We start from the raw sequence: 57671 nt of genomic DNA on the forward strand, positions 1-57671 counted from the left end.
CTCGATCCACTCCCGTCCGGCCCACTCCGGATGCCGCTCGATCAGCAGCGCCCGGACCTCGGCGACGATCTCGTCCTCGCCCATCGCGGAGTCCCGTCGGCGCCAGGTCTCGTCGCGCAACTCGAGCAGATAGTCACGGACGTCGGCGAGCACCTGCGGACCGCCGAGGTCGCCGTGGCCGGGGACCACCACCCGGGGTTCGCCGGCGGCCAGCCGCTCCATCACCGCCAGCCAGCGCACGCCGGACACATCCGTGTCGTAGGGCGGGAACCACGGGAAGATGGCGAACTGCCCGGTCTCGGCCAGGTCCCCGGTGAACAGCACCCCGGCGTCCGGCACTTCGACCACCTGGTCGCCCGTCGTGTGGCCCCGGCCGGTCGCCCGCAGCCGCACGATCCGGCCGCCGAGGTCCAGGTCGTGGCCGCCGTCGTGGACCACGTCGGGGGTGGGCGGCCGGACGCCTTCGAGCCGGTGGGCGATCGCCCCGCCGAAGCCGCGGAACATCTCCAGGTAGCCCGGCCCCTTGGTCCTGAGGTCGTCCGCCTGTGCGCGGTTGACCAGGTAGGTGGCCTCGCCGGCGAAGACATGGGCGCCGAAGGCGTGCTCGGGGTGGAAGTGGGTGGTGGTCAGATACAGTCGGCGGCCCTTCGCCACCTCGGCGGCGAAGGCGAGGACCTGCTCGGCGTTGGCGGTGCCGATTCCCGTCTCGACGACGAGCACGGCCCGGGTGCCGCCGATGATGCCGATGTTGGGCACCAGCGGGACCCGTTGGTTCGGGATCACCAGCAGGTCGGGGGCGATCTCCTGGGCGCCGGCCGTCCGTACGGCGGGGTCGGGCAGGGGAACGTCGGTCGGTGCGGCGGGGTCCGCCACGGTCGCGGGGGACATGGGTTTGTCAGGCATGCTGCGAGTCCACCGCCGAGGTGCCGCGGCCGTCCAAGACCCATCCGGTGACCTCGATACCGGACGGGTATCGTCGCTGTTCATGGAGCTGCGCACCCTGCGCTATTTCGTGGCCGTCGCCGAGGAACTGCACTTCGGCCGGGCCGCCGCCCGCCTGCACATGAGCCAGCCGCCGCTGAGCCGGGCGGTCAGGCAACTGGAGTCCGACGTCGGCGCCACCCTGCTGCACCGCTCCCCCGCCGGCGTCACCCTCACTCCGGCCGGAGCGACGCTGCTGGACGAGGCGCGTGCCCTGCTCGACCAGGCCGACCGGGTGCGTGTGCGCGTGGCGACGGCGGCCGGCGCCAGGACCCTCACCGTCGGTTTCCTGGGCGACAGCACCGACCGGGGCGCGACCCGGCTGGCCGCCGCCTACCGCGGACGCCATCCCGGTGTGGAGGTCCGCATCCGCGAGAGCGACCTGACGGATCCGACCTGCGGACTGCGCGCCGGTCTCGTCGATGTCGCCCTGACCCGTGGGCCGTTCGACGTGACCGGCCTGACGGTGCACGAGTTGCGCGCCGACCCGGTGGGCGCCGTGCTGCGCGCCGACGATCTGCTGGCCCGCCGCGACCGGCTGACATTGGCCGACCTCGCCGGCCGGCGCTGGTTCCGCTTCCCGCCCGGCACCGACCCGCTGTGGCAGGCGTACTGGAACGGCGGTGAGCGGCGCGAGGGCCCCGTGGTGCGCGGCGTCCAGGAGTGTGTGCAGGCCGTTCTCTGGAACGGCACCGTCGGGATGGCACCGCTCGGGCACGAGATGCCCGAGGAGCTGGCCGTCGTACCGATCGCGGACATGGCGCCGAGTCGCGTGCTGGCGGTGTGGCAGGAGGGCGACACGAACCCGCTGATCAGGTCGCTCGCGGTGATGGCGACGGCCGCGTACCGCGACTGACGGCCGGGCACTGTGCCCGCTCACGCCCCGAACTGCGCCGCGACCGGGCCGGGTTCGCCCATCCGCGCCAGCCGGTCGAGGACTCGCCGCTTGGTGTGGGCGGCGCGCCGCAGCGCCGCGACCCGGCGGTAGCGGAGCAGTTCGGCCGGGTCGGGGCCGACTGCTCCGCTGAGCTCATAGCCGTGGCGCACCAGCCGCTTGCCCAACGCGGCGTCGCACAGCCGTATCTGATCGGGCGTCAGTCGTAGTTGCCAGCTGCCCGCGCGGGAGGTGTCCAGGGCGCCGTGGGTGCGTCGGTGCCAGGTCTTGCGGGCGGGTACGGCGGCGCCGGCCAGGCGCCGCGGCTCGGTCATCTCGGGGGCGTACTCCTCGCCCAAGTACGCGCAGAGGGTGCGCAGTTGGGGCTCGGGGTCGGCGACCAGGTCCTCGAAGCGCAGCTCGTGCCAGCTGTCCGGCCCCAGTCGGCGCGCGGATCGCCGGGTGGTGTCCATGACCTGCGCCCAGGTGGCGACGGCCTCGTGGAAGCCGCGGTGCCACCAGGGCATGCCGAGCAACGAGGCCGCGCAGTCGCGGCCGTCACGGACGAGGTGCACGAACTGCGCGTCCGGGAAGAGCCGCAGGATCTCGTCGACGTGCAGGGCGTACGCGGGCCGTTTGTCGCCCCAGCGCGGCTTGCCGTGGCTCTCGGCATACGACTTGAGGGCGATCCCCAGCGCGGATCCGAGCGTCGGCGGCCCACCGGCGATCCGCCCGGCGACGACCTCGGCGTCCAGCCCCAGCTCATGGAACCGGGTCTCCTCGCACTCGGTGATCCAGCGTGCGAGCCCGGCCAGGTTGTCGGCGTCGCGCAGGTCACCGAAGCGGTGGCGGCCCTCGTAGGCGGGCAGGACGAACCGGGTCTCCGGGGGCAGGGCGATCCGGGGGTGGGCATGCAGCATGAGCTGGAGCAGCGTGGTGCCGGAGCGGGGGCAGCCGAGCACGAACACGGGGCGTGCACAGGGGGCGGGTACGGGGAGGGGCACGCTGCCACGGTGGTGCGGGCGGATGAGGCGGGACTGGGAGCGCGCTGAGAAATCGATGTGGATACGGCTCGTTCCAAACAGCTGCTCCCGGACCACAGGGTCCACTAGTGTTTCACCGTTCACATACCTGTCCTTCACAGCCGCGGCTGTCGTCTCGTGACGCCGCTGGAGGAACTCCGCATGCCTGAAAACAAGTCCCGGTCGTCTCAGGACCAACCCTGGGAGAACGGCTGGGCCCCGGACACCTCGCGGGCACCGGGGACGCGCCGCCTGTGGCTGGCGGGCGGGATGGCGATGGCGACGATCATCGCCTGCGCCACGGCGATAGCCGTATCGGAAAGGGATGCTGACGATGATTCAGCCGCGGCCGCGTCCCCCTTCGCGGACGCGACGGTGCCCGGCCTGATCTCCTTCGCCACGCCGTCGGAGACTCCCCCCAAGGGCGGGAGCGGCCTGTCGACGCAGAAGTCGACGACGAAGGCACCCAGCCAGCAGAACGCCACCAGGCCCAAGCCGGCGCCGGAGCCGTCCAAGTCGCCCTCCGGCGGGGCCGGTTCACCGACTACGGCCGCACCGAAGCCTCCGGCGACCACCACCTGGCGGTCCATACGTGCGGTCAACTACCCCGACCGCTACTGGCACGTGCGCGACGGCTCTGTGGCCCTCGACCGGGTCCGCGGCTCCGAGTCCCGTCAGGACTCCACGTTCAAGCAGGTCAGGGGCCTGGCCAACAGTTCCTGCCATTCCTTCGCGACGCACGACGGGACGTACCTGCGCCACCGCGGCTTCGTCCTGCGCGCCGAACGCACCGACGGCTCGGCCCTGTTCGCCCAGGACGCCACGTTCTGTCCCCGCGGCTCCTCCCACTCCGGCGCCACCATGCTGGAGTCGGTCAACTACCCGGGCTACTTCCTCCGGCACAAGAACTTCGTCGTACGCCTCGAACGCTACGACCACAGCTCCCTGTATCTCGCGGACTCGTCGTTCCGGCTGGTGGACGGGCTCGCCTGAGACGGGGGCGCCGAGCGCACGAAAGCGGCGGCACCCGCAGGTACCGCCGCTCTCCGCGCTCTCCCGCGAACGGGGTGTCTCAGACGTTGAACCCGAGCGCCCGAAGCTGCTCCCGGCCGTCGTCCGTGATCTTGTCCGGGCCCCACGGCGGCATCCAGACCCAGTTGATGCGCAGCTCGTTGACGAGGCCGTCCGTGGCGGACTTGGCCTGGTCCTCGATGACGTCCGTCAGCGGGCAGGCCGCCGAGGTCAGGGTCATGTCGAGCGTCGCGATGTTCGCGTCGTCGATGTGGATGCCGTAGATCAGGCCGAGGTTGACGACGTCAATACCCAGCTCCGGGTCGACGACGTCGTACAGCGCCTCACGGACCTCTTCCTCCGAGGCCGGCTTCATCTCAACGGTCTCGCTCATGCCGTCTTCCTTTCGGCGTCGGCTCCGCCCAGGGCCTGGGCCGTCGCGTCCTTCCACGCCATCCAGCTGAGGAGGGCGCACTTGACCCGGGCCGGGTACTTGGAGACGCCGGCGAACGCGACCGCGTCCTCCAGCACCTCCTCCATCGCGTCGTCGGGCTCGATCCTGCCCTTGGACTGCATCAGCTCCAGGAAGGTCTCCTGGATCTTCTGCGCGTCGGCGACGTCCTTGCCGACGAGGAGTTCGTTCAGTACGGACGCGCTCGCCTGGCTGATGGAACAGCCCTGGCCCTCGTACGAGACGTCCTCGATCTTCGTGCCGTCGTACTTCACGCGCAGGGTGATCTCATCGCCGCACGTCGGGTTGACGTGGTGCACCTCGGCGTCGCCATCCCGCAAGCCCCGCCCGTGCGGGTGCTTGTAGTGGTCCAGGATGACTTCCTGGTACATCGAATCCAGCTTCATGCGATCGCTCGTCCCGTCAGCCGAAGAAGTTCCGGACATGCTCCAGGCCGTCCACCAGAGCGTCGATCTCGGCCGGCGTGGAGTACAGATAGAACGACGCTCGCGTGGTCGCAGGAATTCCGTACCGCAGGCACACCGGGCGTGCGCAGTGGTGGCCGACCCGGACGGCGATGCCCTGCTCGTCGAGGACTTGGCCCACGTCGTGCGGGTGGATGTCGCCGAGCGTGAAGGAGATCGCGGCGCCCCGGTCCTCGGCCGTGGTCGGGCCGATGATCCTGAGGTCGGGGACCTCCGCGAACCGCTTCACCGCGTACTCGGTGAGCGCGTGCTCATGGGCGAGGATCTTGTCCATGCCGATCGAGTTGAGGTAGTCGATCGCCGCGCCCAGACCGATCGCCTGGGAGATCGGGGGCGTGCCCGCCTCGAACTTGTGCGGGGCGGGAGCGTACGTCGACGAGTGCATCGACACCGTCTCGATCATCTCGCCGCCGCCGAGGAACGGAGGCAGGTCCTCAAGCAGCTCCTGACGGCCCCAGAGGACGCCGATGCCGGTCGGGCCGCACATCTTGTGGCCGGTGAAGGCCACGAAGTCGGCCTGCAGCGACTGCACGTCCAGCGGCATGTGCGGAGCCGCCTGCGAGGCGTCGATGCAGACCAGCGCACCGACCTCCTGCGCGCGGCGCACTATCGCCTCGACCGGGTTGACGGTGCCCAGGATGTTCGACACCAGCACGAAGGAGACGATCTTCGTCTTCTCCGTGATGATCTCGTTGATGTTGGACAGGTCGAGACGGCCGTCGTCGGTGAGGCCGAACCACTTCAGCTTCGCGCCCGTGCGCTGCGCGAGCAGCTGCCACGGCACGATGTTGGAGTGGTGCTCCATCTCCGTGATGACGATCTCGGTCTCGTGGTCCACCCGGTAGGGCTCGTCGGCCCAGCCGAGCATGTTGGCCACGAGGTTCAGCGACTCGGAGGCGTTCTTGGTGAAGATCACCTCGTTGCGGCTGGGCGCGTTGATGAACTCGGCGACCTTGTCGCGCGCGCCCTCGTACAGCGCCGTGGCCTCCTCGGCGAGGACGTGCACGCCACGGTGGACGTTGGCGTTGTGCTGCTCGTAGTACTCGGAGAGCACATCGAGCACCTGGCGCGGCGTCTGCGAGGTCGCCGCGTTGTCCAGGTACACGAGCTTCTTGTCGCCGTGGACGACGCGGTCCAGGATCGGGAAGTCCTTGCGGAGCGCCTCGGTGTCGAGGAGGCCCGGCAGCTGTGTCACGCGGATGCGCCACCCTTCGTGTAGGCCTCGTAGCCCTCGTTCTCCAGCTTGTCGGCGAGCTCGGCGCCGCCGGACTCGACGATGCGGCCGGCGGAGAAGACGTGGACGTAGTCGGGCTTGATGTAGCGCAGGATGCGCGTGTAGTGCGTGATCAGCAGGGTGCCGACCTCGCCGGTCTCACGGACCCGGTTCACGCCCTCGGAGACGACGCGCAGGGCGTCGACGTCCAGACCGGAGTCGGTCTCGTCGAGGATCGCGACCTTCGGCTTGAGCAGCTCCAGCTGAAGGATCTCGTGGCGCTTCTTCTCACCGCCGGAGAAGCCCTCGTTGACGTTGCGCTCGGCGAAGGACGGGTCCATGTTGAGGCGCTCCATGGCCTCCTTGACCTCCTTCACCCAGGTGCGCAGCTTGGGGGCCTCGCCGCGGATGGCGGTGGCGGAGGTGCGCAGGAAGTTGGAGACCGAGACGCCGGGGACCTCGACCGGGTACTGCATCGCCAGGAACAGGCCCGCGCGGGAGCGCTCGTCGACGGACATCTCCAGGACGTCCTCGCCGTCGAGGGTGACGGTGCCGCCGGTGATCGTGTACTTCGGGTGACCCGCCAGGGAGTAGGCGAGGGTCGACTTGCCGGAGCCGTTCGGGCCCATGATGGCGTGCGTCTCGCCCTGCTTCACGGTGAGGTCGACGCCCTTGAGGATCTCCTTCGTGGCGTTGTCGGCCTCGACGGTGACGTGCAGGTCTCGGATTTCAAGCGTTGCCATGGGTGCCTCAGGACTCCTGGGTGAGGGAGACGAGAACGTCGTCCCCTTCGATCTTTACGGGGTATACGGGGACGGGGCGCGTCGCGGGTAGGCCGGACGGCTTGCCGGTGCGGAGGTCGAAGCTGGAGCCGTGCAGCCAGCACTCGATCTGGCAGTCCTCCACCTCGCCCTCGGAGAGCGACACGTTCGCGTGGGAGCAGATGTCGTGGATCGCGAACACCTCACCCTCGGTCTGCACGACCGAGACCGGCGTGCCGTCGAGTTCCACCCGCTTCGGGGTGTCCTCCTCCAGCTCGCTCAGCCCACAGGCGCGTACGAAGGCCATCAGACCGTGGCCTCCAACTCGGTCTCGATCTTGGCGAGCAGACGCTCCTCGATGTCGTCGACACCGATCTGCTGGACCAGCTCGGCGAAGAAGCCGCGGACCACCAGGCGACGGGCCTCGTAGGCCGGGATGCCGCGGGCCATCAGGTAGAAGAGCTGCTCGTCGTCGAAACGGCCGGTGGCCGAGGCGTGCCCGGCGCCGACGATCTCGCCGGTCTCGATCTCCAGGTTCGGCACGGAGTCGACGCGGGCGCCGTCGGTCAGAACCAGGTTCCGGTTCATCTCGTAGGTGTCCGTGCCCTCGGCCTTGGCCTCGATCAGGACGTCGCCGATCCACACCGCATGCGCGGCCTCGCCCTGCAGCGCGCCCTTGTAGGCCACGTTGGACTTGCAGTGCGGGGTGTTGTGGTCGACCAGGAGGCGGTGCTCCTGGTGCTGGCCGGCGTCGGTGAAGTAGAGGCCGAAGAGCTCGGCCTCGCCGCCGGTGCCGGCGTAGGCGACGCGCGGGTGGAGGCGTACGAGGTCGCCGCCGAAGGTGACCACGAACGACTTGAAGGTGGCGTCGCGGCCGATCAGCGCGTTGTGCTGGCCGACGTGCACGGCCTTGTCGTCCCAGTCCTGGACGGAGACGACGGTCAGCTTGGCGCCGTCGCCCAGGATGTAGTCGACGTTGGCCGCGAGGACCGCGTCACCGGTGTGGTCGATGACGACGACGGCCTCGGCGAAGGCTCCGAGCTCGACGACCTGGTGGCCGTAGGCGACCCCGCCCTCGCCGTGCACGGCGATCCGGATCGGCTCGGTGAGGACCGTCTCCTTGGGGACGGTGATCACGCCGGCCTTCTCGAACGCCGAGTACGCCTGGGCGGCGACGCGGTCCACGGGCATGCCCGCCTTGCCGAGGCGGGCGTCGTCGCGGCCGACGGTCTCGACGGTGACGCCCTCGGGGGCCTCGATGGTGACCTGGAGGCCGTCGCCGGTCGCCACGGCGGTGCCGTCGTGCAGCCCGCGCAGGCGCTCCAGCGGGGTGAACCGCCACTCCTCCTCACGGCCGTGCGGGACCGGGAAGTCCGCGACGTCGAAGGACGGGGGCGCGCTCATGCGCGTGGCGACGGTCGACTCGGCGGCCACCGCGATCTGGCCCGCGGTGGTGGACCCCACGGGGATGTTCTGAGCCTCAGCCATGGCTGTCGGTCTGCTCTCTTTCCTACGTCAGATTTCGCTAGCTGTTGTCCGAAAGGAGCGGGTCTTAACCGACCGCGCCTTCCATCTGCAGCTCGATCAGCCGGTTGAGCTCAAGGGCGTACTCCATGGGCAGCTCCTTCGCGATGGGCTCGACGAAGCCGCGCACGATCATCGCCATCGCCTCGAACTCGCTCAGACCACGGCTCATCAGGTAGAAGAGCTGGTCCTCGGAGACCTTGGAGACGGTCGCCTCGTGGCCCATGGACACGTCGTCCTCGCGGACGTCCACGTAGGGGTACGTGTCGGAGCGGGAGATGGTGTCGACGAGCAGCGCGTCGCACAGCACGTTGGACTTGGAGCCGTGAGCGCCCTCGCCGATCTCGACGAGACCGCGGTAGGACGTACGACCGCCGCCGCGCGCCACCGACTTGGAGACGATGTTGGAGGAGGTGTTCGGCGCCATGTGGACCATCTTGGAGCCGGCGTCCTGGTGCTGCCCCTCGCCCGCGAAGGCGATGGACAGGGTCTCGCCCTTGGCGTGCTCGCCCATCAGGTAGACGGCCGGGTACTTCATCGTCACCTTGGAGCCGATGTTGCCGTCGATCCACTCCATGGTCGCGCCCTCGTAGGCGACGGCGCGCTTGGTGACCAGGTTGTAGACGTTGTTCGACCAGTTCTGGATGGTCGTGTAGCGGCAGCGGGCGTTCTTCTTGACGATGATCTCGACGACCGCGGAGTGCAGCGAGTCCGACTTGTAGATCGGGGCGGTGCAGCCCTCGACGTAGTGCACGTAGGCACCCTCGTCGACGATGATCAGGGTCCGCTCGAACTGGCCCATGTTCTCGGTGTTGATCCGGAAGTAGGCCTGGAGCGGGATCTCGACGTGCACGCCCTTCGGCACGTAGATGAAGGAGCCGCCGGACCACACGGCGGTGTTCAGCGACGCGAACTTGTTGTCGCCGACCGGGATGACGGTGCCGAAGTACTCCTTGAAGAGCTCCGGGTGCTCCTTCAGCGCGGTGTCGGTGTCCAGGAAGATGACGCCCTGCTCCTCCAGGTCCTCACGGATCTGGTGGTAGACGACCTCCGACTCGTACTGGGCGGCGACACCGGCGACCAGGCGCTGCTTCTCCGCCTCCGGGATGCCCAGCTTGTCGTAGGTGTTCTTGATGTCCTCGGGCAGGTCCTCCCAGGACTCCGCCTGCTTCTCCGTGGAGCGCACGAAGTACTTGATGTTGTCGAAGTCGATGCCCGACAGGTCCGAGCCCCAGTTCGGCATGGGCTTCTTGTCGAACAGGCGCAGGCCCTTGAGGCGGAGCTTGGTCATCCAGTCCGGCTCGTTCTTCTTCGCCGAGATGTCGCGGACGACGTCCTCGTTGATGCCGCGCTTGGCAGAGGCGCCGGCCGTGTCGGAGTCGGCCCAGCCGTATTCGTACTTACCCAGTCCCTCGAGCTCGGGGTGGGCAGTCTCCGTGGGGAGAGTCATGCGGGGTTCCTCCCGGCCGTGCTTGCAGATGCGTTATCGGTGGTGTGGGAAATCTTTGGGATGAACGTCGTGCAGACGCCGTCGCCGTGCGCAATGGTCGCCAGGCGCTGGACGTGCGTTCCGAGCAGCTCGGCGAAGATCTCCGTCTCCGCCTCGCACAGCTGGGGGAACTGCTCCGCGACATGCGCGACCGGGCAGTGGTGCTGGCAGAGCTGCTCGCCTTTTTGAGGGAGGGGTGCGCTGCGCGCCGTAGCAGCGTACCCGTCTGCGCTCAGGGCCTTGGCCAGGGCTTCCGTGCGCTGGTCCGGGGTGGCCGCCTCGATCGCCTTGCGGTAGGCGCTCGCCTGAGCGGCGATCCGGGCACGGGCAAAGGCGGCGACCGCCTCGCTCCCGCCCTCGCGCTCGGCGATCCACTTCATGGCGTCCGCGGCGAGCTTGTCGTACGACTGGTCGAAGGCGTCGCGGCCGCAGTCGGTGAGCGCGAAGACCTTGGCGGGACGGCCACGCGTGCGCGTGCCGTACACCCGCTGTTCCTTGGCCTCCACGACGTCGTCCGCGACCAGCGCGTCCAGATGCCTGCGTACGGCGGCCTGGGTCAGTCCCAGCCGGCCGGCCAGCTCGGCGACGGTCGACGGGCCGTGGTCCAGGATGGATCGCGCGACGCGGTTGCGTGTCGAACGCTCACCGGTCGCGAGCTCCTCCTGCGGGGGCCCCGTGAGGGCCTCCCGAGCCTCGCCGACGTTTTTCACAACGCCATTGTTGCGTAATTCCTCAAAGCCAGGCAAGCGGCGACCGGGCGGCTCGGTGGTGCCCTGCGTCACTTAGGCATACCTAATCTGACCTGCGGAAACGATCTTTGATCGATCAAATCGCTGGCGTCGTGGGGCTCCCTGCGGGACACTCCCGAAACATGTCGACACCCCCTCCGACCGGCCCTCTTGTCACTCGGGGCACCCTCGCGGCACATTTGCGCGAGCTCGGCGTCCAAACCGGTGAAACCGTCCTCGCGCACTCCTCGCTCAGCTCGCTCGGCTGGGTCTGCGGAGGCTCCGTCGCGGTGGTCCAGGCGCTGCTCGACGTCCTCGGCCCCGACGGCACCCTGGTGGTCCCCACCCAGACCGGCGACCTCTCGGATCCGGCGGTGTGGAGCAACCCGCCCGTGCCCGAGGAGTGGTGGGAGTCCATCCGGGCGACCATGCCCGCGTACGACCCGGCCGTCACGCCCACGCGCGGGGTCGGCGTGATCCCGGAGACCGTACGGACCTGGCCCGGCGCCCTGCGCAGCGCGCACCCGCAGACGTCCTTCGCCGCCGTCGGCCCGCGTGCGGGCGAGATCGTCGCAGGCCACGCCCTCGACTGCCGGCTCGGTGAGCGCAGCCCGCTGGCCCGCCTCGAGGAGTTCCACGCGCGCGTGCTGCTGCTCGGCGCCGGTTACGACGCGTGCACCAGCTTCCATCTCGCCGAGTACCGGATACCTTCGCCGCTCGTGAAGGTCGGGCGGCCCGGGCCCGCGGGCTGGGAGGTGGTGACCGAGGTGTCGATCACCTCGGACCGGTTCGACGAGCTGGGCCATGACTTCGAGCGGGACCGCACCGTCCTGCGCGGGAAGGCGGGCGCGGCCGACGTACGGCTGTTCCCCGTGGCGGACGCGGTGGCGTACGCCGAGCGGTGGCTGGCGATACACCGGCCCCGCGGGGAACAGATGTGAACCCGGCCGTTCGGGTTACCGGCCGCGTACCTAGACTCTGGAGCCATGCGAACTGAGCCCGTGCTCCAGGTCCAGGCCCTGGTGAAGCGGTACGGCGACAAAACCGCGGTCAACGGTCTCGACCTGGTGGCCCAGGCGGGCGTCACGGCCGTACTCGGACCCAACGGCGCGGGCAAGACGACGACCGTCGAGACCTGCGAGGGATACCGCAGGCCGACTTCCGGCACCGTGCGTGTCCTGGGGCTCGACCCGGTGAGACAGTCCGGCGCGCTGCGGCCCCGGATCGGCGTGATGCTCCAGTCCGGCGGCGTCTACTCGGGCGCGCGGGCGGACGAGATGCTGCGCCATGTCGCCAAGCTGCACGCGCATCCCCTGGACGTCGACGCCCTCATCGAACGGCTCGGCCTCGGCAGCTGCGGCCGGACAGGCTACCGCCGCCTCTCCGGCGGCCAGCAGCAGCGGCTCGCGCTCGCCATGGCCGTGGTCGGGCGCCCGGAGCTGGTGTTCCTCGACGAGCCGACCGCCGGGCTCGACCCGCAGGCCCGCCGGGCCACCTGGGACCTGATCCGGGACCTGCGCGCGGATGGCGTCTCGGTCATCCTCACCACCCACTACATGGACGAGGCCGAGCAGCTCGCCGACGATGTCGCGATCATCGACGCGGGCCGGGTCATCGCCCAGGGCTCCCCGGAGGAGCTGTGCCGGGGCGGCGCCGAGAACACGCTCCGCTTCATCGGCCGCCCGGGCCTCGACGTGGGATCCCTCCTCAAGGCCCTGCCCGCCGACTGCACGGCCGCGGAGCTGACACCGGGCTCGTACCGGGTCGGCGGCAAGGTCGACCCCCAGCTGCTCGCGACGGTGACGTCGTGGTGCGCGCAGCACGGGGTGATGCCGGACCGGATCTCGGTGGAACGGCACACTCTGGAGGACGTCTTCTTGGAGCTCACCGGTAAGGAGCTGCGCGCGTGACCGCCGTCGGTACAGGTTCGGGTACGTACGCCCCGTGGCCGGGCGCCGCCCCGCTCCCCCGCATGATCGGGGCGCAGGCGGCCCTGGAGACGAAGATGCTGCTGCGCAACGGCGAGCAGCTGTTGCTGACGGTGGTGATCCCCACCCTGCTGCTGGTCCTGTTCAGCTCGGTGGACATCGTCGACACGGGCTCCGGCGAGGCCGTCGACTTCCTCGCCCCCGGCATCCTCGCGCTGGCCGTGATGTCCACGGCGTTCACGGGGCAGGCCATCGCCACGGGCTTCGAGCGCCGGTACGGCGTGCTGAAGCGGCTGGCCTCCTCACCGCTGCCGCGCTGGGGCCTGATGACCGCGAAGACGGTGTCGGTGCTGGTCACCGAGGTCCTGCAGATCCTGCTGCTCACGGTGATCGCGTTCGCGCTGGGCTGGTCGCCGCACGGCAACCCGGCAGCGGTCGTCCTGCTGCTGATCCTGGGGACGGCCGCCTTCTCGGGGCTCGGCCTGCTGATGGCCGGCACGCTCAAGGCCGAGGCCACGCTGGCCGCCGCCAACCTGGTGTTCCTGCTGCTGCTCGTCGGCGGCGGAGTGATCGTGCCGCTGGACAAGTTCCCGGCGGGTGCGCAGGACGTGCTGGGCCTGCTGCCGATCTCGGCGCTGTCGGACGGACTGCGGGACGTGCTCCAGCACGGGGCCGGGATGCCCTGGGGCGACCTCGGGATCCTCGCCGTGTGGGCGGTCGTCGCTTTGGCGGCAGCGGGGAAGTTCTTCCGCTGGGAGTAGCCCGGACCGATGGGAGTAGCCCGGACCGAAGGGCGAACGGGACCCTCGTGAAAGCGTGCACAAGCGGCCGCCTACGATAGGGCGCGTGCCAAAGCTGACCCGCGCCGACGCCGTAGCGGCCGTGCGCAACCCGCTCGCCTTCATCGCCGCACGCTGGACCCCGAGCCCGAGGGCGGTCCAACGGGCGGCGCTCGCCGCGCTCGTGATGTCGGTGCTCATCGTGGTCACCGGCGGTGCCGTACGCCTCACCGGGTCCGGTCTCGGCTGCCCGACCTGGCCCAAGTGCACCGACGACTCGCTCACCGCCACCAGCGAGATGGGCCTGCACGGCGCCATCGAGTTCGGCAATCGCATGCTGACGTACGTGCTGTGCGCCGCGGTCGGCTGGGCGATCATCGCGGCGCGCTCCGCGAAGCCGTACCGGCGTGGGCTCACCCGGCTCGGGTGGGTGCAGTTCTGGATCGTCATGAGCAACGCGGTGCTCGGCGGCATCGTCGTCCTGGTCGGCCTGAACCCCTACACGGTCGCGGCCCACTTCGTGGCGACGTCCGCGCTCATCGCGGTCGCCACGGTGATGTGGCAGCGCGCCCGCGAGGGCGACGGGGCAACCCGTCCGCTGGCGGGCAGGGCGGTGCAGCAGCTGGTGTGGTTCCTGGTCGCGGCGTCGGCGCTGCTGATCCTGGTCGGCACGGTGGTCACCGGCGCGGGCCCGCACGCGGGCGACTCCAGCGAGGTCGAGCGGATGCCTCTCGACTGGGAGAACGTCACCAAGCTGCACGCCGTGCTGGCCTGGATCGTGGTCACGCTGACGTTCGCCCTGTGGTTCGTCCTCAAGGCGGTCGACGCCCCGAAGGGCCCCCTGAACCGCACCCGCGACCTCTTCCTGATCCTCCTCGCCCAGGGCGTCATCGGCTACGTCCAGTACTTCACGGACCTCCCCGAGATCCTGGTCGGCCTGCACATGTTCGGCTCGGCCCTGGTCTGGATCGCCACGCTCCGCGTCCTGCTCGCCCTGCGGGAACGTCCGCACGAGGAGATCGGGATCCCGGGTCCGACGGCCGAGGCCGCGGTCGGCACCCGCGCGTAGCCGTCCGGGCCGCTCAGTCCAGCCCGTACACCCTGCGCGCGTTCCCCGCCGCCACCATCCCCGCCACCCGCTGCGCGTCCGCCAGCGACCACGCCCCCTCGGCGACCCAGCCGCCGAGCACCCTGGCGAGCGCCTCGCGGAAGAGACGGGCGCCCACCACGTGCAGTTCGGGCAGGCCCTGGGCTCCGCTGGAGAAGAGGATCTTGCCGAAGGGGGCCAGTTCCAGGATCTCGGCGAGGATCGTGGCCGCGCGGGCGCCGGTGCGGATGAGGGCGGCGCCGGAGTCGGCGTAGACGTGCGGGAAGACGCCGGCCAGGTGGGCGGCGTGCCGGTGGTAGGGGTAGCCGTGCAGCAGGATCAGGTCGGTGCCGAGGCCGGCCGTGGCGCGGACGAAGTCCGTGAGCAGCACCGGGTCGGTACGGTCGATGCGCAGGCCCGGCTCGCCCAGTCCCGCGTGCAGTTGCAGCGGCAGTCCCGACGCCACCGCGATCCACAGCAGGTGCCGTAGCAGCACCGGGTCGCTCAGCTCACCGCCGACCCTGCGTGCCGCCAGCCAGCGGCCGGCGGCGCCCCGCACCTCGCCCGGCCCCGGCGGCTCGGGCGCGAGTGCGAGGCCGTGCCGTACGCCCGCGACCGATGTGAAGGCCACCGCGTTCGCGGCCGCGCCGTGCACCGACTCGGCGAGGTTGGCCAGGAAGGACTCGACGGTGCCGGAGGTGTCGGCGACCTGTTCGGCGAGGAGTTCCAGGCGGACGATCTCGCGGGCCTCGGCCGATCCGGCGGACGCCATCTCCAGGGGGCCGGTGAGGTCGCCGGGCAGTCCGGTGTCGATCAGGTACGTCGTGATGCCGCTGCCGCGCAGCAGGCGCCGGCCCGCCTCCAGTACGCCGAGTTCTCGGCGCCGGGCGAGATAGCGCGCGGGCCGGCAGTGCGGTTCGAGACCCAGGAGCGGGGGGCACCAGCGGCGTACGGCGAAACCCGTCTGGGTGTCGAAGAGCGTGGTGCCGGGCGCCGGTGGGCCTTCGGTGCGGGCCAGCTGGGCCTCGAAGGTGCCGAGGCCCAGCTCTGTGCGCAGTACGCCGTGGCAGTACTGGTCCACGAGAGACGGCGTGTCGATCATCCGGGCTCCCCATAGGTGGACGCTGCGATTGCTCTACAGGTCCTAACGGGTGAACCGGTGACTAGGTGTTGCGAAAGGGCGAGGCGGGCTCAGGTTCGCCCTGAAAGGAGGGTGTTGCTCAGCCGCCGAGCTGGATGCCGGCCATCCTCTTCCACTCGTACTCGCCCGTCGTCACCTTCGCCGCGAACTCGCCGTCGAAGGACTCGTGGCGCGTGACGCCGGCCTTCTCCACGGCCTGCTCGGCGGTCTCGTACGACGGTGCCACCAGGTCGCCCCAGCCGCCGTCCTCGCCGACGAGCACGATCCGGGCGCCCCGCTCGCCGATGTAGGCCACCTGGGCCTCGGCGCCGCCGTGGGACTTCGCGAAGGTGTTGATCTGCTTGGCCAGCTTGGCCACCTTGTCTGCCATGACCAGGATGCTACTCACGGGTAGATCAGCTGGCGAGGGCAGGGCACTGTGACGTGCGTCAGCGCAGGAACGGGTCCACGGCCACCGCCACGAACAGCAGCGACACATACGTGATCGACCAGTGGAACAGGCGCATTTCCTTCAGCTTGCCGCCCGTCGCCTCCGCCTTCGCGCGATTCTGCAGCGCGTGCGCCTCCCACAGCCACCAGCCGCCCGCGGCCAGGGCGACCGCGGTGTAGAACCAGCCCGTGTAGCCGAGCGGCGTCAACAGGAGCGACACCGCCACCATCACCCAGCTGTAGATGACGATCTGCTGGGCGACGACCTTGTTGGAGGCGATGACCGGGAGCATCGGCACGCCCACGCGCGCGTAGTCCTCCTTGACCTTCATGGACAGCGGCCAGTAGTGCGGCGGCGTCCAGAAGAAGATCACCATGAAGAGGATGAGCGGGGCCCAGGACAGGGAGTTCGTGACCGCGGACCAGCCGATCAGGACCGGCATGCAGCCCGCGATGCCGCCCCACACGATGTTCTGCGACGTACGGCGCTTGAGGATCATCGTGTAGACGACGACGTAGAAGAGGAGTGCGCCCAGCGAGAGCCAGGCGCTCAGCCAGTTGACGGTCAGGCCGAACAGCAGCGTCGACGCGATCGCCAGCGTGATGCCGAAGACCAGGCACTCGCGCGGGCTGACCATCCCGGTGACCAGCGGGCGCTGCGAGGTGCGGTCCATGAGCGCGTCGATGTCGCGGTCGATGTACATGTTCAGCGCGTTGGCGCCGCCGGCGGAGAGGTAGCCGCCGACGCAGGTGAGAAGCACCAGCGTCAGGTCCGGCACGCCCTGCTCGGCCAGGAACATCACCGGAACGGTGGTGATGAGCAGCAGCTCGATGATCCGCGGCTTGGTCAACGCCACGAACGCCTTGACCCGGGCCCCGATCGGCCGCCGGCTCGGGCTCTGGCTCGTCCCGATAATCCCCGCTGGACGGGATTCAACGGCCGTCACGCACACCCCTGACAGAGACATCCCAGCAAGCCTCCCCGTGTGAAGTCCCGGTAAAGGCTCGCGCGTACCACGCCACTGTAGACGTTGCCCAGACCCGGATATTCGCGGGGGTGGGGTCGTGTTGGAGGGGGTGGTCCGACGGGCGCGTCGAAGCTCGATTGAGCACCCGGATGAGCGGCTCCGTATTCACTTGCCGAATGTGGAACGACCCAGTCGGGAGGCACATCCCGGCGACTCCCGGCAGTCTGGAATGAGTCGAAAAAACGCACGTACTTCCGGGGGTAGGCTCGACAGCGGCCGGCCGACGCCGAGTACGCCGGCAGCCGGTGGGCGTGTGTGCCCGTGACGCCGGCAACCGACATGTGGAGAGGAGCCCTGACCCAGGGTGAGCACCAAGCCGACCACCACAGACCTCGAGTGGACCGAGCTGGACCAGCGGGCTGTCGACACCGCCCGCGTCCTGGCCGCCGACGCCGTACAGAAGGTCGGAAACGGCCATCCGGGTACGGCGATGAGCCTGGCACCCGCCGCCTACACCCTCTTCCAGAAGGTGATGCGGCACGACCCCGCGGACGCCGAGTGGGTCGGTCGCGACCGCTTCGTGCTGTCCGCCGGCCACTCGTCCCTGACCCTCTACACCCAGCTCTACCTGGCCGGCTTCGGTCTGGAGCTGGATGACCTGAAGGCGTTCCGGACGTGGGGTTCGAAGACCCCCGGTCACCCGGAGTACGGCCACACCACGGGCGTCGAGACGACGACCGGCCCGCTGGGGCAGGGTGTCGCCAACGCCGTCGGCATGGCGATGGCCGCCCGCTACGAGCGCGGTCTGTTCGACCCGGAGGCCGCCGAGGGCACCTCCCCCTTCGACCACTTCATCTACGCCATCGCCGGTGACGGCTGCCTCCAGGAGGGCATCTCCGCCGAGGCGTCCTCGATGGCCGGCCACCAGCAGCTCGGCAATCTGATCCTGCTGTGGGACGACAACCACATCTCGATCGAGGGCGACACCGAGACGGCCGTCTCCGAGGACACCGTCAAGCGGTACGAGGCGTACGGCTGGCATGTGCAGCGCATCGCCCCGAAGCCGGACGGCGACCTGGACCCGCACGCCATCTACAACGCGATCGAGGCCGCGAAGCAGGTGACGGACAAGCCGTCCTTCATCGCGATGCGCTCGATCATCGCCTGGCCCGCCCCGAACGCGCAGAACACCGAGGCCGCCCACGGCTCGGCGCTCGGCGACGACGAGGTCGCGGCCACCAAGCGCGTCCTCGGCTTCGACCCGGAGCAGTCCTTCGAGGTCGCGGACGAGGTCATCGGCCACACCCGCCAGGCACTGGAGCGGGGCGCCGAGGCCAAGGCCGAGTGGGAGAAGTCGTTCCAGCTGTGGCGCGACAAGAACCCCGAGCGCGCTGTCGAGTTCGACCGCATCAGCAAGGGCGAGCTGCCCACCGGCTGGGAGGAGAAGCTCCCGGTCTTCGAGCCCGGCAAGGGCGTCGCCACCCGTGCCGCGTCCGGCAAGGTGCTCCAGGCGCTGGGTGCGGTCATCCCTGAGCTGTGGGGCGGCTCGGCCGACCTGGCCGGGTCCAACAACACGACGATCGACAAGACGTCGTCGTTCCTCCCGGCGGACAACCCGCTTCCGGAGGCGGACCCCTACGGCCGCACGATCCACTTCGGCATCCGCGAGCACTCCATGGCCGCGGAGATGAACGGCATCACCCTGCACGGAAACACCCGTGTCTACGGCGGTACGTTCCTGGTCTTCTCCGACTACATGCGCAACGCCGTACGTCTGTCGGCGCTGATGCACCTGCCGGTGACGTACGTCTGGACGCACGACTCCATCGGTCTCGGTGAGGACGGCCCGACCCACCAGCCGATCGAGCACCTCGCGTCCCTGCGCGCCATTCCCGGTCTCAACGTCGTGCGTCCGGCGGACGCCAACGAGACCGCGATCGCCTGGCGCGAGATCCTCAAGCGCTACACGAAGGAGTTCGGCAAGGGCGCCCCGCACGGGCTCGCGCTGACCCGTCAGGGTGTGCCGGTGTACGAGGCCAACGAGGACGCCGTGCGCGGTGGTTACGTGCTGTTCGAGGCCGAGGGCGGCGAGGCGCAGGTCGTCATCGTCGCGACCGGCTCCGAGGTGCACGTGGCCGTCGAGGCGCGCGAGCGGCTCCAGGCCGACGGTGTGCCGACGCGGGTCGTGTCCATGCCGTGCGTGGAGTGGTTCGAGGAGCAGGACCAGGGGTACCGGGACAGCGTTCTGCCGCCGGCCGTCAAGGCGCGGGTGGCGGTCGAGGCCGGTATCGGTCTGACCTGGCACAAGTACGTCGGGGACGCGGGTCGCATCGTTTCCCTGGAGCACTTCGGTGCTTCGGCCGACGGCAAGGTCCTTTTCCGGGAGTACGGCTTCACTGCCGAGAACGTGGCTGCCGTCGCGCGGGAATCCCTCGCCGCGGCCCAGCGCTGACGCTCACATACGAGACGTAGGAGTTTGATTTTCCATGACAGACGCACTGAAGCGCCTCTCCGAGGAGGGCGTCGCGATCTGGCTGGACGACCTGTCGCGCCAGCGCATCACGTCCGGCAATCTCGCCGAGCTGATCGACCAGCAGCACGTCGTGGGTGTCACGACGAACCCGTCGATCTTCCAGAAGGCGATCAGCGGCGGTGACGGCTACGAGCAGCAGGTCGCCGACCTCGCCGCCCGCAAGGTGACGGTCGAAGAGGCGATCCGCATGATCACCACGGCGGACGTCCGTGACGCCGCCGACATCCTGCGCCCGGTCTTCGACGCCACCGGCGGTCAGGACGGCCGGGTCTCCATCGAGGTCGACCCGCGGCTCGCGCACCACACCCGCGCGACCGTCGCCGAGGCCAAGCAGCTCGCCTGGCTGGTCGACCGTCCCAACACCCTGATCAAGATCCCGGCCACCAAGGCGGGCCTCCCCGCGATCACCGAGGTCATCGGCCTCGGCATCAGCGTCAACGTCACGCTGATCTTCTCGCTGGAGCGCTACCGCGAGGTCATGGACGCCTACCTGGCCGGTCTGGAGAAGGCCAAGGAGCGCGGGCTGGACCTGTCGCTGATCCGCTCGGTGGCGTCCTTCTTCGTGTCCCGTGTGGACACCGAGATCGACAAGCGCCTCGACGCGCTCGGCACCGACGAGGCCAAGGCCGCGCGCGGCAAGGCGGGCGTGGCCAACGCGCGCCTCGCCTACCAGGCGTACGAGGAGGTCTTCTCCTCGGACCGCTGGAGCGTGCTGGAGAGCGCGGGCGCCAACAAGCAGCGTCCGCTGTGGGCCTCGACCGGCGTGAAGGACCCGGCGTACAAGCCGACCCTCTACGTCGACGACCTGGTGGCGCCGAACACGGTCAACACCATGCCCGAGGCCACCCTCCACGCCACGGAGGAGAAGGGCGAGATCACCGGCAACACCATCGCCGGGACCTACGAGCAGGCCCGTGCCGACCTCGACGCGGTCGAGCGGCTCGGCATCTCGTACGACGACGTGGTGCAGCTGCTGGAGGACGAAGGCGTCGAGAAGTTCGAGGCGTCCTGGAACGACCTGCTCAAGTCGACCGAGGCAGTGCTGGAGCGCCTCGCCCCCTCGGAGGGCTGATCCCTTGTCACCCTTTAACGTCACTGAAGCGAATCCGCTTCGTGACGCCGCCGACCGACGGCTCCCGCGTATCGCGGGGCCGTCGGGCCTGGTGATCTTCGGCGTTACGGGCGATTTGTCACGTAAAAAGCTGATGCCTGCCGTGTACGACCTCGCCAACCGGGGTCTGCTGCCGCCAGGCTTCTCGCTGGTCGGTTTCGCCCGCCGCGAGTGGGCGAACGAGGACTTCGCGCAGGAGGTCCACGACTCGGTCAAGGCGCACGCCCGCACGCCCTTCCGCGAGGAGGTCTGGCAGCAGCTCATCCAGGGGATGCGCTTCGTGCAGGGCACCTTCGACGACGACGAGGCCTTCGAGCGGCTGCGCGGCACCATCGAGGAGCTGGACAAGGCACAGGGCACGGGCGGCAACTTCGCCTTCTACCTGTCGGTGCCGCCGCGCTCCTTCCCGGTGGTCATCCAGCAGCTCAAGAAGCACGGCCTCGCCGACCAGAGCAGCGGCTCCTGGCGCCGCGCGGTCATCGAGAAGCCCTTCGGCCACGACCTCGCCTCGGCCGAGGAGCTCAACAAGGTCGTGCACGAGGTCTTCGCCCCGGACCAGGTCTTCCGCATCGACCACTACCTGGGCAAGGAGACCGTCCAGAACATCCTGGCGCTGCGGTTCGCCAACACGATGTTCGAACCGATCTGGAACCGGTCCTTCGTGGACCACGTGCAGATCACCATGGCCGAGGACATCGGCATCGGCGGCCGGGCCGGCTACTACGACGGCATCGGCGCCGCCCGTGACGTCATCCAGAACCACCTGCTCCAGCTGATGGCCCTGACGGCCATGGAGGAGCCCGCGTCCTTCGACGCGGACGCGCTGGCCGCCGAGAAGACCAAGGTGCTCGGTGCCGTACGGCTGCCGAAGGACCTGGGCCGCGACACCGTGTTCGCGCAGTACGCGGCCGGCTGGCAGGGCGGTGAGAAGGCGGTCGGCTACCTCCAGGAGGAGGGCATCGACCCCAAGTCCAAGACGGACACCTACGCCGCGATCAAGCTGTCGGTCGACAACCGCCGCTGGGCGGGCGTCCCCTTCTACCTGCGCACCGGCAAGCGGCTCGGACGGCGCGTCACGGAGATCGCGGTCGTCCTCCAGCGCGCCCCGCACTCCCCCTTCGACACGACGGCCACCGAGGAGCTGGGCCAGAACGCGATCGTCATCCGCGTCCAGCCCGACGAGGGCGTCACGGTCCGCTTCGGCTCCAAAGTGCCCGGCACCTCGATGGAGATCCGGGACGTGTCGATGGACTTCGCCTACGGCGAGTCCTTCACGGAGTCGAGCCCGGAGGCGTACGAGCGCCTGATCCTGGACGTCCTCCTGGGCGACTCGAACCTCTTCCCGCGCACCGAGGAGGTCGAGCGGTCCTGGAAGATCCTCGACCCGATCGAGCGGTACTGGGACCAGCACGGCAGGCCCGCCCAGTACCCGTCCGGTACGTGGGGGCCCGTCGAGGCGGACGAAATGCTCGCACGAGAGGGACGGAGCTGGCGCCGGCCATGAAGATAGACCTCACGGACACCACAGCCAGCAAGATCAACAAGGCGTTGGTGCAGGGTCGCCGGGCCATCGGCACGCCGGCCGTCGGCATGGTGCTCACTCTGGTCATCGTCACGGACGAGGAGAACGCGTACGACGCCCTGAAGGCCGCGAACGACGCTTCGCGCGAGCACCCCTCGCGCACGCTCGTGGTCATCAAGCGTGTCTCGCGCTCGCCCCGCGACCGTACGCAGTCCCGGCTGGACGCCGAGGTGCGGGTGGGCGCGGACGCGGGCACCGGCGAGACGGTCGTCCTGCGCCTGTACGGCGAAGTGTCCGACCACGCCCAGTCCGTCGCCCTCCCCCTGCTGCTGCCGGACGCCCCGGTGGTGGTCTGGTGGCCGGTGAACGCGCCGATCGACCCGGCGAACGACCCGCTGGGCGCACTGGCCCAGCGCCGGGTGACCGACACGTACGCCTCGGAGCAGCCGGTACGGGAACTGTCGTCCCGCGCCGACACCTACACACCCGGCGACACCGACCTGTCCTGGACCCGGATCACGCCCTGGCGCTCGATGCTGGCGGCGGCTCTGGACCAGGTGGTCTGCGAAGTGAAGGCCGTCGAGGTGGAGGGCGAGGAGTTCAACCCGAGCTGTGAGCTGCTGGCGATGTGGCTCGCGGACCGGCTGGACGTCCCCGTCAAGCGGTCGCTGTCGTCAGGCCCCGGTCTGACGGCGGTCCGCATGGACACCGACTGCGGCCCGATCAAGCTCGACCGGGCGGACGGCTCCCTGGCGACCCTCTCCATCGAGGGCCAGCCGGACCGTGCCGTGGCGCTGAAGCGGCGGGAGACGTCCGAGCTGATCGCGGAGGAACTGCGGCGGCTCGACCCGGACGACACCTACGCGTCGGCGTTGCGGTTCGGGGTGGAGCGGCTGAACTCGGTGCCGGCCACCTCGGTCAGGGGCGCGGAGGCCGCCGTGGCCAAGGCGGAGCAGGCCGTGGCGCTGGCCCAGGCCGCCGTGGCCCGGGTCGGGGAGCCGCCGGCCGAGGAGGCCGAGGGCAAGACCCAGGCGGACAAAGGGGAGTCACCGGCCAAAGGAGAACCGGCCGGGGCGCCCTCCAAGGTCGCTGCTGAAGCATCCGCGAAGGAAGCGACGGCGCAGGAAGTGAAGAAGGCGGCGGCGAAGTGAGTACTCCGCAGCTCGTCGTGCACCGCGACAAGGAGCTGATGGCGCAGGCCGCTGCGGCCCGGCTGATCACGAAGATCGTGGACGCCCAGGCCTCCCGGGGCTCGGCGTCCGTGGTCCTCACCGGCGGCCGCAACGGCAACGGCCTGCTGGCCGCGCTGGCGGCCGCCCCCGCGCGGGACGCCGTCGACTGGGGCCGGCTCGACCTGTGGTGGGGCGACGAGCGTTTCCTCCCCGAGGGCGACCCCGACCGCAATGTCACGCAGGCCCGCGAGGCTCTGCTGGACACGGTGCCGCTGGATCCGAAGCGGGTGCATGCCATGCCCGCGTCGGACGGTCCGTTCGGCGCGGACGTGGAGGCGGCCGCTTCCGCGTACGCGGAGGAACTGGCGCGGGCGGCGGGTCCCGAGAACCACGGTTCGGTGCCCACCTTCGACGTCCTGATGCTGGGCGTGGGTCCCGACACCCACGTCGCCTCCCTGTTCCCGGAACTGCCGGCGGTACGGGAGACGCAGCGCACGGTCGTCGGGGTGCACGGCGCGCCGAAGCCTCCGCCGACCCGTGTGACACTCACGCTTCCCGCGATCCGGGCGGCGCGTGAGGTGTGGTTGCTGGCGGCGGGCGAGGACAAGGCGCAGGCCGCGGCGATCGCGCTGTCGGGTGCGGGGGAGATTCAGGCTCCGGCGGCGGGGGCGTACGGGCGTTCCAGGACGCTGTGGCTCCTGGACGCGGCGGCGGCGTCACAGCTGCCGCGGTCGCTGTATCCACCGGCGTCTTCGTGAGTCGGGTGCGGCGGGGGTTTGTTCTCGCCCCCGCCGCCCCTACCCGTCCCATCCTTCTGGGGCTCCGCCCCAGACCCCGCTCCTCAATCGCCGGAGGGGCTGGTTTTTCAGCCCGTCCGGCGTTTGAGGACGAGGCCCCTTCAGGGCCGAAGCGGGGGTCCGGGGGCGGCAGCCCCCGGGGACGGGAAGGGTAGGGGCGGCGGGGGCGAAACCATCCCCTACTTCACCGAACCCGCCATGACACCCTGCACAAAGTGCCGCTGGAACGCGAAGAACACCACCACCGGCACCACCAGGGACACGAACGCCCCGGGCGCCAGCACATCGATGTTGCTGCCGAACTGCCGTATCTGGGACTGGAGTTCAACGGTCAGCGGCTGGGAAGCACTGTCGGCGAACAGCAGCGCCACCAGCATGTCGTTCCACACCCACAGGAACTGGAAGATGGCCAGCGAGGCGATCGCGGGCCGCCCCACGGGAAGCACGAGCCGCGTGAAGATCCGCCACTCGCTGCCGCCGTCCATCCGCGCCGCCTCCAGCATCTCCTTCGGCATCTCGGCGAAGTAGTTCCGCAGCAGGAACACCGCGAACGGCAGCCCGTACGCCACGTGGAAGAGGACGACGCCGGGAATCGTGCCGAACAGCCCCAGCTGACCGAAGAGTTTGGCGACCGGGAGCAGCCCGATCTGCACGGGCACCACGAGCAGCGCCACGACGACCAGGAAGAGCGCCTCGCGGCCGGGGAAGTCCAGCCAGGCGAAGGCGTACCCGGCGAGCGCCGCGAGGACGACGACCAGCAGCGTCGCCGGCACCGAGATCAGCACGGTGTTCCAGAACGCCTGGGTGATCCCGGCGTTGCCCAGCAGCGCCGAGTAGTTGTCGAAGGACAGCTGGCCGGGGCTGGCGAACACCGTCCACCAGCCGCCGCTCGCCGTTTCCTCGGCGGACCGCAGGGACGAGAGGAACAACCCGGCCAGCGGGGTCAGCCACACCAGCCCGATCACCACCAGGAACGCCTGGACCAGCCCGTTGCCCAGGCCCCGCCTGACCGCGTTCATCGCTGACTCCTTCGGAAGCGGCGGACGTTGAAGACCATCGCGGGGATCACCAGCAGCAGAAGCAGGACGCCCAGCGCGCTGCCCAGGCCCTGGTTGTTGCCGCCGCCGAACGACACCAGCCACATCTGCGTCGCGAGCACGGTCGCGTCCTCCTGCACCGGACCGGGCGCGATGATGTAGACGAGGTCGAAGACCTTCATCACGTTGATGACGAGCGTGATGAAGACGACCGTCAGCACCGGTGCCAGCAGCGGCACCGTGATCCTGCGGAAGATCTGCCACTCGTTCGCGCCGTCCATCCGCGCCGCCTCCAGCGCGTCCCGGGGCAGCGTCGAGAGGCCGGCGCCGATCAGGACCATCGCGAAGCCGGTCCAGATCCACAGGTACGCCCCGATGATCGCCGGCGTGACGAGCGTGGGCCCGAGCCAGGAGATGCCGTCGTAGGGAGCGGCGAAGTTCGAGGCCGGCAGCCGCACCGAGTACGAGCCGTCGTCCAGCCCCTCGAAGCGGAAGGAACCGTCGGACGCCGTCGTCGCCGTGGCGACCGTTTCTCCGGCGCGCACCGCCTCGACCTTCATCTCCGGCAGCCCGCTCTCCCGCCGGTCCACCTTGCCCTGTTCCCCTCCCCCACCTGGCGTGAAGTCGAGGTACACCACACCGCGCAGCTCACCGGCGGCCGCCTGCTGCCCTGCCGCCGAGTACGCCGGCTCGACGCCCCCGGGCAGGTCGTCCGGCAGCACACCGACCAGGCCGAGCGTCACCGCGTCCCCCGGCGACACGCTCGCGCTCGTGCGGTACGAGCCGTCCGCGTCCTTCGTCAGCCCCTGCCCGTCGCGCGCCCGGGCCGTCGGATAGGTCGACGTGCCCTGGAAGGCGTCGTGCACGGAGACGGCGGCGGCGTTCAGCACGCCCTTGTCCGGGTCCTCGTCGTAGGCGAGGCGGAAGATGATGCCGGCGGCGAGGAATGACACGGCCATCGGCATGAACAGCAGCAGCTTGAACGCGGTCGCCCAGCGGACCTTCTCCACCAGCACGGCCAGGATCAGGCCGAGGCCCGTGAGCAGGGCCGGGGCCACGACGACCCAGATCGTGGTGTTGCGGATGGCCTTGAGGGTGGCCGGGTCGCGGAACATCTCGGTGTAGTTCTCGCCGCCCACGAAACGGGTGCCGGAGGCGTCGAAGAAGCTGCGCCCGACGGAGAACAGCACGGGGTAGACGACCAGCGCGCCCAGCAGGAGCAGCGCGGGGAAGACGAAGAGGAGGGCGATGATCCGGGCGCGCCGCCGCGAGCGCCGGGCACGTTCCTTGCCCGGCCCCACGGCGGCCCCCCGGCTCGCCTCATTCACGAGGGTGGCGGTCATGTCAGGTCAGCCCTGGCCCTGGTACGCCTTGGCCGCCGCGGCCTCCAGCTTCGCCGCGGTCCCCTTCGGGTCCGACGGGTCGCGCAGGAAGTCCTGGAGCAGCTTCCACTCGCCCGCGCCCTTGGTGCCGCCGAAGGCCGCCGGGGCCTGGTCGGACATGTCGAAGCGCACCGAATCGCCCGCCGAGACGAGGGACTTGGCGGTCTCGCGGGTGACGTCGTCGCCGTACGACGCGAGGTCGACGTTCTTGTTCGGGGACAGGAAGCCGCCGGCCTCCGCCCACACGGCTGCGGCCTCCGGCGTCGCCAGGTACTCCAGGAGGGCCATGCCGGCCTTCTGGTTCTTGCCGTCCTTCAGGACGACGGCCGCGTCACCGCCGCTGACCACGGGCGCCTTGCCGCCGCCGACCGCCGGGAACGGGAAGAAGTTCGCGTCCTCGCCGATCTTCTTGCCGAACTGGTCCTTGGCGACGCCCGCGACGAAGTCGCCCTCGTAGACCATGCCGGCCTCGGGCTTCGGCCCGAACACCTTCTCCACCGAGCCCGGGAAGTCGGTGTTGAGAGCGCCCTTTTGACCGCCCGCGATCAGCTGCTTGTCCTTGAACAGCTTGCCGAGGGTGGTGAGCGCCTCCACGACCGACGCGTCGGTCCACTTCAGCTCGTGCGAGGCGAGGGCGTCGTACTTCTCGGGTCCGGCCTGGGAGAGGTAGACGTTCTCGAACCAGTCGGTCAGCGTCCAGCCGTCCTGACCGGCGACCGAGAAGGCGGCGAGTCCGGAGTCGGAGACGGTCTGGCCGGCCTTCAGCATGTCGTCGTACGTCTCCGGCGGCTCGACGCCCGCCTGCGTGAGGGCGTCGGGGCTGTACCAGACGGTCGACTTGTGGGCGGCCTTGAAGTAGAGGCCGTAGAGGGTGTCGTCGACGCTGCCGTAGGTCTTCCACACGGGTGCGAAGTTGGTGTCCACGGACTTCTGGGCGGCGCCGGACAGCGGCTTGAGCCAGCCGCTCTGCGCGAACTGCTTCAGCACGCCGACCTGCGGGACCATCACCACGTCGGGGGCGTTGCCGCCCTCGATCTTGCTGCCGACGACGGTGGAGACGTTGTCCCCGGTGGACGTGAACTGGGCCTTCGCGCCGGTCTTCTCGGTGAAGGCGTCCAGCACCTTCTGGAAGTTCTTCTGCTCGCTGCCGGACCAGACACCGGCCACGGTGACCGTCTGACCGCCGAGCGCCTTGTCGCCGCCGCCGGCGGAGACGGGTCCGCCGCCACAGGCGGTCGCGCCGAGCGCCAGGACGAGGGCGGTGCAGCCGGTGAGCAGGGTGGTACGTCGTCGCATCATCGTTGATGTCCCTTCGGGGATGGGGAAACTGACGGAAAACTCAGTGGGTTCGGGACTCGGTCCCGTCGCTCGTCCACCAGGCCGCGGTGGAGCCGGGCAGGACGCCGGCCGGGCAGGGGCCGCTCGACAGCAGCGGGGTGCCGGAGACCGGCGCGGGGGTGGGAGCCGTACCGAAGTTGACGGCGCAGACGAGGCCGTCACCGCGCACGAAGGCCAGGACACCGGGCGGGCTGTCGAGCCAGCGCAGCGTGCCCTCGCCCAACTGGGGCATTCCGGCGCGCAGTTGGAGGCCGTCGCGGTACAGGTGCCAGAAGGAGCGGGTGTCGGCGAGGGCGCGGTCGGTGGCGTACTCGGCGAAGTACTCCGGCTGCGGCAGCCACGGCTTGGCGCTCTCCGCGCCGGAGGTGAAGCCGAACGGAGACGCCTGCCCCGACCACGGCAGCGGCACCCGGCAGCCGTCACGTATACGGGCCCGGCTGCCGGTGCGGCGGAAGATCGGGTCGGTGAGCACGTCGTCGGGAAGGTCGACGACCTCGGGCAGGCCCAGCTCCTCGCCCTGGTAGATGTACGCGGCTCCGGGCAGCGCCAGCATCAGCAGCGCGGCGGCGCGGGCGCGGGCGGCGCCGAGGCCGCTACCCTCGGGCGCGGGCTCGCCGTAGCGGGTGACGGTGCGGACCTGGTCGTGGTTGTTGAGGACCCAGGTGACCGTGGAGCCCGTGCCGGCTATGTCCTGCATGGCCTCGGAGATGACCTTGCGGAAGGCGTCGGCCTCCCAGGGGGCACTGAGCAGGTCGAAGAAGAACGCCTGGTGGAGTTCGTCGGAGCGGACGTACAGGGCGTGCTCGCGGGCGGTCGGCACGGACACCTCGCCGACGAGGAGGCGCTCACGGCCGTCGCGGGCGGTGTACTCCTCGCATATGGAGCGCCACTGGCGCCACACCGCGTGCACCTCGGGCTGGTTCCAGGCGAGCGGGTTGACCGAGTCGCGGGTGCGGGCGTCGGCCTCCGGGTCGTCGGAGTCGGGCAGCTCCGGGTGCTTGAAGAGTCCGGCGGCGACGTCGATGCGGAAGCCGTCGACACCCCGGTCCAGCCAGAAGCGCAGGATCCGGTCGAACTCGGCGCCGACCTCCGGGTTGCGCCAGTTCCAGTCGGGCTGCTCGGGCGTGAACATGTGCAGGTACCACTGACCGGCCTGCCCGTCCGCCTCGGTCACCCGGCTCCACGCCGGGCCGCCGAACATCGCGTGCCAGTTGTTGGGCGGCTCGGACCCTTCGGGGCCACGGCCGTCGGCGAAGTGGAAGCGGGCGCGGGCCGCGCTGCCGGGCTCGGCCGTCAGCGCCTCCTCGAACCACCGGTGCTCGCCGGAGCAGTGGTTGGGGACGATGTCGAGCAGCACCTTGATGCCGAGTCGGCGTGCCGCCGCGACCAGCAGGTCGAACTCGGCGAGGTCGCCGAAGAGCGGGTCGACGTCGCAGTAGTCGGCCACGTCGTAGCCGTGGTCGGCCTGCGGGGAGGGATAGAAGGGGCTCAGCCAGATTCCGTCGACCCCGAGCTTCTTGAGGTACGGCAGCCCCGCCCTGACCCCGGCGAGGTCACCGACACCGTCGCCGGTGCTGTCGAGGAAACTGCGGACGTAGACCTGGTAGATCACCGCGTCACGCCACCAGTGGTACTTACTCAGCATGCATGCATGTTAAGTAGCCGTGTCAGGAGGGTGTCAATGAACTGGACGCAAGCTACCGAACAGTTGACCTCGAAAACCCGGACAGAACGGGACAAGATGTAGAGGGATGAGATGCTGCCGTTACCTAACAGGTAACTACTCAGCGAGCGATGGCGTCGAGCTCGCGCGCCAGCCGTCGCACGGCGGCCTCGGGCGTCTCGCGCCCGGTCATCGCATCGTGTACGACTGCCTGCACCACCAGGCTCACCTGGTCGTAGCGCGGGCTCTTGGGGCGCGGCGCGGCCGTGAGCACGCTCTCGCGCAGGGTCGGCAGATACGGGAACTCCCGGATCAGCTCCGGATCCTCATAGAGGTCGGCCCGTACGGGCGGCAGCGCGCCGCGCGTGAGGACCTGCCGTTGAACGCGCTCGCTGGTCAGATACGCCAGCAGCCGCGCGGCCGAGTCGGGGTGCTCGGTGTGCGCGCCGACGGCCAGGTTGGAGCCGCCCAGCACGCTGGTCCCGGGTCCGTCCGGCCCCGGCAGCGGCACGGCGCCGATCTTCCCGGCGACCGGCGAGCCCTTGGCCGACGCGCCGACATAGGCGTACGGCCAGTTACGGAGGAACAGCAGGCGCCCGTCCTGGAAGGCCTGCTTGGACTCCTCCTCCTTGTAGGTGAGCGCCTGCTTCGGGATCCAGCCCTCGCGCACGCCCCTGGCGAGGAAGTCGATGCCGTCGCGGGCCGCCATCGAGTTCACGGTGACGCGTTCGCCCTCGTCGCCGAGGATCGAGCCGCCCGCGGAGTAGACGGCCTCGGCGGCATTGACGGTGAGGCCCTCGTACGGCAGGAACTGGCCCGCGTAGCCGTCGAGGCCGTACTCGGGCGCGACCGTCTTCGCGGCCCGTTCCAGTTCGGCCCAGGTGCGCGGCGGGTCGAGGCCCTCCTTGGCGAGGATGTCCTTGCGATACAGGAGGAGGCCGGCGTTGGTGACGTACGGGACCGCGTACAGCTGTCCGTCGTAGGTCGCCGTGTCCACGACCGGTGGCAGGAAGGTGTCCAGCGGGAAGCGGTCGCGCGCGAGCGGACGGATCCAGCCGTGCGCGGCGAACTCCGAGGTCCAGCTGACGTCGATGTTGAGGATGTCGAAGCGGCCGCGCTCGCCGCCGCGCAGGTCGGTGGTCATCTGCGCGTGGGTCTCGTCGGCGGAGTCGGGCAGCTCGACGAGAGTGACCTTCTCGTCGGGGTGAGTGCGGTTCCAGCCCTCCAGCACGGAGCCGAGATAGCCGGTGAGGTCTCCTGCGGTGGCGAGGGTCAGTGGTCCCCTGCCACCCGCGGGACCCTCGTCGGCACGGGCGCCGGAGGCGGCGTAGCCGGTCAGGATCACGACGAGGACGAGAAGGCCCCTACCGGCGGCGTGGATCCACCGCATAGGTTCCTCCCTGTACACCTGGCACCGGGCGTCTTCGCCCGGGGAACAGAGGCCATGTATACCTGTTAGGTATGCGCGATACTAGGGCCTGCGGCACATTAACTCGGGAGCGGGAGGAGAGCACGAGTGCGGCTGCCCCTCCTGGCCCTGCTGGCGCGCGGCCCGGCGCATGGTTACGAGCTCAAGCAGGACCTTGAGGTACTGCTGGGCTCCGCGTACCCTCAGCCGAACGTCGGCCAGATCTATGTGACCCTCGGCCGCCTCGAGAAATCGGGACTGATAGAGGGCGAGGACGTCGAGCAGTCGAGCCGGCCCAACAAGAAGGTCTACCACCTCACCGACGCCGGGCGTGAGGCGCTGCGCGCCTGGTTCGAGGACACCGAGGACGAGCCTCGGGTGCGGGACGAGTTCTTCATGAAACTGGCTCTCGCCCCGCAGACCGGTCTCGTCGACCAGATCGCCCTGATCAACAAACAGCGGCGTCAGTACCTGAACACCATGCGTCAACTGTCGAAGCTGGCCGCCGCCGAAGACCGGGACAACCGCATCGCCCATCTGTTGATCGAGGGCGCGATGCTGCACCTTCAGGCCGACCTCGACTGGCTGGAGCGGTGCCAGGAAGAGCTGGAGGAGCTGGAGTGAGCGACGATTCCACTCCTGGGCTGCGCGCCGAGAGTCCTGTGCCGGATGCACAGAACCCTGCGCTGCGTGCGGAGGGCCTGGTCAAGACGCACTACGGCGAGGGCGCTCCGGCGCATGCCGTGCGGGGCGTGGATCTTTCCGTCCGGCGGGGCGAGTTCGTGGCCGTCACCGGTCCGTCCGGCGCCGGCAAGTCGACCTTGCTGCATCTGCTGGGCGGGCTGCAGCGGCCGGACGGCGGGAGCATCTGGCTGGACGGCGAGTGCGCGGACCGGTGGAGCGAGGCCCGCTGGTCGGTGGAGCGCAGGAAGCGCATCGGGATCGTCTTCCAGTTCTTCAACCTGGTCTCCAACCTGTCCGTCGCCGACAATGTCGAGCTGCCCGCCCTGCTGGCCGGCGTCCCGCCGAAGCGGGCCCGCGCCGAGCGCACGGAGCTGCTGGCCGAGCTGGGCATCGCGGGCAAGGAGCGCAGCATGCCGGGCGAGCTGTCGGGCGGTGAGCAGCAGCGGGTCGCGCTGGCGCGGGCGCTGGTGAACCGGCCGCCGCTGCTGCTGGCCGACGAACCCGCCGGCAGCCTGGACAGCAAGGGCACCCGCGAGGTGATGCGGCTGCTGTCCCGGTTCCATCAGCGGGGCCAGACGATCGTGCTGGTCACGCATGACGCCCGGCTGGCGAGCTCCGCGGACCGGGTGATCAGCTTCTTCGACGGCCGGATAGCCGACGACGCCGAACTGGACGGCGGCCTGCCGCCGCGCCGGGCGGGGACCTCGGGTGTGCTGGAACTCAGGGACTGAGATGCGGCTCCACGACGATCCCTGGAAGGGCTGAGCCGGATGCGAGCCACTCTGCGCTGGGCGCACTCCGATCTGCGTACGCACCGCGGCGAAGCGCTGTTCCTCGTGCTGGCCACGGCCGGCATCGTCGTCTCGCTGCTGCTGGCCACGGCCCTGTTCGGCTATGCCACCAACCCCTGGCAGCGCGTCTTCACGGGGGCGCGCGGCGCCCATGTCTGGCTGCACACCGGCGCCTCGGCCGACACCGGAAAGCTGGCCGGCCTCGACGGCGTCGAGTCCGTCGCGGGCCCCTACCCCACCGCCTCCACCACGCTCGCCTCCCGGGGCACGCGTGCCTCGGTCGAACTGCGCGGCACCCCCGAGCGCCCCGCCGTCGCCCGCCCGCTGCTCACCTCCGGCCACTGGCTGGACCCCGCGAACCCCGACGGCGTGGTGTTGGAGAGCCGACTGGCCCGCGCTCTGCTGGCCGCCCCCGGCGACACCCTCACCCTGCCCGGCACCGGCCGGACCCTCACCGTCCTCGGCATCGCCGACAGCGCCGAGCCGCGCTACCGGGCGGGCGAACAGGCGGGTCTCGTCTGGGCACCGCCGGCCGCCGTGCGGAACACGGGCGGCCAGGTGATCGGGCTGCGTCTGACCAACCCCGACGACACGGACTACGCCGTCCAGCGCGCCGTCACCGTGCTGGGCTCCGGCGCGGTCAGCGAAGTCTCCACCTGGAAGCAGGCCCGCGCCGAGGCCCAGGGCGACAACCGGCTGCTCGGGCAGGTGCTGGGGCTGTTCGGTCTTGGTGCGCTGGTCGCTGCCGGGCTGGCGGTGCACGGGGCGATCGGCACCCGGATCCGCGGCCATCTGCGGGACATCTCGGTGCTGAAGGCGATCGGCTTCACCCCGGGCCAGGTGGTCCGCGTCTTCCTGCTCCAGCACCTCGCCTACGCGCTGCTGGGTGCCGTGGCCGCCGCGACCGTCATCCAGGCCCTGGGCAGCCTGATCCCGGGGCGGCTCGGGGACGCGGTCGGGGTGTGGCAGGGGCTGCCGGGACACACGGTGGCGCTGTTCGCGGTGCCGGTCGGTGCGGTGCTGTTCATCGGGGCTACCACGGGTCTCGCGGCCTGGCGGGCGGGGCGGGTGCCGCCGGTGCCCGTGCCGCGGCGTGCGGCTCCGCTCGGGGGGCGGCTGTCGGGTGCGGCCCGGCAGGCGCTCGGGCTGCGGCTGCCGCCCGCGCTGGTGCTGGGCTGGCACCGGGCGTTCACCCGGCGGCTGCGGTCGCCGGCCACGGTCGCGCGCCTCGCTCTGCCGCTGCTGCTGATCGTGGTGGCGATGAGCGCGTGGACCACCATCGACCGCTTCGACAGCCGCCCCGAGCAGATCGGCCTGCCGACCGCGCTCACGGTCCACGCCGCCGATCTCACCGACCCCGACGCGCGCACCCTCCTGGAACGCGACCCGCAGGTCGCCGCCGCCTATCCGGGCGTCGAGGTGGCCGCCCTGGTCCCGGGCCAGACGGCCACGATCGCCCTGCGCGGCCTCGGCACCCACCAGGACCCCTACCCGTACGCCCTGGCCGAGGGCCGCACCGCGCTGGGCCGCGACGAGGCGGTCGCCGGGCAGGGGCTGCTGGAGCTGCTGGACGTCAAGGTCGGCGACTGGGTGCGGATGACGGTCGGCGACCAGCCGCAGATCCTGCACATCGTGGGCCGCAGCATCGAGCCGGAGAACGCCGGCCGGGTCATCTCCACCTCCCTCGACACCCTGCGCGAGAACGACCCCGGCCTCGGCCCCACCCTCTACGAGCTGCGGCTGCGCCCCGGCGCGGACCCGGCCGAGGTCGCCGACCGGCTGGCCGACGCCGGGCAGGGACGTCTGGACGTGCACGCCGTACCGAACCCCGCCGACGGGCTGTCTCCCCTGCGCGGAGTCGTCGTGGGCCTGATCGCCGTGCTGGCCCTGATCGGGCTCATCGAGCTGCTGACCGCGATCGGCGGCACCGTCCGCGAGGGCGAGCGCGACCTGCTGGCCCTGAAGGCCATCGGCCTCTCCCCACGGCAGATCACCGCGATCACGGTCACGTCCACCGCCTTCACCGCCCTGGCCGCGGTCGTCATCGGCACGGCCGTGGGCGTACCCCTCGGGCACTGGCTGATCGACTCCCAGGGCAGATCGAGCGGCATCGGCGCGGGGATCGCCCAGGGTCCGCCCGCGGTTCTCCTGCTGTTGCTCGGCACGGCGGCCGTCACCGGCGCGGCCGCCCTCGCCGCGGTCCCGGCGTCCCGCGCGGCCCGCCGCCGCCTCGCGGACACTCTGAGCGCGGCCGCCTGACCGACGCCGCCTGAGCGACGCCGACGGGGCCGCCCGGTTCCGCGAGGTCAGCCGCCGTAGGGCCCTGGGCCCTGGGGTTGCTGCGGGTTGTACGGAGGCGGGGCCGGCGGGTTGTACGGCGGCTGCGGGGCGTACGGGTTCTGCGGGCCCGGCGCGTAGCGGTAGTACGGGTTGCCCTGCGGCGGCACGAAGCCGTTCGGTGCGTGCGGCGGTGGCGGCGGGGTCGTGGGCGGCGCCGGTGTGGGTGTCGGCACCGGCGGCAGGGTGGCCGGATGATCCGCCAGTCGGATGCCGTACCGGCTCTTCAGGCGGCCCATCTCCAGCAGGGCGATCGTCGTGACCGTCACCGGGGCGCCCAGGATGAAGAAGACGCCCATGGCGAGGCCGAGCCCGTGCAGGTCACCGGTGATGAGATCGGGGATGGCCATGAGCCAGGTCGTCACCGTGGCCAGCAGCGGCGGCAGACAGCGGTGCACGACCGCGGTGCCGAAGAAGTTCCCCGAGATCCGGTAGGCACCGGCGATCACGAAGACCGCCATCCAGAGCCCCACGAAGCTGAACAGCAGGCCACCGAGTGTCCCGAGGGAGCCGGCCATTTGGAAGATCAGCACCGTCCCGAGCGCCGAGCCGATGAACAGCAGCAGCAACTTCAGCGACCTGACCAGCGGCTCCTTCAGCTGCCCCACCGTGCCGGCGCCGGAGCGCTGCCACAGGTAGAGCATCACGCCGACCGTGAGCGGTGTGATGAACAGCAGGACCAGACTGGCGGTCGCCGCGTTGTCCAGCATCTCGTCGAAGGCGAACCCGCCCTCGACGAAGGTGTAGACACCGAACGCCGCGACCCCGCCGGCGATGACCCGCACGCGCTTGAGGGCGTCCACCGAAGGATCCAGCGACTGAGGGATCCAGGTCGGGTGGAACACCGCCCGCGCCACGTGATGAGGCTTCAGGAACGACCGGGCGGTCAGCGTGCCGCCGGTCCAACTCCCTTGTGGGTACGTCAACTTGCACTCCCCCGAGTGATCGTTGTCATGATCAGCGAGGGATTCTACGGGAAGCGGACGGCCACGCGCCGCCCGCTTTCCGCATCAGCTCGTCACTACCGGCCGCGCAGCTCGCGGTACTTGGCGACGAGCGCCTTCGTCGACGCGTCCAGCCCCGGCACCGAGCCCGCCGCGGCAGCGGCTGATGTAAACGTCTCGGTCAGCGCGGGCTCGACCCGCTTGGCGAGGACCTTGCCGAGCTCCACTCCCCACTGGTCGAAGGAGTCGATGTTCCACACCGCGCCCTGCACGAACACCTTGTGCTCGTACAGCGCGATCAACTGGCCCAGCACGGACGGCGTCAGCTCGCGCGCGAGGATCGTGGTCGTCGGGTGGTCGCCCTTGAACGTCTTGTGGGTCACCAGCTCCTCCGGCACCCCCTCGGCACGGACCTCCTCCGGCGTCTTGCCGAACGCCAGCGCCTGCGTCTGCGCGAAGAAGTTCGCCATCAACAGGTCGTGCTGCGCCTTGAGTTCGTCGCTCATCTCGGCGACCGGCTCGGCGAAGCCGATGAAGTCCGCCGGGATCAGCTTGGTGCCCTGGTGGATCAGCTGGTAGTACGCGTGCTGCCCGTTGGTGCCCGGCGTGCCCCACACCACCGGCCCGGTCTGCCAGTCGACCTCGCGCCCGTCCCGGCCGACGTACTTGCCGTTGGACTCCATGTCCAGCTGCTGGAGATACGCGGTGAACTTGGACAGGTAGTGGCTGTACGGCAGCACCGCGTGCGACTGGGCGTCGTGGAAGTTGCCGTACCAGATGCCCAGCAGGCCGAGCAGCAGCGGCACGTTGGCCTCGGCGGGCGCGGTGCGGAAGTGCTCGTCGACCGTCCGGAAACCGTCGAGCATCTCCCGGAAGCGGTCCGGGCCGATGGCGATCATCAGCGACAGGCCGATCGCCGAGTCGCAGGAGTAGCGTCCGCCGACCCAGTCCCAGAACTCGAACATGTTGACCGGGTCGATGCCGAAGTCCGTCACCTTCTCGGCGTTCGTCGACAAAGCGACGAAGTGCTTGGCGACGGCCTCCGGCCCGGCCTTCAGCTCGCCCAGCAGCCAGTTGCGCGCGGACGTGGCGTTGGTGATCGTCTCGATCGTGGTGAACGTCTTCGACGCGATGACGAACAACGTCTCGGCCGCGTCCAGGTCGCGGGTGGCCTCGTGAAGGTCGGCCCCGTCGACGTTCGACACGAAGCGGACGGTGAGGTCGCGGTCGGTGAAGCTGCGCAGCACCTCGTACGCCATCGCCGGGCCGAGGTCGGAGCCGCCGATGCCGACGTTGACCACGGTCTTGATCCGCTTGCCGGTGTGGCCGGTCCAGGCGCCGGAGCGGACCCGCTCGGCGAAGTCGGCCATCTTGTCGAGAACGGCGTGCACCCCGGGGACGACGTTCTCCCCGTCGACCTCGATCACCGCCTCGCGCGGGGCCCGCAGCGCGGTGTGCAGGACGGCGCGGTCCTCGGTGGTGTTGATCTTCTCGCCGCGGAACATGGCGTCCCGCAGCCCGAACACGTCCGTCGCGGCGGCCAGCTCGCGCAGCAGCCGCAGCGTCTCGTCGGTGACCAGGTGCTTGGAGTAGTCGATGTGCAGGTCGCCGACCTGGAGGGTGTAGCCCGAGCCGCGCCCCGGCTCGGCGGCGAACAGCTCCCGCAGCCGCACTTCGCCGAGCTCCTCGCGGTGCTTGGCCAGCGCGGTCCACTCGGGCGTCTGGTTGAGCCTGGTACGGCCGTCTGCGTTCATGTCCGACTTCAGCCTTCTTTCGTGCCTGTCCCAGCTGTTCCAACCTAATTGATCAGCGCGGGACGCGAGCTGTCCTGTCGTCGTCGTCCGGCGCAACAACAGGTACGTCCGTCTTGCCCGCGGGTATCAGCGCGGCGAGGGCCAGCACGAAAAAGGCCGCTGTGAGCAAGGGCGGGGTGTTCAGGCCCCAGGCGGTGGCGACGCCGCCGCCTAGCAGGGCGCCGAGCGGCACCCCGGCGAAGGCCAGGGTCCGGAAGGCCGAGGCGACCCGGCCCAGCAGCTCGACGGGGCTGCGCTGCTGCATGAGCGTCGTCGTGTTGACGTTCCACACCATGCCCATGAAGCCGAAGACGACCAGCGCCGCCACCAGCACGGCCAGGCTGCGCACGGTGCCCATGACGATCAGCGCCCCGGTCTGCACGGCGCCCGCGATCAGCACGGCCCGCACCCGGCCCAGCCCCCGCACGATCCGGCCGTTCGCCACTCCCCCGGCCAGCCCGCCGACGGTGAACGCGGCACCCGCCGCCGCGTACCCCGCGGCGCCGGCGCCCAGCCACCCGGTCACCAGGACGACCAGGGTGGCGAGCTGGGCGCCCATGCCGATGTTGCACAGGGCGGTGGCGGCGCACAGGCCTCTCAGGGCCCGGTCGTGCCACAGGGTGCGCAGTCCTTGCGCGATCTCCCGGCGCAGGGTGCTGCCCGCCACGGCCGGCCCCCGCTCGGGCGCCCCGGTCCGCAGCGAGGCGACCAGCGCGGCGGCGACCAGGAAGGTCGCGGCGTCAGCGGCGAAGGGGGCGGCGCCCCCCGCGGCCAGCAGCACCGGCACGATCGGGCCGCCCACCAGTCCGCCCGCGATGCGCTGCCCGGTCATCAGCCGGGCGTTCGCGCTGCCGAGCGCGTCACGGCCCACCAGGGCGGGAAGCAGGGCCGTGGCGGCGTTGTCGAACAGGGTCTGGAGCGCGGTCAGGGTGAAGGCGAGCGCGATGAGCAGGCCGATCGAGGCGTGCCCCAGCGCCACGACCACGGCAAACGCGCCGACCAGCAGTGCCCGTAACGCGTCCACCGTCCACATGGCGCGCCGCTGGTCCACCCGGTCGGCGACGGCGCCGCCGAGCAGCCCGAAGATGATCCACGGCAGATAGCCGCAGGCGGTGACCGTGGCGATCAGCAGCGGCCGGTCCGTCAGCGTCACGGCGAGGAGCGGCAGGGCAGCCGTACGCAGGGAGTCTCCGAAGCTGGAGAGCACGGCGGCGCTCCACAGCCGTCCGAATCCACCGCGCCATGCCGGGGCACGCCCGCCCACCGTCTCAGCCGTCGCCACGGCTCCCCCTCCCGGTCCGTCGATACGAAAGATCGATACAAGAACCGTAGAGGGCGCCACTGACAATCGGCCCCGGAGCGGGATCCGGGCAGCGCGTCGGACAGGTCCGGCCGAGCGCCCATGGGCACCCGGCCGGTCCTCAATTCCTAGATCTCGCCCCGCAGTTTGGCGAGCGCCTCGGCGAGGATCGCCTCGCCGTCCGCGTCACTGCGCCGCTCCCGTACATACGCGAGGTGCGTCTTGTAGGGCTCGGTGCGCGGCGGGTCCGGCGGGTTGTCCCGGTCCTGTCCGGCGGGAAAGCCGCAGCGCGGGCAGTCCCAGGTTTCGGGAACCTGCGCGTCGCTGGCGAAGCTGGGCTGCGTTTCGTGCCCGTTGGAGCACCAGAAGGAGATGCGCAGCCGGGGCGCGGACTCGCCCCGCTCGGCCTCGCCCATCGGCCCCGCCCCGACCCGGCTTCCTCGGATCGCGTTGCCACTTGCCACGGTCGTAACTCCCTGCGTGATGGTGCCGCAAAGCGAGTCGGCGTTTCGCTTCGCTGCGAGCGCCTCAGTCTACGTAAGGCCCAACGCGCGTCCAGTGATTGGAGTTACATAGCCCCACACCAAGACGCAAGCCCCATGATAGGCCGCGCTCAGCTGCGCGTACCGAACATGGGGCCTTACGTATGGATTGTGCGTGCCGGTCAGTTGTTGACCTTCATCAGGATGCCGAGCACGACAATGCACGCGAACCACAGCAAACCGACCACGATGGTGATCCGGTCGAGGTTGCGCTCGGCGACCGAGGAGCCGCCGACGGACGACTGCATGCCGCCACCGAACATGTCGGAGAGACCGCCGCCCTTGCCCTTGTGCATCAGCACCAGCAGCATCATCAGCCCGCTGAAGACGAGCAGGGCGATCGAGAACCCCATAACCACGGCTGGACCAACTTCCTCGGATCTGGATGGACGACAGGGGCACAGCCACAGGGCTGTGCCCCCGCAAGGGTACGACGTTCCGCGCTTAGCGCATACTCACTGGTCGCGGAACCGTACGATCTTGACGAACTCGTCGGCGTCCAGCGAGGCGCCGCCGACCAGGGCGCCGTCGATGTCGGCCTGCGCCATGATCTCGGCGACGTTGCCCGACTTCACGGAGCCGCCGTACTGGATGCGCACCTTGTCGGCCAGCTCCTGCGAGTACAGCTCGGCGACCTTGCCACGGATCGCGGCACAGACCTCCTGGGCGTCCTCGGCGCCGCAGACCTTGCCGGTGCCGATGGCCCACACGGGCTCGTAGGCGATCACGACGGTCTCGGCCTGCTCGGCCGGGAGGTCCTTCAGACCGCCCTCGACCTGGGTGAGGGTGTGGGTGACGTGGTTGCCCGCCTCGCGGACCTCCAGCTCCTCACCGACGCACATGATCGGGGTGAGGCCGTGCTTGTAGGCGGCCTTGACCTTGGCGCCCACGATCTCGTCGGTCTCCGCGTGGTACTGGCGGCGCTCGGAGTGGCCGATCGCCACGTACGTGCACTTCAGCTTGGCCAGCATCGGGCCGGAGATCTCGCCGGTGTAGGCACCGGAGTCGTGCGCCGAGATGTCCTGGGCGCCGTACTTGATCTTCAGCTTGTCGCCGTCGACCAGGGTCTGCACGGAGCGCAGGTCGGTGAAGGGCGGCAGGACGGCGACCTCGACGGCGTCGTAGTCCTTGTCGGCCAGGGCGAAGGCGAGCTTCTGGACGTGCGCGATGGCCTCGAGGTGGTTGAGGTTCATCTTCCAGTTGCCCGCCATCAGCGGCGTGCGCGTGCTCATTAAGGTCAGTCCTCCAGTGCGGCGAGGCCGGGGAGCGTCTTGCCCTCGAGGTATTCGAGGGAGGCGCCGCCACCGGTCGAGATGTGGCCGAATGCCGTCTCGTCGAAGCCCAGGGTGCGGACGGCCGCGGCGGAGTCGCCACCGCCGACCACGGTGAAGCCCTTGGACTCGACGAGGGCCTGGGCGACCGCCTTGGTGCCCTCGGCGTAGTCGGGGTGCTCGAAGACGCCCATGGGGCCGTTCCAGAAGACGGTGCCGGCGTCGGCGAGCTTCGAGGCGTACAGCTTGCGGGTCTCCGGACCGATGTCCAGGCCCTCCTGGTCGGCGGGGATGGCGTCCGCGGCGACGGTCGTGGGGTTGGCCGGGGCCTTGGTCTTCAGGTCCGGGAACTCGCCGGCGACCAGGACGTCGACCGGCAGGACGATTTCGACGCCGTTCTTCTCGGCGCGCTCCATGTACTCGGTGACGGCCGGGATCTGGTCCGCCTGGAGGAGGGAGATGCCGACCTCGTAGCCCTTGGCCTTGAGGAAGGTGTACGCCATGCCGCCGCCGATGAGCAGCCGGTCGGCCTTGGCGAGCAGCTGGTCGATGACGGCGAGCTTGTCGGAGACCTTGGCGCCGCCGAGAGCGACGACGTACGGCCGCTTGACGTCCTCGGTGAGCTTCTTCAGGACGGCGACCTCGTTCGCGATGAGGTAGCCGGCGTAGTGCGGCAGCTTGGCCGGGAGGTCGTACACGGACGCGTGCTTGCGGTGCACCGCACCGAAGCCGTCACCGACGTAGACGTCGGCGAGGGCGGCCAGCTGGTCGGCGAAGGCGGCGCGTTCGGCGTCGTCCTTGCTCGTCTCGCCTGCGTTGAAGCGGAGGTTCTCGATGACCGCGACCTGGCCGTCGGAGAGGCCGGCGACGACGGCCTGGGCGGACTCGCCGACCGTGTCGGTCGCGAACGCCACCTCGGCGCCGAGGAGTTCACCGAGGCGCGCGGCGGCGGAGGCCAGGGAGAAGGCGGGGTCCGGGGCGCCCTTGGGGCGGCCCAGGTGCGAGGCGACGACCACGCGTGCGCCCGCCTCGGCCAGGGCCTTGACGGTGGGCAGCACGGCGCGGATGCGGCCGTCGTCGGTGATGGTGGTGCCGTCCAGCGGCACGTTCAGGTCGGCGCGGACGAAGACCCGCCGGCCCGCGACTCCTTCGGCGAGGAGTTCGTCGATCGTCTTCATGGAAGGGGACTCCCGAGGAGGGTTCGTGATGCTCGGATCGCCAGTGATCCTAAGAGGGCTGGTCTGCACGTGAGTCAGGGCCCGGGCGGCGCGTCCCTGCGCCGCCCGAGCCCTGCCCTCACATCAAGGTGCTGCTCTGCCGATCAGAGCTGGTTGCCGACGAAGACCGTCAGGTCGACGAGGCGGTTGGAGTAGCCCCACTCGTTGTCGTACCAGCCGAGGATCTTCACCGAGTTGCCCTCCTGGACCATGGTCAGGGAGGAGTCGAAGGTGCAGGAGGCCGGGTCGCTGACGATGTCCGAGGAGACGATCGGGTCCTCGGTGTACGACAGGTAGCCCGCCAGGTCGCCGTCCTCGGAGGCCTTCTTGAACGCGGCGTTGACCTCGTCCTTGGTGACCTCGCGCTGGAGCGTCACGACCAGGTCGGTGGCCGAGCCGGTCGGGACCGGAACGCGCATCGCGATGCCGTCGAGCTTGCCCTTGAGCTGCGGGAGGACCAGGGCGGTGGCCTTCGCGGCGCCCGTCGTGGTCGGGATGATGTTCTCGGCGGCGGCGCGGGCGCGACGCAGGTCCGAGTGCGGGAAGTCCAGGATGCGCTGGTCGTTCGTGTACGCGTGGACCGTCGTCATCAGACCCTTGACGATGCCGAAGTTCTCGTCCAGAACCTTGGCCATCGGCGCCACACAGTTGGTGGTGCAGGAGGCGTTGGAGATGACGTGGTGGTTCGCCGGGTCGTACTTGTCCTGGTTGACGCCCATCACGATGGTGATGTCCTCGTCCTTGGCCGGAGCCGAGATGAGGACCTTCTTGGCGCCGCCGGCGATGTGCTTGGCGGCGTCGGCCTTCTTCGTGAAGATGCCGGTGGACTCGATGACGATGTCGACGCCCAGCTCGCCCCACGGGATGTCGGCGGGGTTGCGCTCGGAGAGGACCTTGATGGTGTGGCCGTCGACCGTGATGGTGTCGGCGGTGTGGGTGACCTCGTGCTTGAGGCGGCCCAGAATCGTGTCGTACTTCAGCAGGTGAGCGGTGGTCGCGGTGTCACCCAGGTCGTTGACAGCCACGATCTCGATGTCTGCACCCTGCTCCAGCAGCGCGCGGAAGTAGTTGCGACCGATACGACCGAAGCCGTTGATGCCTACGCGGATCGTCACGAACCGATCTCCTCGTTGGTACGCCGGCCATGCGGTGCCGGCGAGCTCTATTTGGGATGTCCCCGACCGCCTACGACCCTACCTCCCTGAAGCCTCCGTGGTGACATCCAGATGCCTCATACACGGCGAGGCGGTCCGTACCCGCCAGTAGGGGTACGGACCGCCCCGCCCGCAAGCCCGGATCACTCGATTCGGTCACCGTGCGTTGTGCGGAGTTGACCTCGGCGTGTCACTCGTCAAGTGAGTCGAGGGCCTTTCCGATGAGCGCCGTACGGTCGGCCGCCGCGGCGACGTGTTCCAGGCCGAAGCCCAGCAACACCGTGTCGTCCGTGGTGATCGCGCCGTACGTCTGGAACAGCGCTCCGGTGCGCGCCCAGTCCTTGAGCACGGCCGGGCTGCCCGCGGGCGGTCCGGTCACGCTCCAGGCGCCGAGCGACGTCTCGAAGCCCTCGGTCTCGGTGGCCGCGCCGCCGACGACGAGCGAGGCCTGGTCGGCGAGGACGCCGCGACCGCCGAAGCCCGGGTCGGAGACATAGCTGATGGAGACCTCGACGGACTTGCCGGCGTAGGCGCTCAGGTCGAACTCGACCTGCTTCCAGCCTGCGGAGGCGCCGGTGAGGGCGTTCCACTGGCCGCTGGTGCCGGACGCGGTGCAGCCGGCGGCCGACTGCGTCAGGTAGTGCCCCAGCCAGGGGTGCTCGGCCATGTAGAAGCCGGCCTCGCACTCCGCCGGCACGGTGTTGCTGCTCGCGCCACCCTTCTCGGGGAGTGTCGTCCAGTCCTCGGCCCCGGTGGTGTGGGCCTCGATCAGGACATTGTCGTAGCCGGGCTCGACGTCCCACAGCAACTGGCTGCGCAATGTGGGCTGCTGCGCCGCGGTCACACCGGTCAGGTCGAGGGTCCTGGTGAGCCGCTTGTAGGCGTCGTCGGTGTGCACGGCGGCCGCCATCCATGAACCCGCGTAGGGACCGAACGGGTTGACCGTCCCGGCGAACTGGCCCGCGCCCGCGCTGGCGAACTGCGGATAGGTGCCGACGGACAGCTGGTCCGAGGTGACGCTGTAACTCCCCGCCTTGTCCAGCGGGTTGCCGGTGGCGTCGCCGAGTGCTCCGGTGAAGCCGCCGAGCTTGCCGGAGCCGGTGAAGCCGGTGGCGCCGGGGAGCGACGTACGGGTGTAGGCGCCCAGGTAGTACTGGCTGAAGTCGTTCGACAGGGTGCCCCCGCCGAGGTCGACGTTGCCACCGGCCTGCTCGCCCGCCTCCATCAGCTTGCCGCCCTCGTTGAGGAAGGCGCGCAGCTGGAGCTGGGTGGCGTTGCCCGGGACGTTCGCGCCGGTGTAGTGGACGACGGTGTCGAAGTGGCTCAGCACGCCGAGCGCGTCGGGCGCGCCCTGCGTGGCGACGTCCCAGACGATCGCCCTGTGGCCGTTGGCCTGGAGCGCGTCGACGTACTTCTGTGCGTGGGCGGCGGTGGCGCCTTCCTCGGCGACCACGAGCACGTCCGCACGCGGCCGCTCGGCCACGGTGTACGTGAAGTGCTCGCTGGAGACCTTCTTCCCGCTCCTGGTCTCGCCTGTGAACCACACCTCGACCTTGTCGCCCCGGCCGCCGTCGCGGACCTTGGCGCGGTACTGGTCGAAGTAGAGGTTGTCCTCACCGCCGTACGTCTCGCCGCCCTTCCATGCCCTGAGATCCACGTCGTGCGTACGGCCGCCGTTGACGCGGTACTTGAGCTCCTTGTCGCGCACGGACTTGCGTACGACGACGGAGACCTCCTGGTCAGCGCCGCGGGAGTACGACGTGGTGAACGGCGCCGGGGTGAAGTCGGCGGCCTTCAGGCCGACCGAGGACGACGGCTGGTCGGGGTGCACGGCGGTCTCGGCGACGGAGAGCGCGAACGGGACGTTCTTGGCGAACTCCTGCTGGATCAGCTTCTCGTCGTCCGGGAAGTTGAAGCCCGACTGGCAGTCGGCCGCGTTCCACTGGTCGTTCGGGTCGATGTTCGACGCGGTCTGGCAGGTCGACATCTCGGGCGTGAACATCGCGATGCCGTTGACGTTCGAGGCGTGTCCGTCCGCCTCGCCGTTGGTGGTGTACAGCTCCGAGGAGACCTGCGGGTGGTAGCCGGGGATCGCGGGGTTGTCCGGCGTGCCGGCGAGGGCCTTGTAGGCGACGTCGTCCGGGGTGTCGGTGGCGACCTGCCATCCGACGCCGTAGAGGATGAGCTCGGCCGCGGAGTGGTAGTTGATGCCGTAGTTGAAGCCGATGCGCCGCTCGAAGGCGTCCAGCGCCTTGGTCTCGGGCTCTGAGGCGGGGGACGCGCCGCGGTAGGTCTCGCTGGTGGGGTTGGGCGACGAACCCTCGTCGTCGTAGCCCCACTTGTAGGTGAAGTTGCGGTTGAGGTCGACGCCGTCACCGGTGCTGATGGTGCCGTCGGCGTTGATGTCCCGCAGGTTCTTGCGCCACAGACGGGTGGTGGAGTCCTTGAAGGTGTAGTCGTAGCCGTCGGGGTTGGCCGAGAGGACGAACCACAGCTCCGTCGAGTCGACGATCTTCTTGACGCGCTTGTCCGTCTTGTAGTTGTCCAGGTAGTAGTGCATCAGGCGCCGGGTCATCTCCGGCGTGATCCACTCGCGCGCGTGCTGGTTGGAGAGGTACAGGGCGGAGGGCTTGGCGCCGTCCTTGGTCTTCTTGGCGTTCTTGGTGAGCTTGAGGGCCAGGATGTCCTGGCCGTTGATCGTCTTGCCGATGGAGACGACCTTGGTGAGGCCGGGGTTCTCCTGCCCGGTCCGGACGATCTCCTCCTTGAGCCCCCCACTGCCGCTGTACGGGCGGTACACGCCCTCGGCAGCCTTGTCCGTACGCGCCTCCGCCTTCGCGGAGAGGTCGTGCTCGGTGAGCTCGACGCCCTGTTTCTCCAGCTTCTCGGCCTGTTTGTCGGTGAGGTAGACCTCGACGGTGGCCGTGCCCTTCTCGGGCGCCTGCTCACTGAGTTCGTGGCCGTCCTGACCGGCCGCCAGCAGCAGGGGTATCTGCTTGTCGGTGACCTCGGCCCGGAAGACCTTCACTTCATTCGGGTCGGTATCTTGTGAACTTCCCGGTTGTGCCTGGGCGATCGGTGCAATGCTCGCTCCGCCTATCAGGAGCGCACCGGCAGCGAGGATCGATCTCGCTCTGGGTCTCATGAACCCCCCTAGCAGTGTTTCGCCACGGCGGCGAATGACTGCCAGGCTCATGCCACTTCACGCTTCCGTCAAGAGTGCCGCAAAAACCGACAAATACCGGCGCCGACGTCCCAAGTGGACGTCGGCACCGAGCTGTTGACGATCTCCTACGTCATCCCGCGAGGTTGTCCGCCAGCTCCTCGGAGAGATTGGCCTCCGTGCCCGGGATACCGAGGTCCTGGGCCCGCTTGTCGGCCATGGCCAGCAGCCGGCGGATACGGCCGGCTACGGCGTCCTTCGTGAGCGGCGGGTCGGCGAGCGCACCCAGCTCCTCCAGGGACGCCTGCTTGTGCTCCATGCGCAGGCGCCCGGCGGCCGCGAGGTGCTCGGGGACCTCCTCGCCGAGAATCTCCAGGGCGCGCTGGACGCGGGCACCGGCGGCGACGGCCGCGCGGGCCGAGCGGCGGAGGTTGGCGTCGTCGAAGTTGGCGAGACGGTTCGCCGTGGCCCGGACCTCGCGGCGCATCCGGCGCTCCTCCCAGGCGAGCACGGACTCGTGCGCGCCGAGGCGGGTGAGCAGGGCGCCGATGGCGTCGCCGTCACGGACGACCACACGGTCGACCCCGCGCACCTCGCGGGCCTTCGCGGCGATCGACAGCCGGCGGGCGGCGCCCACCAGGGCGAGCGCGGCCTCGGGGCCCGGGCAGGTCACCTCGAGGGATGAGGAGCGGCCGGGCTCGGTGAGCGAGCCGTGTGCCAGGAAGGCGCCGCGCCAGGCGGCCTCGGCGTCACAGGTGGCCCCGGACACGACCTGCGGGGGCAGGCCACGGATCGGGCGGCCCCGCCCGTCGACCAGACCGGTCTGCCGGGCCAGCTGGTCACCGCCCGCGACCACCCGGACGACGTAACGCGAACCGCGGCGCAGCCCGCCCGGCGCCATCACGATCAGCTCGGAGCTGTGGCCGAAGATCTCCAGGATGTCCCGCTTGAGCCGACGGGCCGCCATCGCGGTGTCCAGCTCCGCCTCGATCACGATGCGCCCGCTCACCAGGTGGAGGCCGCCGGCGAACCGCAGAATGGCGGAGACCTCCGCCTTCCTGCAGCAGGTCCGGGTGACGGGGAGCCGGGAGATCTCATCCTTCACCGCTGCCGTCATCGCCATGGGCCGATCCTTCCATGCATCCGAAAAATACGGTCGTACGCGGCGGCGAGGAGCTCCGGGTCGTGCCGGGGCGTCCCGTCCGTCCGGGCCACCGGGGCCAGCTCGACCGCGGCACCGAGCCGCTTGGCGGCCTCGGTGAGCACTTCGCGGTCGGGCACGGCGGCCTCGTCGGCCAGCACCACGTCCAGGGCGAGTTTAGGGGCGTGTCGTCCCAAAACCTCCAAATGACGCTGCGGGGAGAAGCCCTCGGTTTCTCCGGGCTGCGGCGCGAGGTTCAGGGAGAGTACCCGGCGCGCCTTCGTCTCGGTGAGGGCGTCCAGGAGTTCCGGCACCAGCAGGTGCGGGATGACCGAGGAGAACCAGGACCCGGGGCCGAGCACCACCCAGTCCGCGTCCCGGACGGCGGCGACGGCCTCCGGGACGGCCGGCGGGTCGTGCGGCACGACGTGCACCGACTGCACCTCACCGGGGGTGAGGGCGACGTTGGCCTGCCCGCGGACGGTGTCGATGGCCTCGGGCCGGTCCGGGTCGTGGCCCTTGACCAGGGCCTGGAGCTCCAGGGGCACGGCGGACATGGGCAGCACCCGCCCGTGCGCGCCGAGCAGCTTGCCGACCAGGTCGAGGGCCTGGACGTGGTCGCCGAGCTGCTCCCACAGGGCGACGATCAGCAGATTGCCGACCGCGTGGTCGTGCAGGTCGCCCTGGGAGTGGAAGCGGTGCTGGATGACGCGGGCCCAGGTCTGGCCCCAGTCGTCGTCGCCGCACAGCGCGGCCAGCGCCTTGCGCAGGTCGCCGGGCGGCAGCACGCCCAGCTCGTCGCGCAGGCGCCCGCTGGAGCCGCCGTCGTCGGCCACGGTGACGACGGCGGTGAGGTCGCCGGTGATCCGGCGCAGCGCGGCCAGCGAGGCGGACAGGCCCATGCCGCCGCCGAGGGCGACGACCTTGGGCTGGGTGCCACGGCGGCGCGGCCGGGCGCCGCGGGCCTCGACCGGCCGGCTCGCCCGCGACTCGGGCATCGCGCGACGCAGCCGGCTCAGCCGCGGAGTACGTCCTGTCATTCCCGTCCCATGTCCCGGTGTACTACCACCGTCTCCACGCCCTGGGACGCGAGGCGGGCAGCGAGCTTTTCGGAGGTGGCGACCGAGCGGTGCTTGCCGCCCGTACAGCCGACCGCGATGGTCACGTACCGCTTGCCCTCTCGGCGGTATCCGGCCGCGATGAGCTGGAGCAGCTCGGCGTACTGGTCGAGGAACTCCTTCGCGCCGGGCTGGTTGAACACGAACGCCGCGACCTCCTCGTTGAGGCCGGTGAAGGGGCGCAGCTCCGGAACCCAGTGCGGATTGGGCAGGAAGCGCATGTCCACGACCAGGTCGGCGTCGACCGGGAGGCCGTACTTGAAGCCGAAGGACATGACCGTGGCCCGCAGCTCGGGCTCCTCCTCGCCGGCGAACTGGGCGTCCATCTTGGCCCGCAGCTCGTGCACGTTGAGGCTGGAGGTGTCGATCACCAGGTCGGCGTCGCCGCGCAGCTCGCGCAGCAGCTCACGCTCGGCGGCGATGCCGTCGACGATGCGGCCGTCGCCCTGGAGGGGGTGCGGGCGGCGCACCGACTCGAAGCGGCGCACCAGGGCGTCGTCGGAGGACTCCAGGAAGACGATCCGGCGGGTCACGCCGCGCGTGTCGAGGTCGGAGAGGGAGTCGCGGAGGTTGTCGAAGAAGCGCCGGCCTCGGACGTCGACGACCACCGCGATCCGCGCCACGTTGCCCTGGGAACGGGCACCGAGCTCCACCATGGTGGGGATCAGCGCGGGAGGGAGGTTGTCGACGACGAACCAGCCGAGGTCCTCCAGACATTTGGCCGCCGTCGAGCGGCCGGCTCCGGACATGCCGGAGATGATCACCAGCTCGGGGTTGGCCGGCTCGGGGACCGCTGTGTCGCTACCCGTACTCACCTGTGCTCCGTCGTCCTGGAGTGCGTCCTGCTGGGTGAGATCCTCGCCGGGTTCCTTGTGCGTTTCCTGGGCTTGCTGATCTCGCTCGCCTGTGGGTTGTGTGTGGTGCTCGCTCATCTCTCCTGCCCCCGTCGTTCGTCCGGGGCGCCCGCGGACACGGGCTCCCCCGAGGTCTCCGCCGTCGTTTCGGTTTCCTCGTCATCCATGATCTCTCCAGTCGCCGTGTTCACGGCGGGCGCGGCCGGGGCCGCCTGGGCGAATGTCGCGGCGATCGTCTCGGCCGTCTTGCGACCTATGCCGGGAACCTCGCAGATCTGGTCGATGGTCGCCGATCGCAGCTTCTTCACCGAGCCGAAGTGCTTGATCAGCGCCTGCTTGCGGGTCTCGCCGAGGCCGGGGACGTCGTCCAGTGGGCTCGACCGGAAGCGCTTGGCGCGCTTGCTGCGCTGGTAGGTGATCGCGAAGCGGTGGGCCTCGTCACGCACGCGTTGGAGAAGATACAGGCCTTCGCTGGTGCGGGGCAGCACGACCGGGTCGTCCTCGCCGGGCAGCCAGACCTCCTCCAGGCGCTTGGCGAGGCCGCAGACGGCGATGTCGTCGATACCGAGCTCGTCCAGGGCCCGCTGGGCGGCCGCGACCTGCGGCTGGCCACCGTCCACGACGACGAGCTGGGGCGGGTACGCGAAGCGCTTGGGTCGGCCTTCGTCGTCCTTGAGGCCGTTGGTGAGGGCATCGGGGGACGTGGTGGTGAGGGGGTCGGACGACGTGTCGGCGAGGCCGTTCTCACCGTCGGCCCACTCGCCCGTGCGCTCCTTCTCGGCGAGGTAGCGCTTGAAGCGGCGGGTGATCACCTCGTGCATGGAGCGGACGTCGTCCTGCCCCTCGAAACCCTTGATCTGGAAGCGGCGGTACTCGCTCTTACGGGCCAGGCCGTCCTCGAACACGACCATGGAGGCCACCACGTCGTCGCCCTGGAGGTGGGAGATGTCGTAGCACTCGACCCTGAGCGGGGCACTGTCCAGGTCGAGGGCGTCGGCGATCTCCTCCAGCGCGCGCGAGCGGGTGGTCAGGTCGGAGGCGCGCTTGGTCTTGTGCAGCACGAGCGCCTGCTGGGCGTTGCGCTCGACGGTCTCCATGAGGGCGCGCTTGTCGCCGCGCTGGGGAATGCGCAGCGAGACATTGGAGCCGCGGCGTCCCGACAGCCACTCCTGCACGGGCTCCAGCGGGTCGGGCAGGGCCGGGACCAGCACCTCCTTGGGCACCGCGTCCCCGGTCTCCTCGCCGTAGAGCTGCTGGAGGGCGTGCTCGACGAGGGCGCCGGTGGTGATCTCCTCGACCTTGTCGGTGACCCAGCCGCGCTGGCCGCGTACCCGTCCGCCGCGGACGTGGAAGATCTGCACGGCCGCCTCCAGCTCGTCCTCGGCGACGGCGATGAGGTCGGCGTCGGTCGCGTCGGCGAGCACGACCGCGTTCTTCTCCATGGCCTTCTTCAGGGCCTCGATGTCGTCACGCAGGCGGGCGGCCCGCTCGTACTCCATCTCATCGGCCGCCTCCACCATCTGCTGCTCAAGACGGCGCAGATAGGTGCCGGTGCGGCCGGTCATGAAGTCGCAGAACTCCTCCGCGAGTTCACGGTGGTCCTCCGCCGAGACGCGTCCCACGCAGGGGGCGGAGCACTTGCCGATGTAGCCGAGCAGGCAGGGGCGGCCGGTGCGGGAGGCGTTCTTGAACACGCCCGCCGAGCAGGTGCGGACCGGGAAGACGCGCAGGAGGAGGTCGACGGTGTCCCGGATCGCCCACGCGTGGGCGTACGGCCCGAAGTACCTGACGCCCTTCTTCTTGTGACCGCGCATCACCTGCACGCGCGGGTACTCCTCGTTCATCGTCACCGCGAGATAGGGGTAGCTCTTGTCGTCGCGGTACTTGACGTTGAACCGGGGGTCGTACTCCTTGATCCAGGAGTACTCGAGCTGAAGGGCCTCGACCTCTGTGGACACCACCGTCCACTCCACGGACGCCGCGGTGGTCACCATCGTGCGGGTGCGCGGGTGCAGGCCCGCCAGGTCCTGGAAGTAGTTCGCCAGGCGCTGGCGCAGGCTCTTCGCCTTTCCGACGTAGATCACCCGGCGGTGCTCGTCGCGGAATCTGTACACCCCGGGAGAGTCGGGGATCTGTCCCGGCTTGGGGCGGTAGCTGGAGGGGTCGGCCATGTCTCACACCCTACTGGCGCCCGGTGACAGTCCGGCGAGGCTGTGGATAACCCCCGCCACGTCGAGCGGGACTCCGGGGAGGTGAGAACGGCCGGCACACGGCGGTGGCCGTCGCTGTCGTCCGGCAGCCGGAGCTTGCCCGGGGTGGTGCGGACGTGCCTCTCGGCGGTGCCTTGAGTGATCCCCGGCGCCGGCCAGCGCCCGCGTTGGAGCGCCCCTCGGCCGTCGGGCACTCGGCCGTCGGGCTCTCGGCCACCGACCCTCGGTCATCCGGGCGAGGGCCTCCCGCTCGCGGGCCCTGGGGTGGGCGGGCACCTCGTCGGCATGTCGGCATGTCCATGCGCTGTCCGCTCGTGGACGACTGCACCCGGTTCGTGACGGCCACGGGCACCCCGCAGGAGCGCGACGGGGTGTGTCTGTCGCCGGCACCGCCTCGTCGGGAGCGCGGGGCTTCGGGCTGGTCTCCACACGCTCCCCGGAGAACCTCCAGGAATTTCTCACCACAAATCGGCCCTGTCGGCTCAGGTCGTCAGGGCAATTTCGGGGCAACACCGGGAGCGGCACGACGTCTTGATGTGGACGTATCGCGACTCGGCCAGGAGTGTGCGGCTGTTGGGCATCAGGTGTTGTCGGGACTTGGTCAACACGCTTCAATGCGTGGGAACTCGGGGACCTGAACGGCGGCGTACGGATGTGAATACCCCCCGACGCCCCGACGGGGTGGCCCCGATCAGCCGCGCCAACGGTCTGACCAGCCGTTGTGATCAACCACAGAAAGGCCTCTGCATGCCGCACGCCACACAGCACGCGGACATCGCCGCCGTCGCCTCCGCGGAACTGGACACGGCCCTGCGAGGCGGCCCCTTCCATGCCGCCCTGCGCGCCGCGATAGCCGCCCGGGGACTGCCGCTCCAGCGTGTGCAGCACCATCTGTCGCGTCGCGGTGTGAAGGTCGGCGTCACCAGCCTGAGCTACTGGCAGCAGGGGGCCCGGCGACCGCAGCGCCCCGAATCACTGCGTGCGGTAAGGGCGTTGGAGGAGATCCTCCAGCTGCCGGAGGAGTCCCTGATCCGGCTGCTGTCCGAGGCCGACGACCACGCCACCCTCCAGCAGCCCGCGGCCCGCTCCTACCGCTCCCTGCTGGAGGCATCCGGCATGCTGGAGCGGCTGCTGGCCGAACTGGACTGTCCGGTCGACGGCGGCCTGCACACCCTCGCCCACCACGAGCGGGTACGGATCGGGGCACGCCGCGAACTGGCGGCGCGCGAATCGCACCACATCGTGCGCGCCCACAAGGACGGCGTCGACCGCTTCGTGGCCGTCCACCACGGCGACCCGGGGTGCACGCCGGAACGCATGACGGTGCACGCCCTGGAGAACTGCCGGACGGGACGCGTCCGTTGGCACCACGACACCGGTGTCCTCGTCGCCGAGCTGCTCTTCGGCACGCGTCTGCGGGCCGGCGACACCTATCTCTTCCGCTACCGCGTCGAGGACGGCACGGCAGACGTGTCCCGCGAATACGCCCGCGGCTTCCCTCTCGCGGGCGGCCAGTACGCCCTCCAGGTCGGTTTCGCCGCGAACGCTCTCCCGGCCCGCTGTCACCGGTTCGCCCAGCACTCCGCGGCGGCACCACGCAGTGGCCGCCAGGGACTCGCCCTCAGCGGGCTGCACCGCTCCGTCCACCTTGTCGAGCCACGGGTGCGGACGGGGATCGTGGGCATCGGGTGGGACTGGGAGTGAGCAGGCACCTCGGCGTGTCCTTGACCTGGCCGACCGCCGGCTTCTGATCCCGATACGCCTGACGTTCCTCGCGGCAGGTTCCGCCGCGGCATGTCTCCCTTCGGCCCGTTTCCCGACGGCACGCCTTCCGTCCGCCCGTGCGATCCCGGACGTAAACGATTGCGCAAGCGTTTACGCGCGGCTGCGAATGGGATACCTTCCCGGCCAGAAGTACCGCAGCGACCGGGGGACGCACGCTGCCCAGGGAGGGGATCTCGATGGCGACCATGGCCGACGTCGCGCGGCGCGCTGGCGTGTCCGTGGCGACCGTCTCGCATGTGCTGAACGAGACCCGCCCGGTGCTGCCCCACACCCGCCAGGCGGTGCTGGACGCCATGGAGGAGCTCGGCTACACGCCCAACACCCTGGCCCGCTCCCTGGTGACCTCCCGAACCCGGTCCATCGGTCTCGCGGTGTCGGCGATCAGCAACCCGTACTTCACGGAGATCCTCCAGGGCGTCGAGGCCGCCGCACTGGAACACGGCTACGGCCTGCTCATAGCCGACCCGCACGACGATCCGGAGCATGAACGCAAGGTCGTTCGGCTTCTGCACGAGCGCCGCGTGGACGGCATGATCGTCGCGCCCTCCGCCGACCCCCGCGAACTCCTCGCCTACCTCGGGCGCCACAAGGTGCCGACCGTCCTCCTCGACCGCGTGGTCGACACCCCGGCGGACGGCTCGACGCGCTTCGACCAGGTCTGCGCCGACAGTGCCGAACCCATGGCCCGGTTGGTCACCCACCTCGCCGGCCTCGGTCACCGGCGGATCGGTCTCGTTGCCGGCCTGCCCGGACTCAGCACCACCAGCGAGCGGCTCACCGGATACCGGGACGGCCTGGTGGCCGCCGGACTCCCCCACGACGAATGCCTCGTCGTGCACGGCGACTCCGAATCTGTCGGCGCGGAGCGGGCCACCGCCGCACTGCTGTCGCTCACCTCGCCGCCCACCGCACTCGTCACCGCCAACAACGCGATGACCATGGGCGCCCTGCGCGCCCTGCGCGCCCACGGCCTGTCCGTGCCCGACGACATCGCGCTGTGCTGCTTCGACGACTTCGCCTGGGCCGATCTGTTCTCTCCCCGGCTCACCGCGATAGCGCAGCCCAGCAAGGACATCGGCGCCCAGGCGGTGCGTGTGCTCCTGGACCGCCTCGCCTCACCGGACCGGCCCGCCCGGACCGTGCGTTTCCCGTGCACCTTCGTGCATCGCACCTCGTGCGGCTGTGCCGAACAGCCGCTGCGGTCGGGACAGGCCGGGATGCCCCTGAAGTCCGCCGAGCGACCTTCGCTGCCCGAGCGTGCCGGCCGGCCCCAGACGTCCGACAGCCCCGCACAGCCCCTGACGTCCGTGAAAGGAACCGTCTCGTGATCGTCGTCGCCGGTGAGGCCCTGATCGACCTGGTACCGCAGGGCACAGGTGCCCTCGCGAGCCTGAAGCCGGCGCTCGGCGGCGGCCCCTACAACACCGCCGTGGCTCTCGGCCGACTCGGCTCCCCCACCGCCTTCTGCTCGCGGACCTCATCCGACGCGTTCGGTGAGGCCCTGCTCGATGGGCTGCGGGAGGCCGGGGTGGACGTGTCGGCCGTGCAGCGCGGTGTGGAGCCGACGACGCTCGCGGTCGCCACCATCGATGACAAGGGCTCGGCCGCCTACTCCTTCTATGTCGAGGGCACCGCCGACCGGCTCTTCACGGCACCCGCGGAGCTGCCCGCGCAGACACGCGCGGTCTCCTTCGGCACCTGCTCGCTCGTCCTGGAACCTGGGGCGAGTGCCTATGAGGAGCTGATGCGCGGCGCGGCCGAGCAAGGGGTGTTCACCGCGCTCGATCCGAACATCAGGGCAGGACTGATCCCCGACCCGGATGGCTACCGGGCCCGGTTCAAGAGCTGGCTGCCCTCGGTGTCGCTGCTCAAGCTCTCCGAGGAGGACGCGCTGTGGCTGGGCGGCACGCCGCGCGAGTGGCTGGCCGCGGGACCTGCGGCCGTCGTGATCACTCAGGGCGGTGACGGGCTGACCGCTTTCACGCGGGACGGCGCGGTGCACTCCGTACCGGGCGAAGTGGTCGACGTCGTGGACACGATCGGTGCGGGCGACACCGTGAACGCGGCCCTGTTGCACGGCTTGGCCGCGCAGGACGCCTTGTCTGCCGAGGCGCTCGTGGGACTCGGCGCCGACGGCTGGACACGGCTGCTGCGGTTCGCGGCGCGGGCTGCCGCGATCACCTGCTCCCGGGCGGGCGCCGAACCGCCGTACGCCTCCGAACTGGGGGACTTCTAGGAGGCGTTCCTTCGGTCCGCTGCATTCCGCTGTTGAGGAGTCAAGGTCCTTCACGGCCGCCTGGATCGGGCCGCTGATGATCCAACGGGCGGCGCCCCGCGGGGAGTTCCCGCGGGGCGCCGCCCGTCTTGAGGATCTTTTCGAACCCGCTGCTCGCCTGTGTCAGGCCTTGCGGGCCCGCGTCGTCTTCTTCGCAGGCGTCGCCTTCTTCGTGGCGGCCGCCTTCTTCGTGGCCCCGGCCGCCTTGTCGGTGGCCTTGCTGTTGGCCGTCTTCGTGGTCCTGGCCGTCGCCGTCTTCTTCGCCACCGACCCCGCGGCGACCGCCTTTTTGGCCGCCGCCTTGCGCGGTGCCTTCACCGAGGTCGCGTCGCTGATGCGGTCGGGGTCGAGGATCTCGCGCAGGAACTTGCCGGTGTGACTGGTGGGCACCGCGGCGACCTGCTCGGGCGTGCCCTCGGCGATGACGAGGCCACCGCCGGCGCCGCCCTCGGGGCCCATGTCCACGAGCCAGTCGGCGGTCTTGATCACGTCGAGGTTGTGCTCGATGACGATGACCGTGTTGCCCTTGTCGACCAGGCCGGAGAGGACCTTCAGCAGCTTGCTGATGTCCTCGAAGTGCAGACCGGTGGTCGGCTCGTCGAGGACGTAGACCGTCCGGCCGGTGGAGCGCTTCTGGAGCTCGCTGGCGAGCTTCACCCGCTGCGCCTCACCGCCGGACAGCGTGGTCGCGGACTGGCCGAGCCGGACGTAACCGAGACCGACGTCGTTCAGCGTCTTGAGGTGGCGGTTGATCGCCGGGACGGCCTCGAAGAAGTCCATGGCCTCTTCGATCGGCATGTTCAGGACCTCGGAGATGGACTTGCCCTTGTAGTGGACCTCCAGGGTCTCCCGGTTGTACCGGGCGCCGTGGCAGACCTCGCACGGGACGTACACGTCCGGGAGGAAGTTCATCTCGATCTTGATGGTGCCGTCGCCCGCGCAGTTCTCGCAGCGGCCGCCCTTGACGTTGAAGGAGAAGCGGCCCGGCATGTAGCCGCGGACCTTCGCCTCGGTGGTCTCGGCGAACAGCTTGCGAATGTGGTCGAAGACGCCGGTGTAGGTCGCCGGATTCGAGCGCGGGGTGCGGCCGATGGGCGACTGGTCGACGTGCACGACCTTGTCGACGAGGTCGTCGCCGTCCACGCGCGTGTGCCGCCCCGGGACATTGCGGGCGCCGTTCAGCTCACGGGCCAGGTGCGTGTACAGAATGTCGTTGACCAGCGTCGACTTGCCGGAGCCGGACACGCCCGTGACAGCCGTGAAGACGCCCAGCGGGAACGAGACGTCGATGTCCTGCAGGTTGTTCTCCCGGGCGCCGTGCACCGTGAGGCGGCGGGAGGGGTCCTGCGGGCGGCGGATGTCGGGCAGCGGGATCGACTTCTTGCCGGCCAGGTACAGGCCGGTCTGCGACTCGGCGTTGGCGAGCAGCTCCTTCAGGGAGCCGCTGTGCACGACCTTGCCACCGTGCTCGCCGGCGCCGGGGCCGATGTCGACGATCCAGTCGGCGGTCTTGATGGTGTCCTCGTCGTGCTCGACGACGATGAGCGTGTTGCCCATGTCGCGCAGCCTGACGAGGGTCTCGATGAGCCGGTGGTTGTCGCGCTGGTGCAGACCGATGGACGGCTCGTCGAGGACGTAGAGCACGCCGACGAGTCCGGAGCCGATCTGGGTGGCCAGGCGGATGCGCTGGGCCTCGCCACCGGAGAGGGTGCCGGCCGCGCGGTTCAGCGAGAGGTAGTCCAGGCCGACGTCGACCAGGAACCTCAGCCGCTCGTTGACCTCCTTCAGCACGCGCTCGGCGATCTTCTTGTCGCGGGCGTTGAGCTTCAGCTCGCCCAGGAACTCCGCGCAGTCACTGATCGACATCGCGGAGACCTCGGCGATCGACTTCTCCATGATCGTGACCGCGAGGACGATGGGCTTCAGTCGCGTGCCCTCGCAAGTGGGGCAGGGCACCTCGCGCATGTAGCCCTCGAAGCGCTCCCTACTCGCGTCACTCTCGGCCTCGCCGTGCCGGCGCTTCACGAAGGGGACGGCGCCTTCGAAGGGCGTCGTGTACACGCGCTCTCGGCCGTACCTGTTGCGGTACCGGACCTCGATCTGCGTCTTGTGGCCGTAGAGCAGGGCCTTCCTGGCGCGCTGCGGCAGGCCCGCGAAGGGGATGTCGGTCCGGAAGCCCAGCGCGTCCGCGAGGGCGCCGATCAGGCGGCCGAAGTAGTCCTTGGTGTGGCCGTGCGACCAGGGGTGGATGGCGCCCT

49 protein-coding genes (2 of these 49 only partly in view) are annotated in these 57671 nt (G+C 70.1%); 17 read left to right on the forward strand and 32 right to left on the reverse strand.

Translation table 11 applies throughout. From position 1 onward, the window contains the following. Positions 1-903, reverse strand: partial view of an MBL fold metallo-hydrolase gene (locus OG254_RS12130; RefSeq protein ID WP_405580511.1) — the 5' portion only. The gene continues 39 nt to the left of window position 1, outside the view; the window shows 903 of its 942 coding nt (coding positions 1-903); it begins with the start codon at positions 901-903; its stop codon lies beyond the left edge, outside the window. A gap of 82 nt (positions 904-985) precedes the next feature. Here OG254_RS12130 and OG254_RS12135 point away from each other — a divergent pair, with 82 nt between their 5' ends. Next, entirely contained in the window at positions 986-1837 is an 852-nt protein-coding gene (locus tag OG254_RS12135; protein ID WP_405580514.1) for a LysR substrate-binding domain-containing protein, read from the forward strand. A gap of 20 nt (positions 1838-1857) precedes the next feature. Here the strand turns inward: OG254_RS12135 and OG254_RS12140 are convergent, their stop codons facing one another. After that, positions 1858-2859 carry a sulfotransferase family protein gene (locus OG254_RS12140; RefSeq protein ID WP_405580517.1) on the reverse strand — a complete coding sequence of 334 codons (1002 nt, stop codon included), beginning with the start codon at positions 2857-2859 and terminating at the stop codon, positions 1858-1860. Positions 2860-3039: 180 nt separating this feature from the next. On the opposite strand from OG254_RS12140, the gene OG254_RS12145 reads away from it, so the two are divergent. Next, a complete protein-coding gene (locus OG254_RS12145; RefSeq protein ID WP_405580520.1) occupies positions 3040-3870 on the forward strand; it encodes an AbfB domain-containing protein in 831 nt (276 codons plus the stop codon). A gap of 79 nt (positions 3871-3949) precedes the next feature. Here the strand turns inward: OG254_RS12145 and OG254_RS12150 are convergent, their stop codons facing one another. The 8 genes from OG254_RS12150 to OG254_RS12185 form a co-directional block, all read right to left on the reverse strand. Beyond that, positions 3950-4282 (reverse strand): metal-sulfur cluster assembly factor, encoded by a 333-nt coding sequence (locus OG254_RS12150; RefSeq protein WP_102911749.1) that lies wholly within the window; start codon positions 4280-4282, stop codon positions 3950-3952. Further along, positions 4279-4746 (reverse strand): Fe-S cluster assembly sulfur transfer protein SufU, encoded by a 468-nt coding sequence (sufU, locus tag OG254_RS12155; protein WP_405580524.1) that lies wholly within the window; start codon positions 4744-4746, stop codon positions 4279-4281. Before sufU ends, OG254_RS12150 begins: the two co-directional genes overlap by 4 nt. Positions 4747-4762: 16 nt before the next feature. Further along, the gene (locus tag OG254_RS12160) at positions 4763-6019 is read right to left on the reverse strand and encodes a cysteine desulfurase (protein WP_405580527.1); all 1257 of its coding nucleotides are present in this window, start codon (positions 6017-6019) and stop codon (positions 4763-4765) included. Continuing rightward, positions 6016-6780, reverse strand: coding sequence for a Fe-S cluster assembly ATPase SufC (gene sufC / locus OG254_RS12165; RefSeq protein ID WP_405580530.1), 765 nt, complete (start codon positions 6778-6780; stop codon positions 6016-6018). The genes OG254_RS12160 and sufC overlap by 4 nt, the downstream gene beginning before the upstream one ends. A 7-nt stretch (positions 6781-6787) precedes the next feature. Beyond that, on the reverse strand, positions 6788-7105 hold the full coding sequence (locus OG254_RS12170) for a non-heme iron oxygenase ferredoxin subunit (protein WP_031057580.1): 318 nt from the start codon (positions 7103-7105) through the stop codon (positions 6788-6790). Next, positions 7105-8286 (reverse strand): Fe-S cluster assembly protein SufD, encoded by a 1182-nt coding sequence (gene sufD / locus OG254_RS12175; RefSeq protein WP_405580533.1) that lies wholly within the window; start codon positions 8284-8286, stop codon positions 7105-7107. The genes OG254_RS12170 and sufD overlap by 1 nt, the downstream gene beginning before the upstream one ends. A 64-nt stretch (positions 8287-8350) precedes the next feature. Beyond that, complete coding sequence (gene sufB / locus OG254_RS12180; RefSeq protein WP_405580536.1) at positions 8351-9772, reverse strand: Fe-S cluster assembly protein SufB; 1422 nt, start codon at positions 9770-9772, stop codon at positions 8351-8353. Then, positions 9769-10521, reverse strand: coding sequence for a helix-turn-helix transcriptional regulator (locus OG254_RS12185; RefSeq protein ID WP_405580539.1), 753 nt, complete (start codon positions 10519-10521; stop codon positions 9769-9771). The genes sufB and OG254_RS12185 overlap by 4 nt, the downstream gene beginning before the upstream one ends. Positions 10522-10682: 161 nt before the next feature. Here OG254_RS12185 and OG254_RS12190 point away from each other — a divergent pair, with 161 nt between their 5' ends. The 4 genes from OG254_RS12190 to OG254_RS12205 all read left to right on the forward strand — a co-directional run bounded on the left by OG254_RS12190 (position 10683) and on the right by OG254_RS12205 (position 14315). Further along, positions 10683-11480, forward strand: coding sequence for an aminoglycoside N(3)-acetyltransferase (locus tag OG254_RS12190; RefSeq protein WP_405580542.1), 798 nt, complete (start codon positions 10683-10685; stop codon positions 11478-11480). A 45-nt stretch (positions 11481-11525) separates the two neighbouring features. Continuing rightward, a complete protein-coding gene (locus OG254_RS12195; protein WP_405580545.1) occupies positions 11526-12449 on the forward strand; it encodes an ABC transporter ATP-binding protein in 924 nt (307 codons plus the stop codon). A gap of 62 nt (positions 12450-12511) precedes the next feature. Beyond that, on the forward strand, positions 12512-13228 hold the full coding sequence (locus OG254_RS12200; protein WP_405594955.1) for an ABC transporter permease: 717 nt from the start codon (positions 12512-12514) through the stop codon (positions 13226-13228). Positions 13229-13304: 76 nt separating this feature from the next. Next, positions 13305-14315, forward strand: coding sequence for a COX15/CtaA family protein (locus OG254_RS12205; RefSeq protein WP_405594957.1), 1011 nt, complete (start codon positions 13305-13307; stop codon positions 14313-14315). Between the two features lie 13 nt (positions 14316-14328). Here OG254_RS12205 and OG254_RS12210 read toward each other — a convergent pair whose 3' ends face one another. The 3 genes from OG254_RS12210 to OG254_RS12220 form a co-directional block, all read right to left on the reverse strand. Beyond that, positions 14329-15435, reverse strand: a complete 1107-nt coding sequence (locus OG254_RS12210) for an amidohydrolase family protein (RefSeq protein ID WP_405580548.1) — start codon at positions 15433-15435, stop codon at positions 14329-14331. A 118-nt stretch (positions 15436-15553) separates the two neighbouring features. After that, positions 15554-15844, reverse strand: a complete 291-nt coding sequence (locus OG254_RS12215; protein ID WP_147996689.1) for a hypothetical protein — start codon at positions 15842-15844, stop codon at positions 15554-15556. A gap of 58 nt (positions 15845-15902) precedes the next feature. Next, positions 15903-16856 (reverse strand): heme o synthase, encoded by a 954-nt coding sequence (locus OG254_RS12220; RefSeq protein ID WP_405594959.1) that lies wholly within the window; start codon positions 16854-16856, stop codon positions 15903-15905. Between the two features lie 379 nt (positions 16857-17235). Between OG254_RS12220 and tkt the strand changes: the two genes are divergently transcribed. From tkt to pgl, 5 genes are read left to right on the forward strand one after another with little or no spacing between them, the layout of a single operon-like run. Next, positions 17236-19323 carry a transketolase gene (tkt, locus tag OG254_RS12225; RefSeq protein WP_405580551.1) on the forward strand — a complete coding sequence of 696 codons (2088 nt, stop codon included), beginning with the start codon at positions 17236-17238 and terminating at the stop codon, positions 19321-19323. Positions 19324-19357: 34 nt separating this feature from the next. Next, positions 19358-20476, forward strand: a complete 1119-nt coding sequence (tal, locus tag OG254_RS12230) for a transaldolase (protein WP_405580554.1) — start codon at positions 19358-19360, stop codon at positions 20474-20476. A 4-nt stretch (positions 20477-20480) separates the two neighbouring features. Beyond that, complete coding sequence (gene zwf / locus OG254_RS12235) at positions 20481-22019, forward strand: glucose-6-phosphate dehydrogenase (protein ID WP_405580557.1); 1539 nt, start codon at positions 20481-20483, stop codon at positions 22017-22019. Continuing rightward, positions 22016-23188 carry a glucose-6-phosphate dehydrogenase assembly protein OpcA gene (gene opcA, locus OG254_RS12240; RefSeq protein WP_405580560.1) on the forward strand — a complete coding sequence of 391 codons (1173 nt, stop codon included), beginning with the start codon at positions 22016-22018 and terminating at the stop codon, positions 23186-23188. Before zwf ends, opcA begins: the two co-directional genes overlap by 4 nt. Further along, a complete protein-coding gene (gene pgl, locus OG254_RS12245; RefSeq protein ID WP_405580563.1) occupies positions 23185-23967 on the forward strand; it encodes a 6-phosphogluconolactonase in 783 nt (260 codons plus the stop codon). Before opcA ends, pgl begins: the two co-directional genes overlap by 4 nt. A gap of 218 nt (positions 23968-24185) precedes the next feature. Here pgl and OG254_RS12250 read toward each other — a convergent pair whose 3' ends face one another. The 5 genes from OG254_RS12250 to OG254_RS12270 form a co-directional block, all read right to left on the reverse strand. Further along, positions 24186-25025, reverse strand: a complete 840-nt coding sequence (locus OG254_RS12250; protein WP_405580565.1) for a carbohydrate ABC transporter permease — start codon at positions 25023-25025, stop codon at positions 24186-24188. Next, positions 25022-26386 (reverse strand): ABC transporter permease subunit, encoded by a 1365-nt coding sequence (locus OG254_RS12255; RefSeq protein WP_405580568.1) that lies wholly within the window; start codon positions 26384-26386, stop codon positions 25022-25024. The genes OG254_RS12250 and OG254_RS12255 overlap by 4 nt, the downstream gene beginning before the upstream one ends. Positions 26387-26392: 6 nt before the next feature. Then, the gene (locus OG254_RS12260) at positions 26393-27724 is read right to left on the reverse strand and encodes an ABC transporter substrate-binding protein (RefSeq protein ID WP_405580571.1); all 1332 of its coding nucleotides are present in this window, start codon (positions 27722-27724) and stop codon (positions 26393-26395) included. A 40-nt stretch (positions 27725-27764) separates the two neighbouring features. Continuing rightward, positions 27765-29408: a glycoside hydrolase family 13 protein gene (locus OG254_RS12265; protein WP_405580574.1), complete on the reverse strand. Its 1644-nt coding sequence runs from the start codon at positions 29406-29408 to the stop codon at positions 27765-27767. A 139-nt stretch (positions 29409-29547) separates the two neighbouring features. Further along, a complete protein-coding gene (locus tag OG254_RS12270; protein ID WP_405580577.1) occupies positions 29548-30816 on the reverse strand; it encodes an ABC transporter substrate-binding protein in 1269 nt (422 codons plus the stop codon). 126 nt (positions 30817-30942) lie between these two features. Here OG254_RS12270 and OG254_RS12275 point away from each other — a divergent pair, with 126 nt between their 5' ends. From OG254_RS12275 to OG254_RS12285, 3 genes are read left to right on the forward strand one after another with little or no spacing between them, the layout of a single operon-like run. After that, on the forward strand, positions 30943-31458 hold the full coding sequence (locus OG254_RS12275) for a PadR family transcriptional regulator (protein ID WP_147996679.1): 516 nt from the start codon (positions 30943-30945) through the stop codon (positions 31456-31458). Continuing rightward, positions 31455-32249: an ABC transporter ATP-binding protein gene (locus OG254_RS12280; RefSeq protein WP_405580581.1), complete on the forward strand. Its 795-nt coding sequence runs from the start codon at positions 31455-31457 to the stop codon at positions 32247-32249. The genes OG254_RS12275 and OG254_RS12280 overlap by 4 nt, the downstream gene beginning before the upstream one ends. 39 nt (positions 32250-32288) lie before the next feature. After that, positions 32289-34568: an ABC transporter permease gene (locus OG254_RS12285; RefSeq protein ID WP_405580584.1), complete on the forward strand. Its 2280-nt coding sequence runs from the start codon at positions 32289-32291 to the stop codon at positions 34566-34568. A 47-nt stretch (positions 34569-34615) separates the two neighbouring features. Here the strand turns inward: OG254_RS12285 and OG254_RS12290 are convergent, their stop codons facing one another. The 13 genes from OG254_RS12290 to uvrC form a co-directional block, all read right to left on the reverse strand. Next, positions 34616-35572: a hypothetical protein gene (locus tag OG254_RS12290; RefSeq protein ID WP_405580587.1), complete on the reverse strand. Its 957-nt coding sequence runs from the start codon at positions 35570-35572 to the stop codon at positions 34616-34618. 95 nt (positions 35573-35667) lie between these two features. Then, on the reverse strand, positions 35668-37344 hold the full coding sequence (gene pgi, locus OG254_RS12295; protein WP_405580590.1) for a glucose-6-phosphate isomerase: 1677 nt from the start codon (positions 37342-37344) through the stop codon (positions 35668-35670). 52 nt (positions 37345-37396) lie between these two features. Next, the gene (locus tag OG254_RS12300) at positions 37397-38665 is read right to left on the reverse strand and encodes an MFS transporter (protein WP_405580593.1); all 1269 of its coding nucleotides are present in this window, start codon (positions 38663-38665) and stop codon (positions 37397-37399) included. Positions 38666-38811: 146 nt separating this feature from the next. Continuing rightward, the gene (locus tag OG254_RS12305; RefSeq protein ID WP_003976875.1) at positions 38812-39147 is read right to left on the reverse strand and encodes an RNA polymerase-binding protein RbpA; all 336 of its coding nucleotides are present in this window, start codon (positions 39145-39147) and stop codon (positions 38812-38814) included. A 200-nt stretch (positions 39148-39347) separates the two neighbouring features. Further along, positions 39348-39578 carry a preprotein translocase subunit SecG gene (gene secG, locus OG254_RS12310; RefSeq protein ID WP_351193706.1) on the reverse strand — a complete coding sequence of 77 codons (231 nt, stop codon included), beginning with the start codon at positions 39576-39578 and terminating at the stop codon, positions 39348-39350. A 102-nt stretch (positions 39579-39680) separates the two neighbouring features. Next, a complete protein-coding gene (gene tpiA / locus OG254_RS12315; protein ID WP_405580596.1) occupies positions 39681-40457 on the reverse strand; it encodes a triose-phosphate isomerase in 777 nt (258 codons plus the stop codon). A 5-nt stretch (positions 40458-40462) separates the two neighbouring features. Continuing rightward, positions 40463-41674, reverse strand: a complete 1212-nt coding sequence (locus tag OG254_RS12320) for a phosphoglycerate kinase (protein WP_405580598.1) — start codon at positions 41672-41674, stop codon at positions 40463-40465. Positions 41675-41817: 143 nt separating this feature from the next. After that, a complete protein-coding gene (gene gap / locus OG254_RS12325) occupies positions 41818-42828 on the reverse strand; it encodes a type I glyceraldehyde-3-phosphate dehydrogenase (protein WP_351193249.1) in 1011 nt (336 codons plus the stop codon). Positions 42829-43057: 229 nt separating this feature from the next. Beyond that, on the reverse strand, positions 43058-46012 hold the full coding sequence (locus tag OG254_RS12330; protein WP_405580602.1) for a M14 family zinc carboxypeptidase: 2955 nt from the start codon (positions 46010-46012) through the stop codon (positions 43058-43060). A gap of 151 nt (positions 46013-46163) precedes the next feature. Then, positions 46164-47153 (reverse strand): DNA-binding protein WhiA, encoded by a 990-nt coding sequence (gene whiA / locus OG254_RS12335; RefSeq protein WP_190070616.1) that lies wholly within the window; start codon positions 47151-47153, stop codon positions 46164-46166. Next, complete coding sequence (gene yvcK, locus OG254_RS12340; RefSeq protein ID WP_351193252.1) at positions 47144-48211, reverse strand: uridine diphosphate-N-acetylglucosamine-binding protein YvcK; 1068 nt, start codon at positions 48209-48211, stop codon at positions 47144-47146. Before yvcK ends, whiA begins: the two co-directional genes overlap by 10 nt. After that, positions 48208-49221 carry an RNase adapter RapZ gene (rapZ, locus tag OG254_RS12345; protein ID WP_405580607.1) on the reverse strand — a complete coding sequence of 338 codons (1014 nt, stop codon included), beginning with the start codon at positions 49219-49221 and terminating at the stop codon, positions 48208-48210. Before rapZ ends, yvcK begins: the two co-directional genes overlap by 4 nt. Next, complete coding sequence (gene uvrC / locus OG254_RS12350; RefSeq protein ID WP_405580610.1) at positions 49218-51314, reverse strand: excinuclease ABC subunit UvrC; 2097 nt, start codon at positions 51312-51314, stop codon at positions 49218-49220. Before uvrC ends, rapZ begins: the two co-directional genes overlap by 4 nt. Before the next feature lie 786 nt (positions 51315-52100). Between uvrC and OG254_RS12355 the strand changes: the two genes are divergently transcribed. From OG254_RS12355 to OG254_RS12365, 3 genes are all read left to right on the forward strand, one after another. Then, the gene (locus OG254_RS12355) at positions 52101-53057 is read left to right on the forward strand and encodes a hypothetical protein (protein WP_405580613.1); all 957 of its coding nucleotides are present in this window, start codon (positions 52101-52103) and stop codon (positions 53055-53057) included. A gap of 257 nt (positions 53058-53314) precedes the next feature. Continuing rightward, positions 53315-54466, forward strand: a complete 1152-nt coding sequence (locus OG254_RS12360) for a LacI family DNA-binding transcriptional regulator (RefSeq protein ID WP_405580616.1) — start codon at positions 53315-53317, stop codon at positions 54464-54466. Next, positions 54463-55374, forward strand: coding sequence for a carbohydrate kinase (locus OG254_RS12365; protein ID WP_405580619.1), 912 nt, complete (start codon positions 54463-54465; stop codon positions 55372-55374). The genes OG254_RS12360 and OG254_RS12365 overlap by 4 nt, the downstream gene beginning before the upstream one ends. A gap of 162 nt (positions 55375-55536) precedes the next feature. Here OG254_RS12365 and uvrA read toward each other — a convergent pair whose 3' ends face one another. Further along, positions 55537-57671: the 3' portion of an excinuclease ABC subunit UvrA gene (gene uvrA, locus OG254_RS12370; RefSeq protein ID WP_405580622.1), read on the reverse strand. 922 nt of this gene lie beyond the right edge of the window; 2135 of the gene's 3057 nt are visible here — the last part of the coding sequence; the start codon falls outside the window, past its right edge — the gene reads right to left on this strand; the stop codon is at positions 55537-55539.

Origin of the sequence: Streptomyces sp. NBC_01092, assembly GCF_045039535.1 — a bacterium.
Classification (GTDB): Bacteria; Actinomycetota; Actinomycetes; order Streptomycetales; family Streptomycetaceae; genus Streptomyces.

What these genes read in the sequence shown, in the direction of transcription:
- OG254_RS12255 (WP_405580568.1), bottom strand. Translation starts at nt 26,386, where the DNA reads ATGACCGCCACCCTCGTGAATGAGGCGAGCCGGGGGGCCGCCGTGGGG.
- rapZ (WP_405580607.1), bottom strand. Translation starts at nt 49,221, where the DNA reads ATGAGCGAGCACCACACACAACCCACAGGCGAGCGAGATCAGCAAGCC.
- yvcK (WP_351193252.1), bottom strand. Translation starts at nt 48,211, where the DNA reads ATGACAGGACGTACTCCGCGGCTGAGCCGGCTGCGTCGCGCGATGCCC.
- opcA (WP_405580560.1), top strand. Translation starts at nt 22,016, where the DNA reads ATGAAGATAGACCTCACGGACACCACAGCCAGCAAGATCAACAAGGCG.
- pgi (WP_405580590.1), bottom strand. Translation starts at nt 37,344, where the DNA reads ATGAACGCAGACGGCCGTACCAGGCTCAACCAGACGCCCGAGTGGACC.
- whiA (WP_190070616.1), bottom strand. Translation starts at nt 47,153, where the DNA reads ATGGCGATGACGGCAGCGGTGAAGGATGAGATCTCCCGGCTCCCCGTC.
- OG254_RS12250 (WP_405580565.1), bottom strand. Translation starts at nt 25,025, where the DNA reads ATGAACGCGGTCAGGCGGGGCCTGGGCAACGGGCTGGTCCAGGCGTTC.
- OG254_RS12145 (WP_405580520.1), top strand. Translation starts at nt 3,040, where the DNA reads ATGCCTGAAAACAAGTCCCGGTCGTCTCAGGACCAACCCTGGGAGAAC.
- OG254_RS12190 (WP_405580542.1), top strand. Translation starts at nt 10,683, where the DNA reads ATGTCGACACCCCCTCCGACCGGCCCTCTTGTCACTCGGGGCACCCTC.
- OG254_RS12170 (WP_031057580.1), bottom strand. Translation starts at nt 7,105, where the DNA reads ATGGCCTTCGTACGCGCCTGTGGGCTGAGCGAGCTGGAGGAGGACACC.
- OG254_RS12135 (WP_405580514.1), top strand. Translation starts at nt 986, where the DNA reads ATGGAGCTGCGCACCCTGCGCTATTTCGTGGCCGTCGCCGAGGAACTG.
- OG254_RS12270 (WP_405580577.1), bottom strand. Translation starts at nt 30,816, where the DNA reads ATGCGGTGGATCCACGCCGCCGGTAGGGGCCTTCTCGTCCTCGTCGTG.
- OG254_RS12355 (WP_405580613.1), top strand. Translation starts at nt 52,101, where the DNA reads ATGCCGCACGCCACACAGCACGCGGACATCGCCGCCGTCGCCTCCGCG.
- OG254_RS12150 (WP_102911749.1), bottom strand. Translation starts at nt 4,282, where the DNA reads ATGAGCGAGACCGTTGAGATGAAGCCGGCCTCGGAGGAAGAGGTCCGT.
- OG254_RS12360 (WP_405580616.1), top strand. Translation starts at nt 53,315, where the DNA reads ATGGCGACCATGGCCGACGTCGCGCGGCGCGCTGGCGTGTCCGTGGCG.
- sufU (WP_405580524.1), bottom strand. Translation starts at nt 4,746, where the DNA reads ATGAAGCTGGATTCGATGTACCAGGAAGTCATCCTGGACCACTACAAG.
- OG254_RS12210 (WP_405580548.1), bottom strand. Translation starts at nt 15,435, where the DNA reads ATGATCGACACGCCGTCTCTCGTGGACCAGTACTGCCACGGCGTACTG.
- OG254_RS12260 (WP_405580571.1), bottom strand. Translation starts at nt 27,724, where the DNA reads ATGATGCGACGACGTACCACCCTGCTCACCGGCTGCACCGCCCTCGTC.
- OG254_RS12215 (WP_147996689.1), bottom strand. Translation starts at nt 15,844, where the DNA reads ATGGCAGACAAGGTGGCCAAGCTGGCCAAGCAGATCAACACCTTCGCG.
- tpiA (WP_405580596.1), bottom strand. Translation starts at nt 40,457, where the DNA reads ATGAGCACGCGCACGCCGCTGATGGCGGGCAACTGGAAGATGAACCTC.
- OG254_RS12200 (WP_405594955.1), top strand. Translation starts at nt 12,512, where the DNA reads ATGATCGGGGCGCAGGCGGCCCTGGAGACGAAGATGCTGCTGCGCAAC.
- tal (WP_405580554.1), top strand. Translation starts at nt 19,358, where the DNA reads ATGACAGACGCACTGAAGCGCCTCTCCGAGGAGGGCGTCGCGATCTGG.
- sufD (WP_405580533.1), bottom strand. Translation starts at nt 8,286, where the DNA reads ATGGCTGAGGCTCAGAACATCCCCGTGGGGTCCACCACCGCGGGCCAG.
- sufB (WP_405580536.1), bottom strand. Translation starts at nt 9,772, where the DNA reads ATGACTCTCCCCACGGAGACTGCCCACCCCGAGCTCGAGGGACTGGGT.
- OG254_RS12265 (WP_405580574.1), bottom strand. Translation starts at nt 29,408, where the DNA reads ATGCTGAGTAAGTACCACTGGTGGCGTGACGCGGTGATCTACCAGGTC.
- OG254_RS12285 (WP_405580584.1), top strand. Translation starts at nt 32,289, where the DNA reads ATGCGAGCCACTCTGCGCTGGGCGCACTCCGATCTGCGTACGCACCGC.
- sufC (WP_405580530.1), bottom strand. Translation starts at nt 6,780, where the DNA reads ATGGCAACGCTTGAAATCCGAGACCTGCACGTCACCGTCGAGGCCGAC.
- OG254_RS12330 (WP_405580602.1), bottom strand. Translation starts at nt 46,012, where the DNA reads ATGAGACCCAGAGCGAGATCGATCCTCGCTGCCGGTGCGCTCCTGATA.
- secG (WP_351193706.1), bottom strand. Translation starts at nt 39,578, where the DNA reads ATGGGGTTCTCGATCGCCCTGCTCGTCTTCAGCGGGCTGATGATGCTG.
- uvrC (WP_405580610.1), bottom strand. Translation starts at nt 51,314, where the DNA reads ATGGCCGACCCCTCCAGCTACCGCCCCAAGCCGGGACAGATCCCCGAC.
- OG254_RS12320 (WP_405580598.1), bottom strand. Translation starts at nt 41,674, where the DNA reads ATGAAGACGATCGACGAACTCCTCGCCGAAGGAGTCGCGGGCCGGCGG.
- OG254_RS12195 (WP_405580545.1), top strand. Translation starts at nt 11,526, where the DNA reads ATGCGAACTGAGCCCGTGCTCCAGGTCCAGGCCCTGGTGAAGCGGTAC.